This window comes from Pantoea sp. T14 (assembly GCF_036663535.1).
GTDB classification, from domain to species: domain Bacteria; phylum Pseudomonadota; class Gammaproteobacteria; order Enterobacterales; family Enterobacteriaceae; genus Pantoea; species Pantoea phytostimulans.
The window spans coordinates 459,808-517,478 of the sequence record NZ_JAWUEB010000026.1 but is presented as its reverse complement, the minus strand read 5'-3'; the positions used below and the strand labels follow the sequence as shown (position 1 = coordinate 517,478).

General features: G+C 52.8%; 44 protein-coding genes and 1 tRNA gene (2 of these 45 only partly in view). 24 read left to right on the top strand and 21 right to left on the bottom strand.

Annotated elements, in window-relative coordinates; translation table 11 throughout:
- The 6 genes from SC127_RS17410 to ompC form a co-directional block, all read left to right on the top strand.
- Positions 1–11,138, top strand: the 3' portion of a protein-coding gene (locus SC127_RS17410; RefSeq protein WP_332627222.1) for an Ig-like domain-containing protein. The gene continues 7,090 nt to the left of window position 1, outside the view; 11,138 of the gene's 18,228 nt are visible here — the last part of the coding sequence; its start codon lies beyond the left edge, outside the window; it ends in the stop codon at positions 11,136–11,138.
- Positions 11,139–11,502: 364 nt separating this feature from the next.
- Entirely contained in the window at positions 11,503–13,419 is a 1,917-nt protein-coding gene (locus tag SC127_RS17405) for an Ig-like domain-containing protein (RefSeq protein WP_332627220.1), read from the top strand.
- 309 nt (positions 13,420–13,728) lie between these two features.
- Positions 13,729–15,084 (top strand): TolC family outer membrane protein, encoded by a 1,356-nt coding sequence (locus SC127_RS17400; RefSeq protein ID WP_215846138.1) that lies wholly within the window; start codon positions 13,729–13,731, stop codon positions 15,082–15,084.
- Positions 15,085–15,110: 26 nt separating this feature from the next.
- Entirely contained in the window at positions 15,111–17,276 is a 2,166-nt protein-coding gene (locus SC127_RS17395) for a type I secretion system permease/ATPase (protein ID WP_243077528.1), read from the top strand.
- A complete protein-coding gene (locus SC127_RS17390; RefSeq protein WP_332627217.1) occupies positions 17,273–18,442 on the top strand; it encodes an HlyD family efflux transporter periplasmic adaptor subunit in 1,170 nt (389 codons plus the stop codon). The genes SC127_RS17395 and SC127_RS17390 overlap by 4 nt, the downstream gene beginning before the upstream one ends.
- Before the next feature lie 597 nt (positions 18,443–19,039).
- Positions 19,040–20,161 (top strand): porin OmpC, encoded by a 1,122-nt coding sequence (gene ompC, locus SC127_RS17385; protein ID WP_215846143.1) that lies wholly within the window; start codon positions 19,040–19,042, stop codon positions 20,159–20,161.
- Positions 20,162–20,226: 65 nt separating this feature from the next.
- Here the strand turns inward: ompC and SC127_RS17380 are convergent, their stop codons facing one another.
- Positions 20,227–20,370, bottom strand: coding sequence for a hypothetical protein (locus SC127_RS17380; protein WP_243077530.1), 144 nt, complete (start codon positions 20,368–20,370; stop codon positions 20,227–20,229).
- Between the two features lie 177 nt (positions 20,371–20,547).
- Here SC127_RS17380 and SC127_RS17375 point away from each other — a divergent pair, with 177 nt between their 5' ends.
- From SC127_RS17375 to SC127_RS17360, 4 genes are all read left to right on the top strand, one after another.
- Entirely contained in the window at positions 20,548–20,796 is a 249-nt protein-coding gene (locus tag SC127_RS17375; protein WP_332627214.1) for a hypothetical protein, read from the top strand.
- Positions 20,777–21,814: an FAD:protein FMN transferase ApbE gene (gene apbE / locus SC127_RS17370; protein ID WP_215846149.1), complete on the top strand. Its 1,038-nt coding sequence runs from the start codon at positions 20,777–20,779 to the stop codon at positions 21,812–21,814. Before SC127_RS17375 ends, apbE begins: the two co-directional genes overlap by 20 nt.
- A gap of 17 nt (positions 21,815–21,831) precedes the next feature.
- On the top strand, positions 21,832–22,473 hold the full coding sequence (gene alkB / locus SC127_RS17365) for a DNA oxidative demethylase AlkB (protein ID WP_243077533.1): 642 nt from the start codon (positions 21,832–21,834) through the stop codon (positions 22,471–22,473).
- Positions 22,474–22,565: 92 nt separating this feature from the next.
- The gene (locus SC127_RS17360; protein WP_215846152.1) at positions 22,566–24,218 is read left to right on the top strand and encodes a multidrug ABC transporter permease/ATP-binding protein; all 1,653 of its coding nucleotides are present in this window, start codon (positions 22,566–22,568) and stop codon (positions 24,216–24,218) included.
- A 141-nt stretch (positions 24,219–24,359) separates the two neighbouring features.
- Here the strand turns inward: SC127_RS17360 and SC127_RS17355 are convergent, their stop codons facing one another.
- On the bottom strand, positions 24,360–25,088 hold the full coding sequence (locus SC127_RS17355) for a 4'-phosphopantetheinyl transferase family protein (RefSeq protein WP_332627212.1): 729 nt from the start codon (positions 25,086–25,088) through the stop codon (positions 24,360–24,362).
- Between the two features lie 71 nt (positions 25,089–25,159).
- Positions 25,160–25,363 carry a hypothetical protein gene (locus SC127_RS17350; RefSeq protein WP_215846155.1) on the bottom strand — a complete coding sequence of 68 codons (204 nt, stop codon included), beginning with the start codon at positions 25,361–25,363 and terminating at the stop codon, positions 25,160–25,162.
- A gap of 206 nt (positions 25,364–25,569) precedes the next feature.
- Here SC127_RS17350 and SC127_RS17345 point away from each other — a divergent pair, with 206 nt between their 5' ends.
- A complete protein-coding gene (locus tag SC127_RS17345; protein ID WP_243077535.1) occupies positions 25,570–26,118 on the top strand; it encodes a GNAT family N-acetyltransferase in 549 nt (182 codons plus the stop codon).
- Positions 26,119–26,158: 40 nt separating this feature from the next.
- Here SC127_RS17345 and SC127_RS17340 read toward each other — a convergent pair whose 3' ends face one another.
- The 4 genes from SC127_RS17340 to SC127_RS17325 form a co-directional block, all read right to left on the bottom strand.
- A complete protein-coding gene (locus tag SC127_RS17340) occupies positions 26,159–26,236 on the bottom strand; it encodes a hypothetical protein (protein ID WP_243078471.1) in 78 nt (25 codons plus the stop codon).
- A gap of 176 nt (positions 26,237–26,412) precedes the next feature.
- Positions 26,413–26,489: transfer RNA gene (locus SC127_RS17335), tRNA-Pro, on the bottom strand.
- 73 nt (positions 26,490–26,562) lie between these two features.
- Complete coding sequence (gene yejM / locus SC127_RS17330; RefSeq protein WP_215846159.1) at positions 26,563–28,317, bottom strand: LPS biosynthesis-modulating metalloenzyme YejM; 1,755 nt, start codon at positions 28,315–28,317, stop codon at positions 26,563–26,565.
- Positions 28,318–28,331: 14 nt separating this feature from the next.
- A complete protein-coding gene (locus SC127_RS17325) occupies positions 28,332–28,559 on the bottom strand; it encodes a YejL family protein (RefSeq protein WP_215846161.1) in 228 nt (75 codons plus the stop codon).
- A 158-nt stretch (positions 28,560–28,717) separates the two neighbouring features.
- On the opposite strand from SC127_RS17325, the gene yejK reads away from it, so the two are divergent.
- Positions 28,718–29,722, top strand: coding sequence for a nucleoid-associated protein YejK (yejK, locus tag SC127_RS17320; RefSeq protein WP_215846163.1), 1,005 nt, complete (start codon positions 28,718–28,720; stop codon positions 29,720–29,722).
- 115 nt (positions 29,723–29,837) lie between these two features.
- On the opposite strand, the gene SC127_RS17315 is transcribed toward yejK, so the two are convergent.
- The gene (locus SC127_RS17315; RefSeq protein WP_215846165.1) at positions 29,838–30,746 is read right to left on the bottom strand and encodes a LysR family transcriptional regulator; all 909 of its coding nucleotides are present in this window, start codon (positions 30,744–30,746) and stop codon (positions 29,838–29,840) included.
- 130 nt (positions 30,747–30,876) lie between these two features.
- Between SC127_RS17315 and SC127_RS17310 the strand changes: the two genes are divergently transcribed.
- Both SC127_RS17310 and SC127_RS17305 read left to right on the top strand, forming a co-directional pair.
- Entirely contained in the window at positions 30,877–32,202 is a 1,326-nt protein-coding gene (locus SC127_RS17310; RefSeq protein ID WP_243077537.1) for an MFS transporter, read from the top strand.
- 18 nt (positions 32,203–32,220) lie between these two features.
- Positions 32,221–33,309 (top strand): tartrate dehydrogenase, encoded by a 1,089-nt coding sequence (locus SC127_RS17305; protein ID WP_243077538.1) that lies wholly within the window; start codon positions 32,221–32,223, stop codon positions 33,307–33,309.
- 85 nt (positions 33,310–33,394) lie between these two features.
- Here SC127_RS17305 and rplY read toward each other — a convergent pair whose 3' ends face one another.
- Positions 33,395–33,679: a 50S ribosomal protein L25 gene (gene rplY, locus SC127_RS17300; RefSeq protein WP_215846167.1), complete on the bottom strand. Its 285-nt coding sequence runs from the start codon at positions 33,677–33,679 to the stop codon at positions 33,395–33,397.
- A 122-nt stretch (positions 33,680–33,801) separates the two neighbouring features.
- Entirely contained in the window at positions 33,802–35,556 is a 1,755-nt protein-coding gene (locus SC127_RS17295) for a DEAD/DEAH box helicase (RefSeq protein ID WP_215846168.1), read from the bottom strand.
- Between the two features lie 155 nt (positions 35,557–35,711).
- Here SC127_RS17295 and rsuA point away from each other — a divergent pair, with 155 nt between their 5' ends.
- From rsuA to SC127_RS17280, 3 genes are all read left to right on the top strand, one after another.
- The gene (gene rsuA / locus SC127_RS17290) at positions 35,712–36,431 is read left to right on the top strand and encodes a 16S rRNA pseudouridine(516) synthase RsuA (RefSeq protein ID WP_215846169.1); all 720 of its coding nucleotides are present in this window, start codon (positions 35,712–35,714) and stop codon (positions 36,429–36,431) included.
- A gap of 11 nt (positions 36,432–36,442) precedes the next feature.
- The gene (locus SC127_RS17285) at positions 36,443–37,636 is read left to right on the top strand and encodes a Bcr/CflA family multidrug efflux MFS transporter (protein WP_332627211.1); all 1,194 of its coding nucleotides are present in this window, start codon (positions 36,443–36,445) and stop codon (positions 37,634–37,636) included.
- Between the two features lie 324 nt (positions 37,637–37,960).
- Complete coding sequence (locus SC127_RS17280) at positions 37,961–38,281, top strand: hypothetical protein (protein WP_332627210.1); 321 nt, start codon at positions 37,961–37,963, stop codon at positions 38,279–38,281.
- A gap of 13 nt (positions 38,282–38,294) precedes the next feature.
- Here SC127_RS17280 and yejF read toward each other — a convergent pair whose 3' ends face one another.
- The 9 genes from yejF to yeiP form a co-directional block, all read right to left on the bottom strand.
- A complete protein-coding gene (gene yejF / locus SC127_RS17275; protein ID WP_332627209.1) occupies positions 38,295–39,899 on the bottom strand; it encodes a microcin C ABC transporter ATP-binding protein YejF in 1,605 nt (534 codons plus the stop codon).
- A complete protein-coding gene (locus SC127_RS17270; RefSeq protein ID WP_243077542.1) occupies positions 39,900–40,922 on the bottom strand; it encodes an ABC transporter permease in 1,023 nt (340 codons plus the stop codon).
- The gene (locus SC127_RS17265) at positions 40,922–42,013 is read right to left on the bottom strand and encodes a microcin C ABC transporter permease YejB (RefSeq protein ID WP_215846173.1); all 1,092 of its coding nucleotides are present in this window, start codon (positions 42,011–42,013) and stop codon (positions 40,922–40,924) included. Before SC127_RS17265 ends, SC127_RS17270 begins: the two co-directional genes overlap by 1 nt.
- 11 nt (positions 42,014–42,024) lie before the next feature.
- A complete protein-coding gene (locus SC127_RS17260) occupies positions 42,025–43,830 on the bottom strand; it encodes an extracellular solute-binding protein (RefSeq protein ID WP_332627342.1) in 1,806 nt (601 codons plus the stop codon).
- Between the two features lie 65 nt (positions 43,831–43,895).
- On the bottom strand, positions 43,896–45,458 hold the full coding sequence (locus tag SC127_RS17255) for a cyclic di-GMP phosphodiesterase (protein ID WP_243077543.1): 1,563 nt from the start codon (positions 45,456–45,458) through the stop codon (positions 43,896–43,898).
- 224 nt (positions 45,459–45,682) lie between these two features.
- Positions 45,683–46,258: a bifunctional murein DD-endopeptidase/murein LD-carboxypeptidase gene (mepS, locus tag SC127_RS17250; protein ID WP_215846177.1), complete on the bottom strand. Its 576-nt coding sequence runs from the start codon at positions 46,256–46,258 to the stop codon at positions 45,683–45,685.
- 516 nt (positions 46,259–46,774) lie between these two features.
- Positions 46,775–47,482: a phosphatase PAP2 family protein gene (locus SC127_RS17245; protein ID WP_215846179.1), complete on the bottom strand. Its 708-nt coding sequence runs from the start codon at positions 47,480–47,482 to the stop codon at positions 46,775–46,777.
- A gap of 44 nt (positions 47,483–47,526) precedes the next feature.
- On the bottom strand, positions 47,527–48,504 hold the full coding sequence (locus tag SC127_RS17240) for a CobW family GTP-binding protein (protein WP_332627208.1): 978 nt from the start codon (positions 48,502–48,504) through the stop codon (positions 47,527–47,529).
- An 81-nt stretch (positions 48,505–48,585) separates the two neighbouring features.
- Positions 48,586–49,158 (bottom strand): elongation factor P-like protein YeiP, encoded by a 573-nt coding sequence (yeiP, locus tag SC127_RS17235; protein ID WP_215846182.1) that lies wholly within the window; start codon positions 49,156–49,158, stop codon positions 48,586–48,588.
- Between the two features lie 163 nt (positions 49,159–49,321).
- On the opposite strand from yeiP, the gene SC127_RS17230 reads away from it, so the two are divergent.
- The 4 genes from SC127_RS17230 (at position 49,322) to fruA (ending at position 53,629) form a co-directional block, all read left to right on the top strand.
- Complete coding sequence (locus SC127_RS17230; RefSeq protein ID WP_332627207.1) at positions 49,322–49,576, top strand: YkgJ family cysteine cluster protein; 255 nt, start codon at positions 49,322–49,324, stop codon at positions 49,574–49,576.
- Positions 49,577–49,849: 273 nt separating this feature from the next.
- Positions 49,850–50,980, top strand: coding sequence for a fused PTS fructose transporter subunit IIA/HPr protein (gene fruB / locus SC127_RS17225; protein ID WP_332627206.1), 1,131 nt, complete (start codon positions 49,850–49,852; stop codon positions 50,978–50,980).
- Positions 50,977–51,915, top strand: a complete 939-nt coding sequence (gene fruK, locus SC127_RS17220; RefSeq protein ID WP_215846185.1) for a 1-phosphofructokinase — start codon at positions 50,977–50,979, stop codon at positions 51,913–51,915. Before fruB ends, fruK begins: the two co-directional genes overlap by 4 nt.
- Before the next feature lie 16 nt (positions 51,916–51,931).
- Entirely contained in the window at positions 51,932–53,629 is a 1,698-nt protein-coding gene (gene fruA / locus SC127_RS17215) for a PTS fructose transporter subunit IIBC (RefSeq protein WP_243077548.1), read from the top strand.
- 57 nt (positions 53,630–53,686) lie between these two features.
- On the opposite strand, the gene nfo is transcribed toward fruA, so the two are convergent.
- A complete protein-coding gene (nfo, locus tag SC127_RS17210; RefSeq protein WP_332627205.1) occupies positions 53,687–54,532 on the bottom strand; it encodes a deoxyribonuclease IV in 846 nt (281 codons plus the stop codon).
- 54 nt (positions 54,533–54,586) lie between these two features.
- Complete coding sequence (locus SC127_RS17205) at positions 54,587–55,642, bottom strand: YeiH family protein (protein WP_332627340.1); 1,056 nt, start codon at positions 55,640–55,642, stop codon at positions 54,587–54,589.
- Positions 55,643–55,745: 103 nt separating this feature from the next.
- Between SC127_RS17205 and SC127_RS17200 the strand changes: the two genes are divergently transcribed.
- The 3 genes from SC127_RS17200 to SC127_RS17190 form a co-directional block, all read left to right on the top strand.
- Positions 55,746–56,126: a YkvA family protein gene (locus tag SC127_RS17200; protein WP_215846187.1), complete on the top strand. Its 381-nt coding sequence runs from the start codon at positions 55,746–55,748 to the stop codon at positions 56,124–56,126.
- A 9-nt stretch (positions 56,127–56,135) separates the two neighbouring features.
- Positions 56,136–57,002 (top strand): DNA-binding transcriptional regulator YeiE, encoded by an 867-nt coding sequence (yieE, locus tag SC127_RS17195; RefSeq protein WP_332627204.1) that lies wholly within the window; start codon positions 56,136–56,138, stop codon positions 57,000–57,002.
- A gap of 209 nt (positions 57,003–57,211) precedes the next feature.
- A protein-coding gene (locus SC127_RS17190) for an amino acid permease (RefSeq protein WP_215846188.1) crosses the window boundary here: on the top strand, positions 57,212–57,671 show its 5' end (the start). It continues 1,007 nt past the right edge of the window; only the first 460 of its 1,467 coding nucleotides appear in the window; the start codon lies at positions 57,212–57,214; its stop codon lies off the right edge, out of view.

Below are 57,671 nucleotides of genomic sequence, written 5' to 3'. Positions count from 1 at the left end.
CGCTGGCGGAGGGTCGCTACGATCTGAACGTCACGGTGACGACAGCGAACGGCAATAGCGGCACCACCTCTTCCGCACTGACTATTGATACCACTGCGCCGACTTTCGTCTTTAATTCGCCAGCTGGCGATGGCGTTCTTAACGCCAGCGAACAGGCAAATGGCGTCACCTTCACCGGCAGCGGCAGCGCCGGCGATGACGTCAGTCTGACGCTGGATAATGTGACGTATACCGGCACGGTAGATGAAAACGGTCAGTGGGCGCTGGATATTCCTGCCAGCAACCTGGCGGGCCTCACTAATGGTAACTATCCCATTACGGTGATCGTTAGCGATGCTGCGGGCAATACCGCGAGCGAGACCCGTAATCTGACGGTTGATACCAGCGCTCCGCCATTGGTCGTCAACCCGGTTAGCGGCGATTACAACCTCAACACCAACGATCTGACGCAACCGCTGACTATCAGCGGATCGGGTCAAAACGGCGATCAGGTGAGTGTGAGCCTGAACGGTAAGTTTTACCGTACGCAGGTGGGTGTGAATGGATTGTGGTCGTTGCAAATTGCACCCACCGATCTACAAGCACTGCCGCCGGGTACGAATCCCCTGACGATTACCCTTACGGATGCACAGGGCAACCAAACAACGGTCACCAACGACCTGAATGTGGCGACCGATCCACTGGTGCTGCCGACCATTACGGTTGATAGCGCAGGCTTCGCCGGTGATGGCATCTTAAACGCCGCAGAACAGCAGCAACCGCAAACGCTGAGTGGTTCAACCACCAATGTTGAACAAGGCCAGCAGGTTTCCGTCACGCTGGAGGGTACAACCTACACCGGCGTAGTGGGCGCAAACGGTGAATGGAGCATTATTCTACCTCCGGCGGCGTTGGCAACGCTGGCTGACGGTAGCCAAACACTGACAGTGAATGTGATCAACGCCGTGGGCAATACCAGCAGCGGTGAAGCGACATTCACTGTTGATAGCAGTGTGGGTGGCGTGGCTTTGGCACCGGTGAGCGGCGATAACTATCTCAACGCCGCTGAAGTTGGCGGTGAGGTTACCTTTGGCGGTAGCACCAGCAACATTGCGGCGGGCAGCATCGTTACGGTGAACGTAAACGGGGCGGATTATTCCACCACGGTCGGCGCAGATGGAAACTGGACACTGACACTGCCTGCGGGCACCTTCAGCAACGTTGCGGAGGGTGCGTTGACGGTGACCACCACCGTCACCGATGCTAACGGCCTGACATTGGCCTCACAAACTGACACGCTGAATGTTCTAACCACCACGCCGCCAGCTACCGCAGGTGTGGCGTTTGGCGATGGCATTCTCAATGCAGATGAAGCCGCTGCTAACGGGGCGATCAGCGGCACAACCGGCGTCAGCAATCCGGGCCAGGTAGTGACTATCTCCCTGAATGGCGTGGATTACAGTGGGCTGGCTGACGCAACAGGCGCCTGGCAGGTTTCGATCCCGGCCGAAGTGTTGGCAGCGCTGCCCAATGGCAGCACGCCATACAGCGTCACCGTGACCGATATTGCTGGCAACAGCAGTAGCGCCCAGGGCACTTTTGAGGTCAATACGCTGCCGCCAGCGTTAACCCTGAATGAGCCAGCGGGCGACGGCATCCTCAATGCCAATGAAGTCACGCAGCCGCTGAATCTCACCGGCACCAGTGAAGGCAATGCGCTGATTTCAGCCACCTTCAATGGCACCACTTACAGCGTTAACGCCGATGCAGACGGCAACTGGACACTGCCTGTGCCGGCAGAAGCGTTTGCCGGAGTAGTCAACGGTAGCTATCCGCTGACCGTCACGGCCAGCAATGCGGCAGGTAATGTCACCACTGAAGTCAGCAGCTTAACGGTGAAAGCCGATGCTGCCAGCCTACCGACGTTGGCCCTGAATCCGTTTGCCGGTGACAACACGGTGGATGGCGCAGAACGACAAACCGATCAAATCCTTTCCGGAACCACCACGAACGTAGAGGCGGGCCAGATCGTGACGTTGACGATTGGCGGTCAACCCTTTACTGGCGTCGTGCAAGCGAGTGGCGACTGGAGCCTGACTGTCCCTTCCGGTGTGCTGACGGCGTTAGCCGATGGCACGGCAACTTATACAGTGGCCGTCAGTGATGTGGCGGGCAACGTGGCATCGGGTAATGTGACGATTACCGCTAACAGCACGGCATCTGGCCTGTCGCTGGATGCGCTAAGCGGTGATAACTATCTGAATCTGAATGAAAGCGCGGATCCGTTGATTGTGACGGGCACCTCGGCCAACGTCGGCGAAGGCGGTATCGTCACGCTGTTGCTGAACAACGTGGGCTACAGTGGCGTGGTCTCTGCGACAGGAACCTGGAATATCATTGTGCCTGCCGAGGCGCTGGCAAACCTGCCGGATGGGCCACAGACCCTGACGGTGACAGCAGCAGACTCAACGGGCGCAACCCTCAGCAGCACCGCCACGCTGAATGTGATCATCAATAACTTGCCTGATGCAGCCATAACCACGCAATTGGGTGGCGGTACGCTGAATGCCACGGATGTCGGCTCTGCGCAAACCCTGAGCGGCTCAACTGGCGTCACGGGCGATGGTCAAGCGGTCAGCGTGACATTAAACGGCACTGACTACAGCGGTACGGTCGATGGCAACGGCAACTGGAGCATTACGCTTCCTGCTGAGGCGCTGGATGCACTGGACGAAGGCACCACGGATTATGTTGTCACGGTAAGTGATGCAGCAGGGAACACCAGCGCGGTAAACGGCAGCGTCGATATTGATCTCACACCACCCACCCTTACCCTGGGTGCGGTGGCGGGGGATAACATCGTCAATGTGGCTGAAAGCGCTGAGGTCATTACCCTGACCGGTAACAGCGATGCAACGGGCCAAACGGTAACCATTACCTTGAATAATCAGGTCTGGACCACCACCGTGGGTAACGATGGCAACTGGAGCCTGGATCTGCCCGCCGGTGTGCTGGCGGGTGTGCCTGCTGGTGCATACACGTTGACCGCCACGGTCAGCGATGCGGCAGGCAACAGTTTCACTGAAACGCGCGAGATCAATGTTGCCACTGGCGAGCTGGCGATCAGCATCGAACCGCCGTTTACGGAGGGTTATCTGAGTCAGGCTGAGGCGGGGCAAAACCAAACGCTGAGCGGCACTACGGGTGTTACCGGTGAAGGACAAACCGTTACGGTAACGCTCGGAGGAAGGGATTATCCTGCTGAAGTGGATGCCAATGGTAACTGGACGCTGACCTTAGAGAGCAGCGTGCTGCAAGGGCTTGATCAAGGTATCACGACGCTTGTGGTTAACGTTGCGGATGCCGCCGGCAATACAGGCAGCCTGGAAAGCAGCGTGATGGTTGATTTCGTTGCGCCAACGCTGACCGTTAATGACATCGCGGATGATAACGTCATTAACTCGATTGAAGTTTTGCAGGAAATTCCAATCAGCGGCACCGCGTCGTTAGCGGATGTCGGACAAACCGTGACCGTGACATTTAATGGTCAGGCTTATCAAACGCTGGTGCTTTCAGATGGCACCTGGAGCGTGAATTTACCGGCCAGTGCAATACAGGGCTTAACGGATGGCGATTACCCGGTGGGGATCTCGCTGACCGATGCGGCGGGTAACACCACCAACATCAGCCAGACCGTGACGCGTGATGCCGATGCCGTTGATCTTCCTACCTTATCGGTGGGTGCGATCAGTGATGATAACTACGTCAATCGCGTTGAGGCGGGTGAGGCGCTGACGATCAGTGGCACCAGCACCAATCTGGCTGAAGGGCAACTTGTCACTGTCACGCTGAATGGTCAGAGCTACAGCGGGACAGTCGAGGCGAATGGTAACTGGACGGCGACAGTGCCCGCTGCAGATGTCGGCGCGCTGGCGGATGGTGAGCAGGTTATCGTGGTGACTGCCGCAGACAGTTCAGGTAATCCAGCCAGCAGCAGCAGCAGTTTTGTGGTGGTTGCCAGCGAGGCTGTTCAGCCCACGCTCAGCGTCAATGTGGTAGCAGGTGATGATGTGATCAACGCCAGCGAGGCGGGAGAAACCTTGGTGCTGAGCGGCAGCAGTACGTTACTGCTGCAAGGCACGGAAGTGACTGTCACGTTGAATGATATCGATTACAGCACCACCATTGATGCAAACGGAAACTGGAGCGTTTCAGTGCCGGCTGACGTTGTCGCTGATCTACCGCAAGGGGCATTAACCCTGACGGTTACGGCGAATGATGAAGCGGGCAACCCGGCAAACATCAGCCACGATGTTACGGTGAACAGCGATCTGCCCGCCTTGAGTGGTATTTCACTCAGCGCAGGTGACACCTTAAATCTTGCCGAGTCGCTGCAGGATTTGGTGGTCAGCGGCACCACTGAAGCCAATCTTCCGGTTTCAGTGACGCTCAATGGCATCACTTACACCACCACAGCCGCAGAGAATGGCAGCTGGAGTTTGTCGATTCCTGCGGCCGATCTGCAACAGTTAGCGGATGGCGGAACCACCCTGAACATTGCGGTAACGGATGCCGATGGCAACACCGCCACCGATACCGCTGATCTTAACGTGGCCTTTAATACGCTGCCTACACTGACGCTGGAGCTGCCGTTTGGCGATGCCTTGCTCAGTCAAGCCGATGTGGGTATTGAACAAACGCTGAGCGGCACTTCCAGCGAACTCGCTGAAAATACGGTAATCACTGTAGATATTGGCGAACTCAGCTTCACCACGCAGGTTGGCGCAGATGGCAGCTGGAGTCTGACGCTGCCAGCCAATACGTTGACCGCTGTCGCTGATGGCATTATTCAGCTTACCGTAACGGCCAACGATGCAGCGGGTAACCCGGCACAAGCGTCTGCCAGTGTGGAAGTTCTTCAGACGCCGCCAGCGCTGCCAACAATTGGCGAGACACAGTTTGGCGATAACGTGATTAACAGCACGGAAGCGGGAACGATACAGTTGATTACCGGCACCATCGACGCCAGTGATGGGCAAACCGTGACGGTGAATGTGGATGGCAATCCACTCACAGTCACCGTTGATGCTAACGGTAACTGGACAGCCAGCTTGCCGCCAACGCTGATCACCAGCCTGGGTAACGGAACGCACACCCTCACTGTGGTCACTACCGACCGTGCGGGCAACACGTCCGAGGCAACACAAGACTTTACCTCGGCCATCACCGCCATAGCTCAACCCACGCTCGATACACCGTTTGGCGATGGACGCATCAACGCTGACGAAGCCGCGGCAGATGGAAGCCTTACCGGCAATCTCAACATTGATAATGCAGCATCAGTGAGTGTCAGCCTGAACGGAACGGTTTACCCCGCCACGATTAATGGTGACGGTACCTGGTCACTGGAATTGCCCACAGAGTTGCTGCAAACCCTGCCCGATGGCACCTGGCCAGTCACGGTAACGGTCACCGACAATGTCGGGAATACCGTTTCAACCGACGGCTCGGTGCAGGTGGTGGTAAACACCTTGCCAGACGTAACCCTGAACCTGCCCTTTGGTAACGGTGCGCTGGATGCGACAGAAGCGGCAACCGCGCAAACGCTGAGTGGAACAACGGGTATCACGGGCGCAGGTCAGGCGGTCGGCGTGACCATTGAGGGCCTGAATAACGACCAGCCATTCAACGCCACCGTGCTTGAAGATGGCTCATGGACATTGACGTTAAGCCCCGCCGATTTGGCGACCCTGGCGAATGGCACGCACACCATCAGCGTTACGGCGACAGACATTGCGGGCAACAGCGACACGACATCACAGGAGGTGATTACCGCTGTCACTGCTCCAGCACCGACCTTCGCGCCCAATCAGTTTGGCGATGATAACGTGCTCAACATCAGCGAGGCCGCCAGTGGCCTGGCACTAACCGGTACCACAGGTAGCACCGGGGCCAATCAGGCAGTGAGTATCACGGTCGATGTTAACGGCACGCGTTATACCGGTACCGTGAGCGAGCAAGGTGAGTGGAACGTCAATATACCGGCAGGTGCGCTGAGTTCGCTGGGCAATGGCAGCCATACGCTGAACGTGACGGTAGTTGATGCCGCAGGTAACAGCGTGACGTCGCCGTTTACCTTTACTTCCGATCTCACCCCGCTGCGCCCAACGGTTGACGCACAGTTTGATGATGGCTTCATTAATGCGGCTCAAGCCGCAGAAGACTTCACGCTGAGCGGTACCACCGGTAAAGCGGGAGCAGGTCAGACCGTGACTGTCACCATGGGCGATGAAAGCTATGCGGCAACGGTAGATGAAAACGGCGGCTGGACGGTGCTCATCACGTCTGAAGAACTGGCCGGTTTTGCAGATGGCAGTTATCCCGTTTCGGTGACAGCAACGGACGTTAACGGCAATACGGCGACGATCAGCAATACCTTGGTGGTCGATACCACGCCACCGACGATCACCGTTAATACATTTGCTGGCGACAATGCGCTGAATTATGCCGAAAGTATCCTGCCACAAGTTCTGAGTGGCTCGGCAACGGGCGCGCAAACGGGTTCAGTGCTAACCGTGAGCTTAAACGGCACGGCGTTGGGTACGGCAACGGTAGGAAGTGATGGCACATGGAGCCTGACTTTAACGCCAGCGCAGTTGGCAACCTTCACTTCAGGTTCTAACACCGTCACCTTTACCGTTAGCGATCTGGCGGGTAACCCTGCGACGGAAACTGTCACCTATGCAGTGGATCTCACACCGCCACCGGGACCATTGGTAACGCTGGGTGCAGTTTCTGGCGATAACATTGTCAGCACGGTTGATCAGGCGCAGGGATCGGTAGCCATCACTGGCACCTCCGCAAACCTGGGCGCGGGCGGCGTGGTTGAGGTGGTGATTGGCACAACAACCTACACCACAACCATTGATGGCAGCGGTAACTGGAGTACTTCCGTGCCGGCCACCGCTTTTGGCGATAGCGATGGAAACGTAGCGGTAACGGTCAATGCCAGCGGCGCTAACGGTTCTGTCACTACCGGCGGCAATGTGGTGGTTGATCTTACGCCGCCAACGTTGACGATTAACAACTTCGCCACTGACAACGTGGTCAACGCCAGTGAAAGCGAGGTACGTCAATCCATCAGCGGGACGGCTTCCACTTCGGAAGTGGGGCGCACCGTGGTGGTCACGCTCAATGGCAAAACCTACAACGCCATTGTGCAGGGTGACGGTAGCTGGTCTACCAACGTTCCCGCAGCGGATATGCAGGCGCTGGCTGACGGTTCGCAAACCATCACTGCTCAGCTTAGCGATGCGGCAGGTAACGTTACCAATGCCAACGAAGCTATCACTGTAGATACCTCAGCACCGCTGATTGAGCTGGACGCGTTCTTAGGCGACAACCTGATTAACGCCGCCGATATTCTGGCAACGCAGGTGTTAACCGGCAGAGCACCTGGCGCAGAAGGCGAAACCGTTTATCTCTATGCTGGCGACAGCGCGCCCCTTGCCTCGGCGGTGGTGGCTGCTGATGGCACGTTTAGTCTGGATCTCTCTCCACAGGTGCTGGGCAGCCTGACGGAAGGCGCGCTGGTGTTTGGCGTGCGTGTCACTGATGACGCTGGCAACCAAACGGATGCCACATTGACCGTTAACAAAGTGGTCAACGCAGCGTTGAATCTGGTGGTCGACTCGGTGTTTGGCGACGGAACCTTGAGTGCCGTCGATACCACCGTCGCGCAGATCATCAGCGGTACCGCAGAATCGGCTGGCGTTGGAGCGATCGTCTCCGTGGTCGTGGGCGGCACTTCGCTCACTGCATCGGTGGGTCAGGATGGCAAATGGGCCATTGTGGTCCCGCCAAACGTGCTGGATCTGCTTACGGATGGCCAGTTAGCGTTGGATGTTACCTTGACCGATGCCGCTGGCAACAGTCGCACCGTAGGTGAAACGGTCACCGCCATTGTTGATGCGGTACCCGTGGTGGGGAATCTCGTCGGGCTGTTTGGTGGCGATAACCTGCTGAATATTGCGGAAGCTGCGGCGGGCCAATTAATCGGTGGCGTCATTGAAAACGCTGCGGAAGGTTCGCAGGTCACCGTGACTTTCGGCAGTCGCAGTTATACCACGACGGTGCAGGCTGGCGGCAACTGGAGCGTCACGCTGCCGACGGGCGATCTGACCTCCTTGTTGAATGGTGATTTGTCACTGGGTGTGAGCGTGACAGATGTCGCGGGTAACGTGGCGTCCAGCAGCGCAACCATCGGCATCTTTACCCAGCAGCCGTCCATCAGCCTGACGTCGCTGTTTGGTGATGGCATCCTGAATCTGGTTGATATTGCGACCAATCAGACCATCAGCGGTGTGGTAAACAACGTCGCTGCCGGATCAACGGTGACGCTGAACGTGGGCAACAGCCAGGTTACGGCGCTAGTCGGCACCGGCGGAGCCTTTAGCGCGACGGTCACGCCAGACATTCTTTCTACTCTGGCGCAAGGCAATCTCACCGTGGGGGCCAGCGTGACGGATGCGGCAGGCAACACGGCCTCAACCAGCGCAGGTATTCGCGTTGATACGATTTTGCCCACCATCTCGGTCAATCCGCTGTTTGGCGATGGTTTGTTAAATGTGGCAGATGCACTGGTGAGCCAGGTGATTGGCGGCGTTGTTGGCGGGGCGGAAGCGGGATCGCGCGTGGTGGTTTCCATCGGCGGTCAGCAATATGCAACACTAACCGATGCCAGCGGTAACTTTAGCGTTTCGCTCTCGCCAACGCTGTTACAAGGCATTGCGGATGGCAACCTGACGGTGGGCGTGAGCGTCACCGATACCGCAGGCAACACCACCAGCACCACGGCAGGCGCGCTTGTAGGCATTCATAACCTACCGAAAGTGGTACTGAATCCGCTGTTTGGCGATGGTGTACTCAACCTTGTGGAGTCATTGGTCACACAAACCGTGAGTGGTACGGTCACGGGCGTGGCGGGTGGTAGCACGGTACGACTGGCGATTGGCAGTATTAGCGCTACCGCAACAGTCAACAATGATGGCACCTTCTCGACGCAGTTAACGCCAGACCTGCTCAGTACGCTGTTAGGCGGCAACTTTACCGTCAGCGCCTCGGTGACTGATGTCGTAGGTAACACCACCACCACCCTTGCCGGTGTTCAGCTGGCAATTGGCAACCAGCCGACATTAACCCTTAATACGGTGTTTGGCGATGGCGTGTTGAGTGCAGGCGATTTGGCCTCTAACCAAACCATCAGCGGCTCCAGTAGCAATCTGGCTGCGGGTTCAACCGTGAGCGCAACGCTGAACGGCGTAACCTACACCACCAAAGTGGTCAGTGGTGGTAGCTGGAGCATCAGCGTGCCAAAAGCCGATCTTGCCGCGATCGCTGATGGCACTAAAACAGTGGCCGTCACCGCCACGGATGCTTACGGCAACGTGGCAAACGGCAGCGGCAATCTCAGCGTGATTAGCCATGTCGCCCCAACCGTTGCCATCACCTCGCTGTTTGGTGATAACGCGCTCAGTGTTGTCGATGTGAAAACAACGCAAACCATCAGTGGTACCGCCACCAATGCGGAAGGTTCGGTGATTCGCGTTACGGTGGGATCACAAACGTATAGCACCACAGTTAACGGCAGTGGTGCCTGGAGCTTGTCGGTATCGCCGGCTAACCTTGCGGCGATTGCAGATGGAACCTACACGGTGTCAGCCAGCGTGACCAACAGCGTGGGCAGCAGCGGCAGTGGAACAGCAACATTGGGCGTAGCCAGCCATAGCACCCCAACGGTTGGGCTTAACAGCTACTTCGGTACGGATGGCTACCTCAATATCGCTGAGTCCAATGTCGCGGAAACCATTAGCGGCACCAGCACGAATGCGGTGGGTGGGCAAGTGAGCGTCACGCTGGGTAGCACAACGTTAACCGGCACGATAGGGGCTAACGGTGTCTGGAGCATCAGCGTCCCGTCAGGAGTCTTGAAAGCGATTCCCGATGGCAGCCAGAACATGGTTGTTACCGTACGGGATATTGGTGGCAACACCGTCACCACCAACAGCGCCTTTAATGCCTTGTCGCATAATGCGCCGCTGGTGGGAGCCGATCCGGTGCTCAACATAGTGACCTCGCTGCTAACCGGATTTACGGTGAACGGAGGATCGTTATATGCAGCGCAGGGCTCAGTCGTGAAGGTCACGCTGCTCAATTCATCCGGCGGGCTTTCTAATGTCAGTGTTACTACCACCACCGATGCACTGGGTCGCTACAGCGCCAGGTTCACTTCCGGGCAATTATTGTCGTTAAGTGGGTTGGTTCTTTCTGCGCTGACTGCGGCGCAAATAAAAATCACCGATGCGGCAGGCAATACCTCAGCGTCAAATGTCACGCTGCTGTTGGGATCGTTGCTGGCGGTGCCTGCTGCGACAACAGCTTTCAGCACGCTTTCTGTGGATGACACCGCGACAGCTGCTGCCGTTGCCGATCACAACTCAACTGCGTCAACCAGCACGGAAGCGACGACAAACGCCAAAGTGGCTGCAGTGGCGGCTTCCAGCCTGGTCACGGAAGCGGACACTGCCAGCGATACCTCGACCACCAGCAGCACTGAAACCCAGGATGCCACGGCAACCGCAGGCGTGACAGCAGTTGCCGATGATCAAAGTTACACCATCGGTGGCGTGGTGATCACGCTGGCGGACGGCACCACGGCAGAGGGCGCATCGGTAACGGGTAGCGCAGGTGATGACACGGTTAACGTCAGCACCCTGAACTTCACCCATATTGATGGCGGTGCGGGCACCGATACCCTGGTGCTCAACGGCGATCATATGACATTGGATCTTACCTCGCTGGGCCTGAAAGTAGAGCACATTGAAGTGCTGGATTTGGGTACAACCGGCACCAACGCGGTGAAACTCGATCTCAATGAAGCACTTAACATTACTGATAAGCAGAGTGATGATTTGGTGATCAAAGGGGCTGATGGCAGTCAGGTGACGTTGGCAAATACCAATGGCGGCGTGTGGGAAGTCACTGGACAGCGTACCGTGGAGGGACAAACCTTCGAGGTTTATCACAACTCGGCGCTGAGCAGCGATAACACCTTGGGCGATGTGTTAGTGCAACACAACTTGCAGGTACATGTGGTGTAAGCCCGCATTGTAACGGTAAGGTGTACTGATGAATCAGCGAGTGTGTGAGCACTCGCTGATTTTTTTTATTTGCGGTTCGTGATAATCAATTTTCCAGATTTTCGCCACTATCCATCAATTGAATGAAAGATTAGGGTAGGTGCAACTGCACAGTGCAAGGCTGTGTGATGCATAAAACCGGACGTTGGTATTTTACTTTTCTCTTCTGCTGAGACTTATTCATTAATCCTTGTTACCTACGGGTAACCCGTTCCGACCAGCGGAAACGGGCCGATGCGTCTGGCCTGAACCTAATCCTGTCCGCGAGTAAATATCAATATCTCTGATGGCTTGCGGCTAATGTTCTTTTGAATCGAGGTTACCTATGTCCCAACGTGATGATTATCGTGCTGTTCGGCTAGAGTCGATCTTTCAGGCTGCCGTCAGCGATTTTGCCCTGCCTGATGTCGCAACAACATCCACTTCTGTGGCGCGTGCCAGCAGTGTGGTCGCCAGTTCAGATTCAGAGGGGCAAACATCAGCGGTTAGCCTGAATACGCTGGCGGTCAGCGCGGCAGATACGCAGGCACCGGCCGCGCTGCGTCCCTACGAACCGATCGCGATGGATGGCGTCATTGCGGGTTGGGAAGCCAACAATCGGGTGCATTTACGCGGCCAGGCGGTGGGCGAAGCGGGATCAACCGTGACCCTCACGTTTAACGATCAAAGCTGGCAGAGCACGGTGAATAAATGGGGCTACTGGAATGCCTCAATGCCGGCTGAAGCGTTGAAAGGATTGCCAGATGGCAACTACAGCCTAAAGCTGACTATCACCGATAAAGCCGGTAACAGCACCGAAAGCACGGTGGACTTCGGACTTTATGTGGATAAAACCATTAAGCCAACGGTCACGGTTGACACCATAAGCGGTGATGACGCGGTAAGCATAACAGAAGGTGTTTACGGCGTGGATATCACCGGCAGTGCCACGCATATGGCGACGAATTCAATCATCAAGCTGACGCTAGGCGATAAAACCGTGACCGGCGCGGTGGGCAGTAACGGGCAATGGATCGGCCACTTCAGCTCTGACGATCTGCAAGCGTTACAGGATGGCGTTTACAGTCTGAAAGTCACGGCTGTTGATGCCAACGGCAAATCCAGCACGGTGACTCACGACTTAACGCTGCTGACTCACTTGAGCAGCGTGCCGAAAATCCATTTCGATAAAGTCACTGATGACAACGTGATTAACCTGGCTGAGTCAAAACAGGATCTGTTGCTCAGCGGCACGCTTTCAACGGTGGCAGCGGGCCAGGCGTTGGTATTGAAAGGCGGTGATGGCGTTGAACATCACGCGACGATCGGCGCAGATGGCCATTGGCAGGTGCTGATTGCTGCGGCAGATGTCGACAAATTTATCTCAAGCGGCGAAGTGCGCGTTTATGCCATTGATGCGGCGAACAATTACACCGACGACATACTTAACCTTAATATTCATACTGTTTTAACGCCGATCTATTACGAGATGAATATTGGCGGTGATATGACGCTGAACTATGAAGAAGCGCAGCATGGTCTGACTTTCTATATCGAAGGTGTTAAGGAACTCGAAATAAACGGCAAAACCTACTTGCCGGAGCAGGGGATGATTACCCTTCCCAAGGATGATTTGATGGCGTTGTTGGATGGCGACGTCACCGCAACGGCTCATCGTTGGGATGATTATGGCAACAGCGATACACAAACGCTGGATCAGTTCTTCAAGGTTGCGGTACATGACTTACCCACCCTCACGCTCAACACGCCGTTTGATGACAACGTCATTGATGCCGCTGATGTGAATACCTGGCATCTGATTCAAGGCAGTTCCAGCCATCTTGATCAGGGCAGCATCGTCACGGTAACGCTGGGCGATCAAAGTTACAGTGCGGCGGTCAAGGCGGACGGCAACTGGGCTTTGACTATTCTTGCAGGTCAGCTGGCGCCGTTGGATGAAGGTCAATATGAGATGAAGGTGACGGCGAAAGACAGTGCGGGAAATGTGGCCAGTGCCAGTCAGAACGTCACGGTGGATACGCATGACGCGTCGGCAACGACGCTCAGTACGCTGAAGATGGATGACGTGATCGATGCATTTGGCACCTCTGCGGCGGTGACGTCAACCGCCGCAACCTCCACCACAGAACCCGCCACCGCAGCCGCCTCACATACAGCAATCGACAGCAATTTGGTTGCCGATTCGCCTTATACCCTGGCCGATCACTTATGGCAGCACAGCGCAGCGCAGATAATGGCCTGAACCTGCTGTTATATAAAGTAAACGCCACTATGCAGACAGGTTTGGTAAGCCTGTCTGCATGGATTAATGGAAAAGGCATCGCTCAAAAATCGCGCTAAAAACAAAAATATTAACAATTTCAGCCATTTTTAGCAGGACTAAGCGCGTATTCTGATCTATTAATGTTAAAGGTCGCTTAGCGTTTGGCTTTCGAACCATAAAAAATAAAGGTATTCAATCAAGTACTACGCCGTACGCGGCGGGTTCTTTTCGTACGCTTAAATCACCGGGAAAACACAATGACGATAAGAAAACCTGTTGGTGTTAATAATGAACAAAGCGCGAATGACCTTGTTTTTATGCGCCCTAAACGGCGTAGTGTTAACCGCGGCCGTAGCCGCACCGTTACCTAAAGCGGAATTTAACTGGCGTGCTGCGCCGACTGAAGAACAAATTGCCACCTTAACGCTGCGGGATGCCATTCTTCGTGCTTTTGCCCGCAATCCAAAAATATCGGAAGCGGCGGCGCAAATCCATGTCGGTGAAGGCGATTTAGATGCCGCAAAAAGTGCATGGTATCCACAAATCTCACTGCAAGGTGCGGCGGGACGTTCACATCAAACTGACTCAGCCGGTAGCCTGAACAATAACGGTTCCGGCGGTATTACGCTGAGCCAGCTTTTATATGATTTCGGACGCACCGGCGGCGCCATTGACGAGCAGCATGCGCTGTCTGATGCTTATCGTTATAGCCTGTTTGATTCCATGACCACCGTTGCGGAAGATACGCTGCAAGCTTACCTCGAAGTAAAACGTTATCAGACGCTCTCCGTCACCGCGCAAACCAATATCGCCTCGCTGGAGCGGGTACGTGATATTGCCAAACTGCGCGCCGATGCGGGACTCAACTCCCAATCTGATGTACTGCAAGCGCAAACGCGTATTGCGGCGATGCACGCCACGCTGGAGCAATATCGCGCCCAACTGCGTTCTGCTAAAGCACAGCTCACCGTGTTGACCGGCGTAGTACCGGAGAATTTGCCAGAGCTGCCGCAGGCACTGCTGACTCAACAAATCACGCTTGATAAAATTGCCTATGAAAACAGCGCTGCGGTGCGCAGCGCGCAATCTAAGCAGGAAGCGGCGCGCGAGCGGGTACGTCAGGCGCAATCGGGTCATTATCCCACCATCAAAGTGCAGGCCGGACGCACCCGTTACGAGAATGATCGGCAATCCTATTGGGATGATGAAGTCCAACTGCAAGTTGAGGCACCGCTATACCAGGGCGGTGCGGTCAACGCCAAAACGCAGTCAGCTGAAGGCGAACGTGAAGCTGCACAAGCCGCTATCCAACAAGCCAAACTCACCATTAATCAGAATGCTTCAACCGCCTATGCCGACATGATTGGCGCACAACAACGCCAGCAGGCAGGCGAAGTACAGTTGGAAAGTGCCGATCACACCCGCAACGTCTATGCGGATGAATACCGCCTCAGTAAACGAAGCCTGAACGATCTGCTCAGCGTGGAGCAGGATGTGTTTCAGGCGGACAGCTCGCGCATTACCGCGCTTTACGATGGTTGGGATGCCACCGTCCGCTATGCCGCTGCCGTGGATAATCTGCTCGATATCATGGGTATCGATCGTCAGAAGAGCAGCGGCGATCTTCTTCCTTCGCTGCAATAGCGCGTTCCCGTTTAAAGGCGTTAACTATGAGTGCACAAAATTTGAATACCGATAACTGGATTGCCGCCATGCTGCGTGTTGCGGCGCGTTTCGGTAAGCCCGCCGATGGCAAAACGCTGCGTCAGCAGATGCGTTGGTTTGAACATCTTCCCGTCGCACAGCAGTTAGAGCGGCTTTCTGGCCTGCTTGGTCTGCATCTCACCATGGTGCCGCAGAACAAACTGCGCTGGCGTCAGGAGATCACGCCGGTAGTGCTGGTGTTGGAGAATGGCAGCGTGGCGGTGCTGGAAGGCATTGATGCTGAAGGCAGCGCACGTTACTGGCTGAGCGAAGGCGGCGATGTGGTGCGTGAAGGCGAGCTGGCGCAGCTGCTAGCACGTGCGCAAGGCGACGTCGGTGTGGTCGGCGTTGCTGCACGCGGACGTGATGCACGCATCGATGAGTTCGTTCAGCCGTATGAGGAACACTGGTTCTGGAAGAACTTTCGCGGTATGGGACGGCGCATCACCGAGATCTCACTGGCTTCGGTCATCAGTAACGTGCTGGCGCTGGCGGGCATTCTGTTTTCGATGCAAGTGTATGACCGCGTAATCCCGGCGCAATCGCAAGCGACGTTATGGGTGCTGTTTGCTGGTGTATTGATTGCGGCAGCCATCGAATATCTGATTCGCCTGATGCGTACTCAGGTCTCCGATTTGATGGGAAAACGCATTGACCTGAAAGTGTCAGCCATGCTGTTTGCCAGGGCAATGAGTATTCGCAACGAATCACGGCCTAAATCCACCGGCTCTTTTATCTCGCAATTACGCGAGATCGATCAGGTGCGCGAACTGCTGACTTCTACCACCGTCGGCGCGGCGGCAGATCTGCCGTTTGTGATTTTGTTTCTGTTTATCATGTCATTTATTGGTGGCTGGCTGGTGTTAATCCCACTGGCGGCTATTCCGCTGATCGTCATTCCGGGCCTGTTGGTGCAGATTCCAATGGCGCGGCTGGCGAAAGAGGGGTTGCGTGAAGGGGCATTGCGTAATGCGGTGCTGGTGGAAACCATTGAAGGTATCGAAGATATCAAAGCGCTGCAGGCTGAACCCTATTTCCAGCGTCAGTGGGAACAGACGCACGAAGTCAGCGCGGCAATCAGTAATCAGCAGCGGTTATGGGGCGCACGTCTAACTGGCTGGGCAGCAACCGTGCAGCAGTTGACCTACGCGGGCATGTTGGTGTTTGGCGTCTATTTGATCCTCGATTCGCAAATCACCACCGGTACGCTGGTGGCCTGTAGCCTGCTTTCATCACGCACCATCGCACCGCTGATGCAGTTAACCATGGTGTTCTCGCGCTGGCAGCATGCCAAAACGGCGATGAAAGGATTGGATGAATTACTCAAGAAACCGATCGACCAGCCCGATGCCGCCACGCTGGCCCATTGTCCGACGCTTACCGGACAATACGATCTGCGTAACGTGCAATACAGCTATGACGAAGAGAACGAGAAAAATGTTCTCAGCGTGCAGCAGTTCACTATCAAACCGGGCGAGAAAATTGCCATTCTCGGCAAGGTCGGAGCAGGTAAGTCAACCTTGCTGAAGATTCTGGCCGGCCAGGCGCTGGCTACGCAGGGCAAAGTGATTGTCGATGGTGTCGATATTGAACGCATCGATCCCATCGATTTGCGCCGCCAGCTCGGTTGGCTTTCCAACGATTCGCGGCTGTTCTTCGGCACACTGCGCCAGAACCTGATGCTGGGAAATCCCCATGCCAGTGAACAAGAGATGCTCCAGGCGTTACGGATCAGCGGTGCGCTGTCGCTGGTACAGCAAGACGCTGCCAGCCTTGATCGCATTATTAATGAGGGCGGGCGCGGCTTGTCGGGTGGTCAACGACAAATGGTGATGCTCAGTCGGCTGATCTTGCGTCAGCCGCAAGTGGTGTTGCTGGACGAACCCACCGCCGCGATGGATGAACAGCTGGAAGAGCATGTCATTCGCCAGATGCAGGGTTGGATCAGTGGCCGCACGCTGGTGCTGGTGACGCATCGCCCGGCGCTGTTGAAAATGGTCGATCGCATTGTGGTCATGGACAACGGGCGCATTATCGCTGATGGACCACGCGATGAAATTTTACGTCGTGCCACCGCGCCAGCAGCGGCATCGAATCCCACGCCCGATCCCACCAAAGGAGATGCCGCATGAGTCTGGTAATGATTGATAAAGACCTTGCGCGCCACGAACGCCGGACTTCGGCCATTATCTGGCTCTGCACCGCTGCGCTGGCGCTGTTTCTGATTTGGGCCCACTTTGCGATTCTGGATGAAGTCACGGTGGGAACAGGCAAAGTAACGCCGTCGAGCCGTGGACAGGTCATTGATAGTCTGGATGGCGGCATCGTTGAACAGCTTAACGTGCACGAAGGCGATATCGTTGAAAAAGGGCAGGTTTTAGCAAAACTTGATCCCACTCGCTTTCAGTCTAATTTTGGCGAAGCGCAGGCTAAGGTGCGCACGCTTCGCGCCTCATCTGAACGCCTTGATGCCGAACTTTCGGGTACACCCTTGAAGTTCGGCCCGGAAACCCTGCAAGAGCCGCAACTGGTCGCGCGTGAAACACAGCTGTATGAATCTCGCCGCCGTAACCTGACCGAAACCATTAGCAATCTACAGCAGTCAATGCGGCTGGTGCAGGATGAGTTGCGTCTGACGGAACCGTTGGTCGCCAAAGGCGCTGCGGGGCAGGTTGAAGTGATCCGTCTGCGACGTCAGGTGAGTGATTTGCGCGGCAAAATTGATGAAGCGCGCAACGATTATCTGGTGCGAGCGCACGAAGAGCAGGTCAAAAATAATGCGGAACTGGATGCGCAATTGCAGGTGGCGGCGGGTAAAGAAGATCAGCTGACCCGCGCTACGCTCTATTCGCCGGTACGCGGGATCGTTAAAGATATTCAGGTCACTACGGTAGGCGGCGTGCTGGAGCCAGGCGGCAAGTTAATGGAGATTGTGCCACTGGAAGATCAGTTGCTCATTGAAACACGCATCAACCCGCGTGACATCGCCTACATTCGTCCCGGTTTAGCCGCAGTGGTTAAGATTACCGCCTATGATTCGTCCATATACGGTGATCTACCCGGAGAGGTCGAAATTGTCTCGCCAGATACCCTGCAAGATGAGGTAAAACGTGACCAATATTACTATCGCGTTTACGTTCGCACGCAAAAAGCGGAATTAACCAACCGAGCGGGACGCAAATTTCCTATTGTGCCGGGCATGGTGGCAAATGTGGAAATTAAAACCGGTCAGAAATCGGTGATGGACTATCTGCTTAAGCCACTGAACAAGGTAAAAGAATCAATGCGCGAGCGGTGATATATCGATCCAGCGTTTAATTCAGCATGCTTTATTACGGTGATAAATTAAGTTGGGAATTATTTGCTAACTCACTTAATAATGCGTGCTGAATTTAACTTTTTATGCGAATAACAAGCGGCATTATTTTAACCCAATTAATTAAGTTTACGTTTTATACGGTTTGAGTGAATTTCAGGCAAAAAAATGCCGGACAAACAATGTCCGGCGGGTAATAAGGGTAAACATATCATTCGGGGTGAATGAAGGTAATAATGAAATAAATGATGATAGCGGGATCTATTGTATTCCCTGATGGCTCATAAGTTTTATCATTCAGTGCTCAGATGGCTTGTTAATTAAATGGTTGATATTAAACGCTATAAAAATGGGTTGTCATTTTGTGCTATATTTTTTACCGATATGTGCTGGTTATTAGTTCCCCAAAATTTACACTTGGAAATAACTGTTTCGCATTCTGAAACAGTTTCGGAAATTTAGTAGCATTTTCGTGATGGATTATTACCCGTTATAAAAGAACAATGGCTTGCCGGCTGAATTTTTAATCGTTCAGTTAGCAGTGGCAAATTATAAAGGCACATTACAGAGGGTAATAAAATGAAACGTCGCGTTCTCTCCCTGATGATCCCTGCGTTGCTGGTCGCCGCAGGTTCAGCAAACGCAGCTGAAATCTACAATAAAGACGGCAACAAATTAGACCTGTTCGGTAAAGTTGACGGTCTGCATTATTTTTCTGATAACGACGGCTCAGATGGCGATCAGTCTTATCTGCGCTTTGGCTTCAAAGGCGAAACGGAAGTCAGCGATCAAGTCACCGGTTATGGTCAGTGGGAATATCAGGCTGCGCTGAACACCGCAGAGTCTGAAGGCACCGCTAACAGCTTCACGCGTGTTGGTTTCGCGGGTGTGAAATTCGGTGACGCGGGTTCATTCGATTATGGCCGTAACTACGGCGTGGCGTATGACATTGGCGCATGGACTGACGTGCTGCCAGAGTTTGGTGGCGATACCTACGGCGCGGACAACTTCATGTTCCAGCGTGGCAATGGTATGGCGACTTACCGCAATACTAACTTCTTCGGCCTGGTTGAAGGCTGGAACTTTGCTGTGCAGTATCAAGGCAAAAACGGCGACGGTGATGAATCACCTAATGGCCGTGACGTTCTGGGTCAGAACGGCGATGGTTGGGGTCTGAGCACGACCTATGATCTGGGCTCTGGTTTTGGTATCGGTGCGTCTGTATTCCAGTCTGATCGTACTAACGATCAAAATGGTCAGAGCGCAACTTATGCCGATGTTCTGGGTCGCGGTGATAAAGCAGAAGCTTACACCGGCGGTCTGAAATATGACGCCAATAACATCTACCTGGCCGCGATGTATACCAAGTCCTACAATGCAACCCGCTTCGGTTCCAGCGATTCTGCACTTTACGGTTATGCCGATAAAGCTGAGAACTGGGAATTGGTTGCGCAGTATCAGTTCGACTTTGGTCTGCGTCCATCACTGGCTTACGTGACGTCTCGCGGTACCGATATTGAAGGTCAGGGCAAACAGAACCTGAAGAAATACATTGATGTAGGCGCGACTTACTACTTCAACAAAAACATGTCCACCTATGTGGATTATCAAATCAACCTGTTGGATGACAACAACTTCACCGACCAAGCCGGTATCAATACCGACGACGTGGTGGCGCTGGGTCTGGTTTACCAGTTCTAAGCTGTCAGGGAGCGTGGCGGCAAGCCGCGCTCCCCCGTTCATAGACTTACGCTATCACTCGAATTCTATTCCTCGGCCCGCCACTTTTTCGGCTTCGGCGCGGTATTGGCCGGTGGAACGCTTCCTTCAAATGCTGCACCTGCCAGTGTGAACGCTGAAAAACTCAGCCATTGCTGCCAGCCTGTACGCTTCGATAATGATTTTTCCATTCCACACCTCTCAGAGATAAACCCTGATTCAACAGTGCAGAATTCATGCCAGCTTGAAGGCTCACAATGCCACGGCTTCGGTGAGGATTCTGATAAACTTTGCCCGCGTTTAAGGCGCGTAAATGCCCTTTTTTGGTGCGGGTATGCTTAATGCTGGCGCGGTTGAGAAGGAGCCATATGCCTGTTGCGCTTTTGCTGCCAAATTTTGTAGCTACTAAAAGCGAACAAGCCAAGAGCCACTATAAGAATCATATAAATCATATTTTGCCTCTTTGGATTCAGCGCCCAGCTGCGAGCGGAAGCCTCCATGCTGGCAAGAGGTTGCCAAAGGATCAAGATGATTTTCACGGCTTTACAAGATATTTATGCTTTGTATTAGATTGGAATATAGTTTTACAGGTGAGGAATGATGCGTATTCAGATTAATCTGCTATTGGTGCTGTTGGCAACTTTTTTAGCAGTGAGTTGTGAGCAAGCTTCTACATCGCCGGCCATGGTGTTAGAAGGTAAAACCATGGGAACCGTCTGGCGGGTAAGCATGGCAGGCATCGATGCAGGACGTAAAGCCGCGCTGCAGCAGGCAATTCAGCACCAGCTTGATGCCGATGACGCCGAGCTTTCAACCTGGAAACCGGACTCAACGCTGTCTCGTTTTAATCAAAACAGCAGCAGCGCGCCGCAGCCGGTAAGCAGCAACATGGCGGATATCGTTACGGAATCATTGCGTATCGGCAATAAAACCGCCGGCGCGATGGATATCACCGTGGGGCCTTTGGTGAATCTGTGGGGATTTGGGCCTGACAAACAGCCGACACAGACGCCCACTGAGGCACAAATTGTTGCAGCCAGAGCGCAGACCGGTTTACAACATTTGCGGGTAATCCAGGGTGTTGACGGGCAATGGCTGCAAAAAGATCTGCCGGGTTTGTCTGTGGATTTATCGACGGTAGGTGAAGGATTTGCTACCGATCATCTGGCGCGCCTGATGGAACAGCAGGGCATCAACAATTATCTGGTGTCAGTCGGCGGTGCGGTTTTGAGTCGCGGTAACAATGCCAGCGGCCAACCGTGGCGCGTGGCGATCCAGAAACCCACCGATCGTGAAAATGCAGTACAGGCGCGTGTCGCGCTGCAAGGTCACGGCATCAGCACGTCCGGCAGCTACCGCAACTATTATGAACTGGATGGCAAACGTATTTCCCACGTGATCGATCCGCTGACCGGACGCCCGATCGAACATAAACTGGTCTCCGCTACGGTTATTGCGACCACTGCGCTGGAAGCCGATGGCTGGGACACCGGCTTGATGGTATTGGGCAGCGAAAAAGCCAAAGCGCTGGCGATAAAAGAGCAGCTCGCGGTCTATTTGATCAGCAAGCAGGGAGATCAGTTTGTCAGCTGGATGTCACCGCAGTTTGCTGCTTTCCTCATTAAGCCTGAATAATATGTTGGAGAACCAAGATGCTCGATCTCTTTAGTGAAGATGAACCCTGGCAAGAGCCGCTGGCAGAAGGCGCGGTGATTTTGCGCCGTCGCGCCCGCGAAATCGCTGGCGTGTTGTATCAGGACATTTTGGCGATCGAAGCGCAAAATCCTTTTGCTCATCGCATTACGCCTGGCGGCCATCGTATGTCAGTTGCCATGACTAACTGCGGGGATTTCGGTTGGTCTACCGATTCACGCGGTTATCAATACAGCGAGCAGGATAATCAAAATGGCCAGAAATGGCCGCCAATGCCGACATTGTTTCGCAGTTTGGCTCAGGAAGCGGCGCAGGAAGCGGGTTTTTCGCGGTTTAACCCTGACGCGTGTTTGATCAATCGTTATGAACCTGGCGCTAAATTGACGCTGCATCAGGATAAAGATGAGAAGGATCTGCGTCAGCCGATTGTTTCTGTGTCGTTGGGTTTACCGGCTGTGTTTCAGTTTGGGGGTTTTGAACGCGGCGACAGCACGCAGCGCGTGTTGTTGGAGCATGGCGACGTCGTGGTGTGGGGCGGCCCATCGCGGCTGCGTTATCACGGAATTTTACCGCTGAAACCGGGCGTGCATCCGCTGGTGGGTGCCTTCCGTTATAACCTGACTTTCCGCCGCGCCCATTGATCTTTGGCGCATGCGGGCGGGCTGCGAATAACTATTGCTATCATTCCGCATCGCTTTAAACTGCAGGCTGTTTTTGTCTGCTGGATCTTTTTATGACGTTGCTAAACGTTGTTTTTCGCCAGTTTCGCTGGCCATTTATCGGGGTTATTTTTCTCACCTTGTTGAGCGCGGTGTTGGGTATTGGCATGATCGCCTTTATCAACCGTGAAATGATCGTCGCCATCAATACCTCTTTCAGCGTGTTGCCACAGTTCCTGTTTCAGCTATTGCTGCTGATGGCCGTGACGCTGGCCTCGCAGCTGGCGCTAACCCTGCTTGGACATCAGTTTGTCTGGCGCATGCGGGGCCAGTTTATTAAACGTATTTTGGACACCCACGTTGAGCGCATTGAGCAGATTGGCAATGCGCAGTTGCTGGCAGGATTAACCAGCGATGTGCGCGCCATTACCATCGCCTTTGTGCGTCTGCCGGAGCTGATTCAAGGCATTATCATTACGCTGGGTTCTGCGTTTTATCTCGCCTGGCTCTCGCCCAAAATGTTGCTGGTCACCAGCGTATGGTTGGCTATTACGCTGATCGGCGGGTGGTTACTGGTGTCGCGGGTTTATCAGCACATGGCCAAATTGCGTGAAGTGGAAGATAACCTTTATCGCGATTACCAAACGGTGATTGAAGGACGTAAAGAACTTCAGCTCAACCGCGAACGCGCCAGGCTGGTTTACGAAACGGTTTATCAGGAAGACGCCAATACCTATCGTCACCACATTGTGCGTGCCGATACCTATCACCTCAGCGCAGTGAACTGGTCGAATATCATGACGTTGGGTGCTATCGGCATGGTATTTTTTATGGCCAACAGCCTGGGTTGGGCCAACACCGCCGTGGCGGCAACGTTCTCGCTAACGCTATTGTTCCTGCGCACGCCGCTGCTTTCTGCCGTGGGCGCATTGCCGACCTTACTCAGCGCACAGGTCGCCTTCCGTAAATTAAACGCCTTCGACTTAGCGCCCTTTGAACCCGACTTTCACACGTTGCCCGCGCTTTCTGACTGGCAAACGTTGGAACTGCGCGATGTGCGTTTTCATTACGGCGAAAACGGCTTTAAGGTGGGACCGATTAACCTGACGCTGCGTCGTGGGGAATTAGTTTTTCTGATTGGTGGCAACGGCAGCGGAAAATCGACGCTGGCGATGTTACTGACGGGCCTCTATCAGCCACAATCTGGGCAACTGCTGCTCGATGGAAGGGCGATAGAGGCTAGCGATCTCGATAACTGGCGCAAGCACTTTTCGGCAGTATTTACCGATGTGCATCTGTTTGATCAGTTAATCAGTCGCGAAGGTGTGCCAGCAAACCCGGCGTTGGTGCAGCAGTGGCTGGAGAAGCTGAAGATGCAGGACAAGCTGAAGATTGAAGGCAATAAAGTCCTGAATCTGCAGTTGTCGAAAGGGCAGAGCAAGCGTTTGGCGCTGCTACTGGCGGCGGCAGAAGAGCGTGATGTGCTGTTGCTGGATGAATGGGCGGCCGATCAGGACCCGCATTTCCGACGTATTTTCTACCGTGAGTTGCTGCCATGGTTACAAGAATCGGGCAAAACCGTGTTTGCTATCAGTCATGACGATCATTACTTCACTCATGCCGATCGCCTGCTGGAAATGCGTGACGGGCAGCTAAGTGAACTCACCGGTAATGAGCGTGATATAGCCACGCTGGACGCGGTAAAACGTACGGATACCGGGCTTTAACGCCAGATGGCAAAGCTTAGCGAAAACAGATATTGGTCAGGCGACAGCCAAGTGCGTTAGGGTTAAGGCCAGCGGAAGTCTGTTTTTCTGCTATCCTGGAATTCCTCTGTCGTCTGTGTTTATACCGGCTTAGCCTACTTGCTAAGCCGGTTTTTTAATTTCATGGGCAAGCAGAGTGATGACCTCACGATCTTGCAAGTGAAACTCCGCGCTTAACTCGGTCCCTTTGTTAAACACGTCATTAAAACGGTGAGTTAATCGCAGCGTAGCGCGCTGTGCCGCTAAATCAACGTCAACCAGCTCAGCGTGATAAAAGTCCATCGGTTGATAGAGTTGCGGCCACAACGCCTTATAAACACTCTCTTTCAGCGAAAACAGCAGCGTAGCGGCCAGCGGAAAATCCAACGGTAAGCGCTGTAAACAGCTGCGCTCTGCTGAACCCATTAACATTTCCGTCGTTTCCTCTGCGGTCGTTGCTGACATCTGCTGCTCCACATCCACACCTATATACAACGGTTGCTTTGTCGCAGCCAATACCACAATTCCTGTGCTGTGCGACAGCGATGCCTGCACACCGGCTGGCCAAAGTGGAGAGCGATCTGCTGCATTACTTAAGATAAAGTCAGGTTGGCCTAATCGCGTGAAGACTTCACGGGTCAGCATCCGGCTGGCAAGATATTCCGCTCGGCGCTTTTTAACCGCACTTTGGATGCGCAGCGGCAAAGGAAGCTGCCATTCTCCGCAGAGTGCATCCTGATAGTGGGCAACGTCAAAGCGACCGATCGCCAGCAGCGGATCGCTGTCGTTCATGTGTTGAGAAAGCACAAAGCCGCTTGCAGGAAGCGGCAGGGGAATTTTAGGGTAACGCATGCGGCATCACGATTAAGGCGAAAGCGGCATTTAATCAGTCTGCTGCCGCAAGGGCAAGTTGCCTGGAAAAGTCAGTCGTTGGGCGGGATGGCAAAACTTTTCAGTGAAACGACAAAGTGGTGATGGCCTTTACTAATGCGCGCACCGCGATCGCACCAGTGTGACGCGAAACGAAAGAAATCGTCGCTACCCATGTCGTAAGCCAACTCAACTTTGCTAATGCCTGAATGCAACATCTCTTCTGCATCTTTTAGGCTTTTCGCTTTGATGACCATAAAATTTTCCGTCAAAAATCAGGGGACTTTAGAGTAGGGTAGTTATGTGACGGTTTTGTTTCACTTTAATGAAATGCTGTCATATTGCGTCTGTTATATGATCCTGAACACGGTTGCTTGCCGAAACTATCTCTTTGAATGTATTAATGAATGGACGCAACCTGTGGCACTTTTCTGAAAGTGAGTTCAGCAACAAAGGAGAGGATATGGAAATACCGCAACTGGACACATCTCGCTTGTTATTACGTCCTCTGGTCAGAGAGGATGCGGTGCAGATTCAACAGGTTTTTCCTCGCTGGGAGCTGGTGCGTTATCTCACCCACCTTGTTCCCTGGCCCTATCCCGAAGATGGCGCGCAGCAGTTTGTTTGCGGCTCGGCCTTGCCTGATATGCAAAAAGGGGTTGCCTGGCACTGGAGCATTCGGCCACGCACTCAACCGGAAAAACTAATTGGTCTGATTTCGCTGCGGCTGGGTGAAGAGGACAATCGCGGGTTTTGGTTGATCCCGGAGTGGCAAGGGCAGGGCTTGATGAGTGAGGCGTGTCAGCGCGTTACCGATTTCTGGTTCCGCGATCTCCAGCAAACGTGCCTGCGGGTGCCGAAAGCCGCCGATAATTTGGCTTCACGTCGAATTTCCGAAAGCAGCGGTATGCGGTTGGTTTGGTCGGGACGTAAAGCGTATGTCGCGGGCGAAATGGACGCAGAAATCTGGGAAATCAATCGCGAAGAGTGGTTTCGCCGCCACGGCGAATAAAATGAAAAAGGCCGCGCAACAGTTGGCGGCCTTTAGTGGGTTACTTCTTGTCTGGCTGTGGACTCTTATCGCCAGACTCTGGTGCTTCGGATGGATCGTCTTTTTCGACTAAATGCATAATCTCTCCTCTCGTTACCCACACAACCTTGAGTATAGACAGGAATGCTCAGTTAAAAGGGATTTCAACGATAAATGTGACAAGCAGATGAAAGTATTGAAAAAATAATGATTTTTTTTGTCTCACCGTTTTCAGGCATAAAAAAAGCAGCCATAAAGGCTGCTTTTTAGGGAATTTGGTCGGCACGAGAGGATTTGAACCTCCGACCCCGGACACCCCATGACCGTGCGCTACCAGGCTGCGCTACGTGCCGAACTGTGGGAAATGAGTCTACTGAAAATTGCTGTGAATGCAAGTTCTCAACAGACTAACTGCCTCATAATTAATCAGTTTGCAATAAAGCGCTTCTCTTCCGTGAGAACTTGCAACAGCAGCGCTAACTGCGGTTTATGATCTTTGAGGGCATTTCCTTGTGCATCATAGGCGCGATAGCTGCCGTTGTTATTCAGCACCAGCGTCACCTGCGGTGTCGTGATAACTAACTTGTTCTCTTCGCTGCTGGCGACCCAGTCATGACGGCGTTGCACAGCAAAAAGATCTTCGCCCTGAGAATAATTGACCGGGTTGGTGCGCACATGCAGCAGGCGTTGCATCAACGTAGCCATCACGTCTTGATGATCGGTCAGGCGGCTAACCGTCTGAGCTGGCGTGTCTGGCCAGTGTATGACTAACGGAACCTGCAGATTTGCGCGATTACCCGAGCTGTCAACATTACCCTCCAACGCCAGTCCGCGCTGGGCGGTTATCACCACGACGGTGTTTTTCAGCAAATCTCGCTGCTCTAACGTGGTCAGCACATTATGAATCTGATCGTCGATCGCGGTGCTCTGACGAAGATAGCTACGCTGGCGCGCCTTGGCATTATCACTGCTGAGATTGACGCCATTCAGTGCGACCCATGAGAACCACGGATTACCTTCGCCTTTCTGCTGATTTAACCAGTTTTGCCATTGCGTCACGGTGGCGCTGTTTGGCTGACTGTTGCTGGCGGGCAACGAATAGTCGGTCAGCAATGCCTGGCGATAAAGCGGCAGATTAAAGCCGTCAGACGAGAACAAACCAAGCTGATAACCCTGGCTGCTCAACGCGCCGAGCAGCACCGATGGCGTACGCGACGCCAGCACGCCATTCATATAGCTTGAGGAGATGCCATAAAACAGGCCAAACAGCCCTTTTTCAGGCGTATCGCCTGCACTAAAGTGCTGCGTAAACCGCACATTATCATTGGCGAACTGGTTCAGTTCAGGCAACGCTTTTGCCATGCTGGCGCTGTTCAGGCCATCGACCGTAATCACCAGCAGATTGTTGCGCGTACCCGCGTCGCGGAAAGTGATATCACTGAGTGGATATTGCACTGACAGCGCTTCAGGATCGCCTTGCTGCACCAGTCGACGCTGATACTCCTGCGCATCCAGCAAGCCATGACGTTCAAGAAAACGGCGTGCCGTCATCGGATAAGATAGAGGTAAGTTGGCGCGCTGCATGGTAATCGGACGATAGAAGTTAGCATCCGCCCAGATATACATCAGGTGACTGGCGAAAAAGGCGCTGATAAACAGCGCCGCCAGCGGCTTGCCAAAGGATCGACGATTAAGGCTGCGCAGCTTCTGCCAGCTCCAGGTAGCGAACAGCATTTGCACCAGGAAGATCAGCGGCACGCTGATAAACATTAGCTGCCAGTCACGCGCCATTTCGCTTTGGTCGGGGTTAATGACCAGTTCCCAGACCACGGGATTGAGGTGCAAGTGAAAGCGGCTAAACACCGCGCTGTCCACCATCACCAATGTTAATCCGGCAGTGGCCACCACCGCCGATAACACCCTTAACAGGCGCTGCGACATCACCACGAAGGTGAGTGGGAAGATAATTAGCAGATAAGCCGCAAAGACGATAAAGCTGAAGTGGCCAATCCAGCTGCTATAGGCGTAAATACGCCCAGTCAGCGAAGAGGGCCAGTCGGCGACCAACAGGTAGCGACTGCCTAAAATCAGCGCGAATAAAATATTAAACAACGCAAACCAATGCCCCCAGCTGATCATCTGGGAGACTTTTTCGCGGTAGCGCTGCCGGTTGGTTACCATATTATGAGATCAAATTAATGAGCGTTATCGTCACGGACTGAAGACTGCAAAGCTTCAGCGAAAGATCGGGCCAGTGAACGGCGTTGAGCCGGGGCCACATCGTTGTTGATCAAATTGGTGACCATGTTCCCCAACACCATCAGGGAAAGGTCGGTTGGCGCCTGGTCTTTTTCCAGAACCTGCACCATTTTCGCGAGGAGTTGTTCTACGCGTTCGTCACTATAACGGGATGATTGTGGCATATCGTCGTCTAATCTCGTTTCAAAAGGCGATATATTACCGTAACAACGCGGTTTTTTCCGCACTTTTATCGAAAGCGCACCGTTGGTTTTACGCATGGAGTTGAAAGCCATTGCAGGCGGTGATTGAATACGCGCCTGAGCTTAAAGGAGAGTCTACCATGAGTCTGGATATCGACCAGATTGCCCTGCATCAGTTAATCAAACGTGATGAGAATCAGTTAGAGCTGCTGCTGCGCGATTCCTTGCTGCCCGCGACGAAAACAGTTGAGTCGATGGTGGAAGAGTTGCACCGCGTTTACAGCGTCAAAAGTAAAGCTTACGGCCTGTTTAATACCGACAGCGAACTGGCGGAAGCGCTACGCAACTGCCGCAAAGGCAACGATGATTTTCTCGCCTTCAGCCGTGCAGCTACCGGCCGTCTGCGCGATGAGCTGGCAAAATATCCGTTTGCCGAAGGTGGCGTGGTGCTGTTTATCCAGTATCGCTATCTGGCGGTGGAATATTTGCTGGTAACGGTGCTGAACAGCCAGTCCAGCATGCGTGTTAATGAGCAGATGGATATCAGCAGCACCCATTATCTGGATATTAATCATGCCGATATTGTGGCACGCATTGATTTAACCGAATGGGAAACCAATCCAGAATCGACTCGCTATCTGACCTTCCTGCGTGGTCGGGTTGGGCGTAAAGTGTCTGATTTCTTCATGGACTTCCTCGGCGCAGAAGTCGGTTTAGATACCAAAGCGCAAAACCGTGGCTTGCTGCAGGCGGTAGACGATTATTGCGACGAATCGAACCTGGATAAAAACGAACGTCAGAATTACCGTCAGCAGGTTTACACCTACTGCAACGATCAACTGCAGGCGGGCGAAGAAATTGCTTTGGAAGATCTTTCAAGCGAACTGCCGCCATTAGGCGAAAAAACCTTTCAGGCGTTTACCCAAGAGCAGGGTTACGAGCTGGAGGAACACTTCCCCGCAGACCGCAGCACGTTGCGTCAGTTAACCAAGTTTGCAGGCAGCGGTGGAGGATTAACGTTGAATTTTGATGCCATGCTGCTCGGCGAGCGAATCTTTTGGGATCCGGCCACCGACACGCTGACCATTAAAGGAACGCCACCGAATTTGCGCGATCAGCTACAGCGTCGTACCAGCAGCAAATAACTGAAAAGCCGGGCACATCCTCGCCCGGTTTCCTTTGAAACAGGACATTTTCTTTTCACCTACTTTTTTGAAGTATCTCAAACAAATTAAAGATGATTTGAAATCAGCATTGCCCTCAGAGTGGCTGAACCAACATCGCTTTGTTCTCTGATAAAATCTGCAGTAAGGCCATGACGTTGGGTTCATCGTTGCCTTTTAGCCAAGCGACACTCAGCGGCAGTTTTTTTACTTTTTCATCAATGCTGAGTGAAATATAGGTCACGCCTTCGCTGTTAATGTTGCGAAACGACGTGGGAACGATCGCTAATCCCAGCCCGGCAGAGACAAAGCTTAAAATGGTCTGCTTCTCTTCAGCAAATTGCGCAATATGGGGCGTAAGTCCAGCGGATTTAAAGATATTCATGGTCAAATCGTGGCTATGCGGTCGGGTCCTGCGCTCCGGCACAATCATCGACTCCTCTTTAAAGTCCATTACGCTAACCACGTCTCTGTTCGCCAGGGTGTGATTCACCGGCACGGCAAGCACGCAGGTTTCGCGGGTAATTAAGCGCATATCAAGGCGGGCATCGAGACTTTCCGGTGGCCGAATAAAAATCATATCCAGCCAACCCGATTTTAAACGGGGAATAAGGTTAACCGTTTTGTCTTCGCTTAAATGAATATCCGTATCTGGGTAAATTTGCATAAAGTGATTTAACAGGTGGGGAATTAAACCCTGTGCTGCGCTATCAATGGCGCCAATACGCAATACTTTCCTGCCACGTTTATTTGCTGCTCTAAATCTCAGCGCAAGCTCATCAAATTGCGTCACCAACTTTACCGCTTCATCAAAAAATTCTACGCCTTCTTGGGTTAATGCCACGTTGCGGGTTGAACGGTTTAACAACCGCACGCCAAGGTCCTCTTCCAGCAAGCGAATAAAGCGACTTAGTGACGCAGGCATCATTTCCATTCTTTGTGCTGCGCGGCCAAAATGGAGATCCTGGCCTACCGCAATGAAGCATCGCAATTGATTTATATCCATAAATTTTCCGCTCGCTCATTATTCAAATAATTTATATAAACCCGCGCCAATGATAACTCTCAGCAAATCGGCATACTGAGCTCGAACACAAAAAAATAACATTCCCTACACAAACCTGGAGCACTTTAATATGAACTCTCACCTCGAAAAAAGGGTGATGCGTAAAGTAACTCTACGCATTGTGCCCTTCATTATGCTGCTTTATTTCATCGCTTTTCTTGACCGCGTAAATATTGGCTTTGCTGCGTTAACCATGAATCAGGATTTAGGTTTTTCGCCAACGGTATTTGGTTTGGGCGCAGGTATCTTTTTTCTGGGTTATTTTTTGTTTGAAGTACCGTCCAATCTTATTTTGCATAAAGTCGGGGCACGTATTTGGATTGCCCGCGTGATGATCACATGGGGATTGGTTTCGGCCTGCATGGCTTTTGTGCAAGGCACGACCAGTTTTTATATCTTGCGCTTTTTACTGGGCGTGGCCGAAGCTGGATTTTTTCCCGGCATCATTCTTTACCTTAGTTTCTGGTTTCCGGCAGCGCGCCGTGCGCAGGTCACGGCCATTTTTATGGCGGCAGCTCCCCTCTCAACGGCGTTGGGTTCCCCGCTTTCGGCGGCGCTGTTGGAAATGCACGGCTTGCTGGGTTATGCCGGCTGGCAGTGGATGTTCATGTTGGAAGCCGTTCCTGCGGTGATCTTCGGCGTTGTGGTGCTGTTTTTTCTGACCGATCGTCCGGCGAAAGCCAAATGGTTGACTGACGAAGAGCGCGCATGGTTGCAGAACACTATGCAGGCTGAAGAGCAGGCGAGGGCAGTAAAACAGGGCCACAGCAGCGTTTGGCGCGGCCTGGCCGATCGTCGTGTATTCGCGCTGGCGCTGGTCTATTTCGGCACTTCAGCCGGGCTTTACACGCTGGGCATTTGGTCGCCTCAGATCATTCACTCCTTCGGCGCGTCGTCGATGAACATTGGTTTTCTCAATGCGTTTCCAGCGGTGATCGGCGTAATCGCGATGATCCTCTGGGCGCGTCATTCCGATCGTACCGGTGAACGCAGTTGGCACGTAATAGGGGCCTGTTTGCTGGCTGCGGCGGGGCTAATCTACGCCGGTAATGTCAGTTCGCTGCTGGCAGTGATCCTGGCCTTAACGCTGGTCACGGTAGGGATCAGTTGCTCAAAACCGCCGCTGTGGAGCATGCCAACGCTGTTTCTTTCAGGCCCGGCTGCGGCGGCAGGCATCGCTACTATTAATTCCATCGGCAATCTGGGCGGCTTCGTAGGACCGATGATGATTGGCGTTATTCGCCAGCAAACTGGCGCCTACACGTGGGGGCTCTATTTCGTCGCCGGTTTGCTGGCGCTCTCTGCTGTGATCGTTTTCCTGCTGTCTGCCAATAGCAAAACTCCGCAGGCGGCTGAGCTGGCTCATCCTAAAACTCCTCATGCTAAAACCCATTAATTGATTCTGGAGAATCCTATGCGTACTTATTCTATTGCTGCTATTCCTGCTGACGGTATCGGCCCTGAAGTGATCTCTGCGGGCATTGAGGTGCTGCGCGCGCTGGAGCGTCAAAACAGCGGTTTGAAATTTGCCGTTGAAACCTTTGATTGGGGTTCGGATTACTATAAACAGCACGGCGTGATGATGCCGGAACAGGGGCTGCAAACGCTGAAGAAATTTGACGCCATTTACTTTGGTGCGGTGGGCGCACCAGACGTTCCCGATCACATCACGTTATGGGGCCTGCGTTTGCCGATTTGTCAGGGCTTTGATCAATATGCCAACGTGCGCCCAACCAAAATTCTGCCGGGGATTACGCCACCGCTGCGTCATTGCGGACCTGGCGATCTCGACTGGGTGATTGTGCGTGAAAACTCGGAAGGGGAATATTCGGGTAACGGTGGTCGGACACATAAAGGCTTGCCGGAGGAAGTGGGAACAGAAGTCGCGATTTTTACCCGCGTTGGCGTCACCCGTATTATGCGGTATGCCTTTAAACTGGCTCAGTCGCGTCCGCGCAAATTGCTGACGGTCGTCACCAAATCGAATGCGCAGCGACACGGCATGGTGATGTGGGATGAAATTGCGGCTGAAGTGGCACTGGAATTTCCTGACGTGAAGTGGGACAAAATGCTGGTGGATGCGATGACGCATCGCATGACGCTACATCCGCAAAGCCTGGATACCATTGTCGCGACCAATCTGCACGCCGACATTCTCTCTGACCTGGCCGGTGCGCTGGCGGGCAGCCTTGGCGTCGCGCCAACGGCGAACATCGATCCTGAACGACGTTTCCCTTCTATGTTTGAACCGATTCACGGCTCAGCTTTTGATATCACCGGCAAAGGCGTGGCGAATCCGGTTGCCAGTTTCTGGACTGCGGTGCAGATGCTCCAGCATCTCGGTGAACATGACGCGGCAGCGTTGGTTATGGAAGCGATCGAAAATGTGTGTGCAAAAGGGATATTGACGCCAGATGTGGGCGGCACGGCGAAAACAGCGGATGTGACGCGGGCGGTAGTGGCATTTATTGAATCGAAGGTGCAAGTGGCAGAAATCGCGTAAGCGTTAACCGAACCCGGCAAGATTGCAGGCAAAATAAAAGGGCCGGTTTCTCAACCGGCCCCTCTACTTTCAACCCATTCGGCGATTAAGCGCGAACGAAGTCGATGTGGTGCAGTTTTGGCTTGAACGGGTGACGCTGAACAGCCTGCACTTTAACTTTAACTTCTTTACCATCAACAACCAGAGTGATGACTTCGTCGTAGAAGCCAGGCTTGGTCTGCTGGTTCATTACGGAATCGTGATCCAGGTCGATAGCAACAGCGGCTTCATTACCACCATAAATGATAGCTGGGAAGCGGTTCGCTGTACGCAGGCGGCGGCTCGCACCCTTACCCTGCTCTTTACGTTCTACTGCATTGATAGTGAACATTGATATTTCTCTTTATGATTCCTGCTACAGGCGACCCAGCAACAGGAGGGTTATTCAAAATCGCTGATGCACATGCAAAAGCGGGCGGCATTATAGCCCTTATGCCAAAGGCGGGCAAATGATTATCCCAGTTCATTTGCGCGGCGAAAGCGGCCTTGATAATCAAACACCTTCTCACGAATCTGCCAAAAACGACCTTTGGCGCGCGCCACCACGAAGTCGGGATGACGCAGCAGCGGTTGTAAAGCCAATACATCCGCAGCGGTTTGCCAACCCAACGGCACGCCGGGCGCACGTTGATGCGGGCGCATAAACAGCTGCTCAAACGCTTTACGTTGCGCAGGGCTTTGCAGCCGAAAACGTTCGCTAACGCTGGTGCCGTCTTCATCAAAATAGGTGGCTTTCAGCCATTCGCCTTTGTCATCGCGGCCTTGTTCCAGTGTCATGCCGCCGCAGCGCAATACCAAGGCATCCTTGAGCTTCAGCGCCGCTTTTAACATGTCGTCAGGGTCGACCAGAATTTTGTCGCACTGATGGCAGCGACGTGCGGCAATGTCATTTTCCGCTCCGCAGTCAGGACAACTTTTAAAGCGAAACCGATAATCGCACTGTTCACGTTCGCCCTCATCATCTTCCAGCACGCCCTGACAACGGCGACCAAAGTGTTCAATGATCATGCCATCAGCGGTGGTTTTACCCCAAAACGTATTGGCAAAACCGCAGGCCGGACAGAAAACCTGCACCGGCTGATTATCGCTTGCCCCTTTGGGCGCGCCCACTTCTGGCGTAAACAGATCGTGGGGATTGCCAGCGTAGTCCAGAATCAAACAGTCGGTTTTGCCCGGCGACAGGCGCAAGCCGCGCCCGACGATCTGCTGATATAGACTCACCGATTCGGTCGGGCGCAGAATAGCAATCAAATCGACATGCGGTGCATCAAAACCGGTGGTCAATACTGCGACGTTCACCAGAAACTTCAGCTGCTGCGCTTTAAACGCCAGGATTAGCGCATCACGCTCTTTAGCCGGTGTTTCTGCCGACACTAAGGCGCTGTTATCGGGCAGCAAACGCAAAATCTCACGTGCGTGCTCAACGGTTGAGGCGAAAATCATCACGCCAAGGCGATCTTCAGCAAATTCGACGATCTGACGAATAATGTGCGGGGTCACACGCTGTTGCTGCTTCAATTCGCGATTCAGATCGGCTTCGCTGAATAACCCGTTGGCTTGTGCAGTCAGGCGGCTAAAATCGTACTGCACCACCGGCATATCGAGTCGCTCTGGCGGCACTAAAAACTGGTGCTTGATCATGTAACGCAGCGGTAATTCGTAGATGCAGTCACGAAACAGCGCTTTTTCATCGCCGCGTACCATGCCGTGATAGTGGAAATGATAAATCCAGCCTTTGCCAAGACGGAAGGGCGTGGCGGTCAAGCCGAGCAGGCGCAGTTGCGGATTGTGTTGGCGCAGATGCGTGAAAATTTGCTGATATTGGCTGCCGCTGTCATCACCAATGCGATGACACTCATCGACAATGACCAACGAGAAGGCGCTGTCGAACTGAGCAAGGTTACGTGCCACCGATTGCACGCTGCCAAACACCACCTTGCGCTGACTCTCTTTGCGTTGCAGGCCCGCCGCGAAGATGTCGGCTTCCAGGCCGTACGCCTGATATTTGGCATGGTTCTGCGCCACCAGCTCTTTAACGTGGGCCAGAACTAACACCCGGCCACGCGCCAGCCGCGCCAGTTCCGCAATCACCAGACTTTTTCCCGCGCCGGTAGGTAACACAATCACCGCGGGTTGATTATGACGACGGAAATACGCCACGGTGGCATTAACCGCATCCTGTTGATAAGGGCGTAAGGTAAAAGACATGCTCATCACTTTTATAAAAACAGCCGTAATTATGCCATGAAAGCGCAGCAAACGCTCTGTCAGGCAGCGTCGGTTCAGGCTATACTTCCCGCACAATTTCAACGGTTAAAAACACCGTTTCAGTTTCCCTCCGCAGTAACAGGCAAAACGAATTCATGCGACTCGATAAATTCATCTCTCAGCAACTGGAAGTCAGCCGTGCCATCGCTGCACGTGAAATCCGTAATCATAAAGTGACCGTCAACGGTGAAGTGGTGCGTGACACCGCGTTCAAACTGCTGCCCGATCACGCGGTAGAGTTCGACGGCAATGTGCTGCAGATGCAGACTGGCCCGCGCTATTTCATGCTGAATAAACCGCAAGGCTACGTCTGCGCCAACGACGATCCCGATCATCCAACCATTCTCTATTTCATTGAAGAACCGATGTCGTTCAAGCTGCACGCAGCTGGCCGCCTGGACATTGATACCACCGGTTTAGTGTTATTAACGGATGATGGACAATGGTCACACCGTATCACTTCACCGCGTCACCATTGTGATAAGACTTACCGCGTAACGCTGGAGGCACCGATCAGCGATGAGACGGAAGCGCAGTTCACGGCGGGCGTACAGCTGCATGGTGAAAAGAATCTGACGCAGCCTGCACAGTTAGAAATTATTACTCCCACTGAAGTGCTGCTAACCATCAGTGAAGGACGTTATCACCAGGTCAAACGCATGTTTGCCGCAGTCGGCAACCGTGTAGTGGGATTACATCGTGAGCGGATTGGCGAGATAGCGCTGGGCGAGGATTTAGCGCCGGGTGAATACCGTCCACTGACCGAAGAAGAGATTGCCAGCGTCGGCTTGCCCGATGAACTAAAACAAAAATAGCGGGAGTTTTTGTGCGCAAGGAAAAAAATTCACCGGTGGGATTAGTGGTTATCCTCGGTTTATTGGCGATGTTAATGCCGTTATCGATTGATATGTATCTGCCTGCAATGCCGCAGATCGCCCGTGAATTTGCGGTGTCGGCGGGTAGCGTGCAAATGACGCTGAATCTGTACATTCTCGGCTTTGCCATTGGGCAGCTGGTGTACGGGCCGCTGGCCGACAGTTTTGGCCGCAAGCCGGTGATCACCTTGGGCACCTTGATTTTTTCCTGCGCTGCGGCAGCCTGTGCGCTGTCGCAATCTATCGATCAGCTGATTGCCATGCGCTTTCTCCATGGTTTATCTGCCGCCGCCGCCAGTGTGGTGATTAACGCCTTGATGCGTGACAGTTACTCGAAAGAGGACTTTTCGCGCATGATGTCGTTTGTCATGTTGATCACCACCATCGCACCGCTAGTGGCTCCGATTGTTGGCGGTTGGTTGCTGCTGATTTGGAACTGGCACGCCATTTTCTGGGCACTTTCCTTCGCCGGTGTGATTACCGCCATACTGGTAGCCACCCAGATCCGTGAAACGTTAAAACCGGAACAGCGGCAGCGCTTTAACCTGCGCACCACGCTCGGCAATTTTGTCACGTTGTTTCGCCATAAACGCGCGTTCAGTTATATGTTGTCGAGCGGCTTCTCATTTGCCGGCTTGTTTACTTTTCTCAATGCCGGGCCTTTTGTTTATATCGAGCTTAACCACGTCTCGCCGCAAAACTTTGGTTACTATTTTGGCCTCAACGTGATTTTCCTGTTTGTGATGACGCTGATTAACAGCCGCGCCGTGCGCCGTTTCGGTCCAGTCGCGATGTTTCGTTTAGGGCTGTTGATTCAGTTCTGCATGGGCGTTTGGCTGCTGGTCGCCAGCGCGTTGAATCTGGGATTTTTACCGCTGGTTTTCGGCATAGCGATGTTTATTGGTTGCGTATCGATGGTCTCATCAAACGCCATGGCGGTGATTTTGGATGAGTTTCCGCACATGGCTGGCACGGCATCTTCGCTGGCGGGAACGCTGCGTTTTGGCGTGGGTGCGTTAGTGGGTGCATTGCTTTCACTGGTGAGCTTTACCAGCGCCTGGCCCATGGTCGGCACCATTGCATTGTGTTCGACGATTTCTATTCTGCTGTTTCTCTACGCTTCCCGCCCACGCGCTGCTGCCTGATCCAGGCACAGCCGTTTCGTTCTGCACCAAACCCTTTCGTCATCACACCCAGAATCGGGTGTGATGTTTCTTTTATGTGAAAAAATATAACCAAAAAAGTAATAGCATTGCGTCTAAAATGATTGTTAAGTGCTGCTGAACGCGGTACATATAGCCTAAATTGCGAGATCACTCGCAAAAAATAAAATTTCCGACATGCAGTGTTTTGAAACGAGAAGACAAGCCTTGACGTCCGTATTCTGTTTTGACCGGGAAAAGGGATTCACTGCGCTACTCGCTATTCGTCGTGAATTGAGAGTCGATCTCTGGGAGACATAACTAATTATGCTGCAACTTTCGATTGTGCATCGCCTGCCACAGCGTTTTCGCTGGGTTAGCGATCATCACAGTGCCATCGAAGCTGATGATGGGGTGACAGATGAACAGGATATTATTGCGCTACGTCTAATCAGCCACGATGGGCATCCTGCCTGGGAAATTTTGCATCAGCTAAAAGAGGTACTGGCCGCAATTCAGGTCGATGGCAAAGTCGCTGAGTGCGAAGGGCAGCCTTGTTTATTCATCCAACGCAGCGACGAAAGCGCCACCAACTGTTGCTTAAAAAATCAGGGTGTTGCGATTGCTGAGACCTTTCACGGGCACTAATTTACAGGTAAAGCTAACCGGCACTCAGCTGTGCAGAAGCCAGCAGCTCACGCGTGTAGGCTTCACCCGGCGCAGCAAACAGTTTTTCGCATTCTCCCTGTTCAATCACCTCGCCCTGGCGCAGCACAATCAGCTGGTGGCAGAGCGTGCGCACCACATCTAAATCATGACTAATAAACAGATAACTCAACTGACGTTGCTGCTGCAAACGACGCAGCAGCGTCAGGATCTGCTTTTGCACGGAGCGATCGAGTGAGGATGTGGGTTCATCCAGCACCATCAAATCCGGTTCTAACACCAGCGCACGCGCAATGGCAATGCGTTGTCGCTGCCCACCGGAAAACTCAACCGGATAACGATGGCGGCTTTCGGCCTCCAAACCGACTTCTTCCATTACTGCGATAACCTGCGATTCCTGCTGTACAGCGCTGAGATCAGGACGATGCACGGCTAATCCTTCAGCGATAATTTGCTGCACCGTCATGCGGGGATTGAGTGAAGAGTTGGGATCCTGAAACACCACCTGAATGCGCCGACGCAGTGGCAACAGCTGCTTGCGCGGCATGTGATGCAGCGGGTGTCCATCGAACCAAATTTCGCCTTGTGCCTGAATCAGCCGCAACAGCGCCAGCCCGGTAGTGCTTTTCCCGGAACCCGATTCGCCAACCAACCCCAGACTTTCACCCCGTTTCAGGCTAAAGCTGAGGTTATTTAATGCCACCTTTTCGCCGACCTGACGCTTGAATAATCCGCGGCGCAGCGGGAAAGCCACGCGCAGATTTTCCACTTGCAAAATCACGGGCGCATCGCTGGCAAGGGGCAGGGCACGACCTTCCGGCTCGGCGGCCAACAGCTGTTGCGTGTAGGGATGTTGGGGCTGATTAAGCAGCGTTTGGCAGCAATTGTGTTCAACCACACTGCCGTGACGCATCACGCTGACGTTGTCTGCCAGTTGACGCACAATGTGCAGGTTATGGGTAATGAACAACATGCCCATGTTGAGTTCGCGCTGCAATTCACGCAGTAAATTAAGGATTTGCGCCTGTACCGTTACATCCAGCGCTGTGGTGGGCTCATCGGCAATCAACAGTTTTGGCTGGGTGAGTAAAGCCATGGCAATCATGACGCGCTGGCGCTCACCGCCGGAAAGCTGATGCGGAAAATCATTAAGCCGCGAAGCGGGCTGACGGATGCCAACGCGATCGAGACAGGTGATAATTTCTGCTCGCGCTGCTTCCCGCCACATGCCGCGATGCAGCGAAAGCACTTCATACAGCTGTATTTCAACATGGTGCAAAGGGTTAAGCGACACCATCGGTTCCTGAAAAATCATCGCTATTTGATTACCGCGAATGCCGCGCAGCACACGTTCCTCGGCATGCAGCAGATCGTTGCCTTCGAACAAAATCTCTCCGCTGGGATAGGCAACCGATGAGGTGTGCAGCAGGCGCATCACCGACAACGCGGTCACGCTTTTACCCGAACCCGATTCCCCCACCAGCGCCAGCGTTTCACCGGCGTGGATTTGCAGTGAAACATCATTGACCACCGGACGAAGCGTTTCGCCCCGGCGGAATGCCACAGACAGATGATTAATAGCAAGCAGCGGCGAAGTCATTTAGATTCCTTTGCTGGGATCAAAGGCGTCGCGCACCGCTTCGCCGATAAAAATCAGTAGCGACAACAAGATCGCCAGCGAGAAAAAGCCCGACAAGCCAAGCCATGGCGCTTGCAGGTTATTTTTACCTTGCAGCAAAAGCTCACCCAGCGAGGGTGAACCGATTGGCAGCCCAAAACCCAGAAAGTCGAGTGAAGTCAGGGTGGTAATCGATCCGCAAAGAATAAACGGCAGGAAAGTCAGCGTAGCCACCATCGCATTGGGCAGAATATGGCGCAGCATAATGCGGCCATCGCTAACGCCCAGCGCTTGCGCCGCACGGATATAATCGAAATTACGCGTTCGCAAGAATTCGGCCCGCACCACGCTGACCAGGCTCATCCAACCAAAAATCACCGTCACCAAAAGCAGCCACCAGAAGCCAGGCTGGATTACGCTGGAAAGCAAAATCAGCAGGAACAGCGACGGCATGCCAGACCAGACTTCAATCAGGCGCTGCCCAACCAGATCGATTTTGCCGCCAAAGTAGCCTTGTATTGCGCCAATCACAATGCCGATCACGCTGGAGAACAGCGTCAGCATCAAGCCAAAAAGTAACGAAATTCGCGTGCCGTATAATAAGCGTGCCAGCACATCGCCACCGTTGGCGTCGGTGCCAAGCCAGTTTTGCCCGGATGGCGGAGAAGGAAACGGAACCTGGCTGGAATAATTAATGGTGCTGTCGCTAAAACGTATCGGCGCCCATATTGCCCAACCTTGCTGCGCAATGCGCTGCTGTAGCCAGGGATCCTGATAATCGGCGGCGGTGGCCAGCTCCCCACCATAATCGGTTTCACTGTAGTTGAAAAACAGCGGCGCATACCAGCGATGCTGGTAGTGAACGACCAAGGGTTTGTCATTGGCGATCAACTCGGCGCAGAGTGAAAGCAAAAAAAGGAGGAGAAAAACCCACAGTGACCAATAGCCACGCCGGTTATCACGAAAGCGCTGCCAGCGCTGCTGATTGATAGGAGATAATGTCATCAGCGGCCCTCGAAATCGATACGCGGATCGACCAATGTGTAGGTCAAATCACTGAGAATATTCATCAGCAAGCCAATCAAAGTAAAGATGTATAACGTGCCAAACATCACCGGATAATCGCGTTGAATGGTGGCATCGTAACCCAGTAAACCCAGCCCGTTCAGCGAGAACATCACTTCAATCAATACCGAGCTGGTGAAGAACATACTGATAAAGGTGGCGGGGAAACTGGCGATCACCAGCAGCATCGCATTACGAAAAACGTGATGGTAAAGAATGCGCCGTTCCGGCACGCCTTTGGCGCGCGCCGTGACCACATATTGCTTGCGAATCTCATCAAGAAAGGCGTTTTTGGTCAGCATGGTTAAGGTCGCAAACCCACCGATAACCGTCGCCAATACCGGCAAGCTGATGTGCCATAGGTAATCCAGCACTTTGCTGTACCACGGTAAGCTATCAAACTGCGGTGAGGTTAATCCACGCAGCGGAAACCAGTCGAGATAACTGCCGCCAGCGAATAACACAATCAACATGATGCCAAACAGAAAAGCGGGAATGGAGTAGCCGATGATGATAAAGGTGCTGCTCCAGATATCAAAGGCGCTGCCGTTGCGCACCGCTTTTTTGATGCCCAACGGAATGGAAACCAGATAGATAATCAACGTGCTCCATAATCCCAGGCTAATGGAGACCGGTAAACTCTCTTTGATCAGATGCAGCACCGATGCGCTGCGAAACAGGCTGTCGCCAAAGTCGAAGCGGACATAGTTCCACAGCATCTCGACGTAGCGCTGCCATAAGGGCTTATCGAAGCCGTAACGCTGTTTGATCTCTGCAATCACTTCCGGGTCAAGCCCGCGTGCTCCGCGGTATTGATTGTCGCCAGGATTGACATGATTGAGGCTGGCGCGTGCGCCGCTGTTATCTGCGCCGCCGCCGGGTAATCCGGTAGTTTGTCCAAACTGAATGTTTGCCAGCGCCTGATCAACAGGACCGCCGGGCGCTATCTGCACAATAAAAAAATTGAGGGTGATAATTGCCCACAATGTTGGAATGATCAGTAAAAACCTGCGTAGGAAATATGCCGCCAACTGCGTTCTCCTTAGCGTTGATCAGCCGGTAAACGTGCGGCTTTGTTCACGTCATACCACCACGTATCGAGCCCGTTGCTGTAAGCGGGTTTGATGGCAGGATGAGAATATTTATCCCAGTAGGCTAGCCGCTGTTCAGCATTGAACCACATCGGAATCATATAGGCATTCCACAATAAAATGCGATCTAACGCTTGGCCCAGCGGCAACAACGCTTTGGCATCGCCCTGATGCGCCATAATCGTTTTCACGAAGTGATCAACAATGGGATCTTTTACGCGTGCGGTATTCCACGATGAGGCGATGTATTCCGATTGCCAGCTGGTTTGCAGGCTGGAGGAGGGCGTTGGCATGGCTAAATAGGCGGTAGAAATCATATCGTAGTCGCCTTCACGCCAGCGACGCAGATATTGCGAGCTGTCGATCTGACGCAGCGTCAAGCTGATCCCTAAGCGGGACAAGCTGTGCTGAAACGGCAACGCCCACTCATTGTTGGTGCCGCCGCGCAGCAGCAACTCAACCGTAAAGGGTTGGCCCGTTTTATCGTTTATCAGGTGCTGGTTTTTAATGCTCCAGCCCGCCTCTTCCAATAGCTTCAGCGCTTTCAACAAATTACCACGATCGTAACCACTGCCATCGGAATGGGGCGGGGCATATTTTTGTGTAAACAACTCAGGCGGCAATTGCGCTTTATAAGGCGCCAACAGCGCCAGTTGGTCGGCATCGGGGAGACCGCTGGCAGCATATTCCGTATTCTGGAAATAGCTGCTGGCACGCTGATAAGCGCCATAAAACAGTGCCTTGTTCATCCATTCAAAATCAAACGCTAAGCCCAGCGCCTGTCGCACCCGGCGATCGCTAAACAGCGGCTTTTCATTGTTGAACGCCAGCCAGCGCGTGTCGGTTGAGGCAGTATTTGGCGTGGTCTCTTTGACGATATGGTGATTACTGAAGTTGCGCCCGCGATATTGCGTAGCCCACTTTTTAGCGGATGACTCTTCGCGCAGATCAAACGCACCAGCTTTAAATGCCTCGAAGGCCACGTTATCGTCGAGATAATAGTCGTAACGTATCTGATCAAAGTTAAAGCGTCCGCGATTCACCGGCAGATTGGCTGCCCAGTAATTTTTTACCCGGCTGTATTCAATAAATTGGCCCAATTTCCAGTTACTGACACGGTAAGGGCCGCTCGATAACGGCGGGCGACTCAGCGGTTCGTTAAACTTTTTATCTTGCCAAAATTTCTGTGAAATCACAGGCAACGTCATCAGGCCAAGCAATAAATCTCTGTCTGGTTTTGGCAGGTCAATGCGCACCGTCAAAGGATTGAGCGCCTTCACGTTAACGCCTCTGTAAACCACACGAAATTGCGGCACGCCTTCGCTCATGAACTTTCCAAAAGTGAAAGCCACATCATTGGCAGTGATGGGCGTACCATCCTGGAATTGCGCGCGTGGATTGAGGGTGATTTCCATCCAGCTAAAATCGCTGGGATAGCGAGCGGATTCAGCAATCAGCGGATAATAGCTGCCGGGTTCATCATCAGAGTTGGTGAACAAGCGATCATAAAGTGTGTCGGTATTGATGCCGGGATTGCCACGCGAGGCGAAGCGATTGAAGTTATCGTAAGTTCCTACCACCGCCATGGTGATTTTACCGCCTTTGGGCGCAGCGGAATTGACGTAATCGTAATGCGTGAAATTAACGGCATACTTTGGCTCACCGAGATCGGCGATGGCATAACTTTCCTGAATCGTTGCCGCGTATAGCGGGGCAATAAAAGTGCAAAGCAGCAAGGTTAAAAAGCGAAGCAGTATAAGCATGGCGCTCTCTTGTCGGTCATAGCAACAAAGCGTAGCAGTATCCTAATCCCAACGGCAGGTCAGGCGCTGTGAAGCTCAAAGTAGTCGATTAACGGTTCAGGCCGCAAGGGTCTGCTGAAGATGTAGCCTTGCAGATGGGTAACGCCGCGATTGATCAGCCAGGCGGCCTGATCGCCGGTTTCTACCCCTTCTGCGACCGTTTTCATCTTCAGCTGCTTTGCCAACTGCAACACGGTGTCCAAAACAGGCGATGTCACGGTTTCCGTCCCGATGCTTTGCACAAAACCGCGATCAATTTTCAAATAATCGAAGGCATATCTTTCCAGATAGATCAGCGCGCTGTGGCCGGTGCCGAAATCATCTATGGCGATTTTGATGCCCTGACGATGCAGCCAACTAAACAGTTCACCGGCGCTTTTATCACGCACAATGGTGCGCTCAGTAATTTCAAATACGTAGCTGAAATGATCGACAGGCATGGCTTTCATCCAGCACAGAACGTCATCGCGAAATGTCTCGGAAGCCAGATGCAGCGGAGAAATATTCAGTCCCATAATGGTGCCGGCAGGAACGTGGCGGCTCAGCAGATGTGCATCACGTGCAACGAGCTGGAACAGGTGACGTGTCAGCGGAATGATCAGATTTTGCGTTTCAGCATAATTAATAAACACATCAGGCGGAATGGCGCCCTCGGTAGGATGCGTCCATCGGAGCAACGCTTCTGCGCCATAAGGCTGACCGTTATAAGAAGTGATCAGTGGCTGATATTCCACATGAAACTCACCCCGTTTAATCCCTTGCAGAATCTCTTTTCCCGGCTGTTTACACAGCGAAAACAGCAACCAGCAGACGCCGCCCACCAGCAGCGAAAGCAGCGTTCCACTCAGAAAGATGAACTGGTAATCGCTGCGTGACAAGGTTGAGCCATACAAAACAAATTGCAGCGGAAAGCCGGATAACTGAAGCTGCATCAGCGAAGGCGGCAAATCATCATTTTTAGTGACTGCCTGCTGCCAACTGGTGATCGCACTGTTTTGTGCTTCCAGCGCCATGCCTGAAATCTCAGGATGATACGAAGCCAGCAGCTGATACGGTTCCAAACTTAAATTGAGCGTGGCAAACACGCCTGACTGCGTGCTGCCGGGATTTTTCAGCCAGATCGCCACAGCCGGTTTGGACGGTTGCAATGGTGTGCCGCTTAATAACTGCAAATCGGTGTCGCGCGCGGGATCGGTCTGTGCAGAGATAATATTCAGCGGCAGAAAAAAGCTGCCGGTGGCAGATGAGCAAAAGGCATTGCCGTCTTTGACCAGCAAGATAGCACGAAGATTACCGGCAAAAGCTGCGCGCGACGTTAACTCACGATTAATCGCGTGGCAGTTAGCATGACTAAAAGGCAGAAGGGGATTGAGGGTGTTATCGATCAAGGTCGTCAACGAATGTTGCAGTGCATCTCGGCTATTCACTAATAACTGGTGGTGCTGCTTTTCGCGATGATGCCAGGTCAAATTTAATAATATTGAGGTAAATAAAACAAAGAAGACAACGCCGATAATCGCGCTACTCCAGGCGATACGACGAGGAAAAGTGGCATGGCGCATCAGCGCCGCTGACAGTGGCATGAGGTGCTTCCTCTGATTCTGTTTTTATTATTTAACTGCACACAGCTGCTCTGATGTAAGCGAATGAGAATATAACGAGATGACGGACAAAGTCTTGTTATTCTTCTGATAAACAATCACTTTTTTTTACATTTACAGGGAGGATTTAGCATTTAAAGACGAAAAAAAACGCTGCAAAGCAGCGTTAGATTTTCTCTGGCTGAGAAGGTGTTCGAAGCGAGGCGTTAAGTAGGATTACGACTTAATACTCGACGGCCTTCGCGGTAGCGCTTCTTCCAGTAATTATCGTTCAGATTTGAGATCATCACACCACTGCTGGTGGAAGCATGAACGAAATTGTCGTTACCGAGATAGATACCCACATGACGACCCGTAGAACCTGCGCGGAATAGGACAAGATCGCCTGGACGCAACTTGGTGCGAGAAATCTCTCTGCCGGTATCTTGCTGCTCTGAAGTTGAGCGCGGTAAATCTAAGCCAAACTGTTCGCGGAAGGTGCGCTGAACAAAGGCGGAGCAATCAATACCCCGTTTGGTATCACCACCAAGACGGTAACGCACACCTTTCCAGACGGCATATTGATCCATGATGCGCGTCTTAACATCGACGTTGCGCACCATTTCTTCAAATTCATCCTGAGACGCTTGAAGTAAAAAACCATTCTGGTTGTTAACTTCATGATTCTCGTTATTCGCGTTATGTCCATCATACGTACTACTACAAGCTGAGAGCAGAGTTGCCAGCGCCATTGCGGGCACGATCCGCCAAATATATCTCAGAATTGGTTGAGACTTGACCATTATTCGGGTTTTCCTTCGATGTCCTTACGACAAGATTGTCGCTAGCCAGATGACAAAACGGAATGAGATTAATAAGCGAATCAGCCTAAGACAATTCCTTAATTACTAAATTGTGTTAATGACCACAATTTCACAGTAAAAAAAGGCCGAATTTTCTGCTGCTGTTGCCTCACTGCGACTGAGGTTAACCGATTACAGAGGCCGTGGCGAGTGCTTTTAATCAAATTCTTATAGGTTTTTTTGATATGAATCAATCTGTAACAGAGTGCCTACTTTATCAGCAATTATCAGGAAATAATGGAGGGAACAGCGCGTTAAACTGGCGCTAATTCGCGGTCTAGCTGGGATTTTAAGAGTTTTTACGCTGGACAGGGTAATTGACAGAAGATTTAGCCACTAAAAAGGACATAACTTTTTTGTTTTACCCTTTTTTGGTTAGCTTGCTAATAATATATTTAAGTTTTTAATAAGCGCGGGCGGTACAAATAATTGCCGTTTATCGCCCGCGCTAATCAATTACACCTGTGGCTTATATTTGCCCGGTAGTTTTCGATAAAACCAGTTCACTACTGCATCACTGGCCGGCGTTAATAACCACCAGCTCAGCCCGACTAATACCACCGAAAGCGAGCCCACCGCCACATCGGTAAACCAATGTGCACCGGCCATCACGCGTGGCAATGAAAATATAATCACGATAGCTGCGGCGATGAGAAAGGCGCGTGAACCAAAATAACGCCACATGAAGCAGGCAAAGATAATGAGCATCATGCCGTGGTCGCCAGGGAAACTATTTTTCGATGCATCTTTAGCTGGAATGCCCGTCAACTCACTGACGCGATGTACATTGTCAAAAAACAGCGTTGGGCTGGCATGTTGCACCGGTATTAAATGACCAAGCTGATTCAGGATAACCGCTGTGAGTAGCATGGTGATGCCAATTGCCAATAGCTTGCGGCGACCTTGCGGTGTCTCGCGACGCCAGAACGACAGATAGAGCAATCCCATCGCCAGTAGCGACACAAGATCAAAGCCACGAAAATTGGTGATTGCTACCAGTAAGGCAAATCCAGGATGCGCAACCATCTGATCGTTAAAAGTAAAAAATATCGTTTTATCGACGCCGAACCAAAAACCATGTTCAGGCGGTAAATACCACGACAAAAACAACACAACACCCAATGCGTTAAGCAAAAGGATCGTAACAAGACGAGTAGCGTGCATAGTCCAACTCATGATTTAAAAAATAACCGCAGAACCTAACCTGGTTAGCGTAAACGACACTTCAACAATGCGGATTGTAGTTCATTCCAGTTAGATGACTGTGAATGGATCATTTCCACCCGGCTATCAACAGGCGCAGAAGCATACGTTTCGATATGCAGATCTTCGCCTTGCCGGTTAATGCTCACCATACCATCGGCAATTCGCAGCACACCTTTAACCCGATCAACCGGCGCTAAACGTGCCCATTCCAGCAGCGGAATGGTATCGAAAACCGTTTCGCTATCAAAAATCCAGCCGCAGGCAGCGTAGCCTTGGCCTTCATTAAGGGCGCGACGCCAGCGTGACTGGCCCTCCAGGCGCAGCGCAGCGATACCGCTGGCGGGAGCCGGGGCGTGATGGTGATGTTCTGGTTGAGGAATAGGGCGAGGTGAACCGCGAGGAGTGTCTAATAATGATAGGGATATTTGACCGAATTGCGTCGTCACAAACGGGCGACCTTGAAGAAATTGTTCCTGCCAGCGTTGCAAGGCCAGGCGATCGCTCTCATGCCAACGGTCGCTTTTGTTTCCCACAATAATATCGGCAGCCACCAGCTGATCGCGAAAATTCTCGTTTGCAATCACTCGCGCATCCCCAAGTTGACGCGCATCGAGCAGGGTAATTGTGGCGTTAAGTTGCAGCCAGGGTTGATAAACCTCTGCGCTCAGCATGGATAACAGCTGGCGAGGATGGCCTAAACCGGTGGGTTCTATCAGTAAGCGATCCGGCTTGTTCTGCTTTAATAACATGTTGAGGCCAACCTGCATTGGCAAGCCGTTTACGCAACACATGCAGCCGCCAGGAATCTCCTTCAGCGTCGCACCACGATTAGCTAACAGCGCGCCATCAATGCCAATCTCACCGAATTCATTAACCAGCACCGCCCAATTTTCATTTTCAGGTTTATTGGCCAGCAAATGCAGCAAAGTGGTGGTTTTGCCGCTGCCTAAAAAGCCGGTAAGAAGGTTAACGCGTGTCATGCTAAAAGCTCCGATAACAAAATCGCCAGGCTAAAGATGTTATCTTATAACATTGTCACCTGGCGAGAATCGTGGCGTGATTTAGTCAGCACGCCCCATGTAACGGCGTTCAGCGATATGAATGCGGATACGGTCGCCATTGCTGAGGTATTCCGGCACCTGAATCGCCAGACCGGTGCTCATTCCTGCCGGTTTGGTGCGTGCACTGGCAGAGGCCCCTTTAATGCCCGGCGATGTATCAACAATTTCCATGTCAACGGTTTGTGGCAACTCTAATGCCAGCAACTGACCCTCCATTGTCAGCACATGAATGCCAGGAATGCCGCCTTCTGGAATAAACAGCAGCTCCTCTTCGATTTGCTCTTTTTTAAAGGTATAAGGCGTGTAATCTTCGTCATCCATAAAGACATACTCATCGCCGTCTATATAAGAGAAGGTCACGCTACGGCGGCTAAGTGAAATCGCTTCAATCAGATCGTCACCTTTAAAGCGCTCTTCCACTTTCATTCCGGTACGAACATCGGTGAAACGCATTTTATACAGCGTGGCCGCACCGCGCGCGCTTGGGCTTTGAACATCAATATCTTTAACCAGCAGCAGCTTTCCATTATGGGTCACCGCCATCCCTTTTTTGATTTCATTGGCTTTTGGCATTGCAGTTCTCGCTTTCTCTGAGATTGAATTGCGCGACACGTTACTCGCGCCGGTGAAAACAGGCAATATGCCGCGCAGGTATTTTTATGGACGCTGAGAGAAGGATGGCAAAAAGCGAACTGGGCTGCTATTGTCGCGGCGAAATTCTCTGCTGGAGTGCATCATGCAATGCCGTAGTCAGTGCGGTGCCTGTTGTACGGCGCCCTCCATCTCTTCACCTATTCCCGGCATGCCCAATGGCAAACCCGCGAACACGCCCTGTGTTCAGCTTGATGACGATTTGCGCTGCAAGCTTTTTGGTTCGCCTTTACGTCCAGCAGTGTGCGCGGGTTTACAGCCCGATCGCGAAATGTGCGGCAATTCGCGCCACGATGCGATGCTTTATCTGATACAACTGGAAACCGAGACCGCGCCATAATTTGCTGAAGTTTGCTGATTCTTCAAAGATTAAACGCGTTGCGTTTACAGCAGGGCGTCAGCTACACCCTCAATAAAATCCTCATTAGACTGTGAAATGTGCGTGGCTTCAAAAATATGCTACGCCGTTTGCGCATTTTCTTGCCTGCTTGAATGCGCTGTACCAGAATCCTTGAAACGTTTCAGCGTTGTCTGCGAAACCATCTTCGTAGTGGGCAGCGTCTATTTTTGCCATCAAGCTGAAACGATTCAATTTCAGCAAGCGAGGAGAATTATGTTCCAGCTCGAATTGCAGGCTATCCACACCGGGGCCAGCGCGCAAAACAAAGAAGACGCTATTCGTCAGGTTGCTGCGGCGCTGACCGCTGCCGGAAACGTCGCAGAAGGCTACGTTAACGGCATGCTGGCGCGTGAACAGCAAACCTCTACTTTTCTCGGTAATGGCATCGCCATACCACACGGCACCACCGACACGCGTGACTTAGTGTTAAAAACGGGCGTGCAGGTATTTCAGTTTCCGCAGGGTATTGCCTGGGGCGAAGATCAAACCGCCTATGTCGCTATTGGTATCGCCGCGAAGTCTGACGAACACCTTGCGCTGCTGCGTCAACTCACCCATGTATTAAGCGATGACAGCATTGCCGATCAGCTAAAAACCGCCTCGGCTGAAGAGCTGCGTGCGCTGTTAATGGGGGAGAAACAAGCTGCTGAATTCAGTTTTGATACCTCATTAATCAGCGTCGATGTGGCAGCAAAAGATTTAATCACGTTGCAGGCGCTTAACGCCGGACGTTTACAGGCTGCGGGTGTGGTGGATGCGAGCTACGTTGCCAGCGTAATTTCTGCTGCGCCGTTAAGCCTTGGTCAAGGCATCTGGCTGAGTGACAGCGCCAGCGGTAATGTGCGCAGCGGTGTAGCAGTAAGCCGTGCGGCAACGCCGTTTGACCATCAGGGCGAGCAGGTTGCCATGCTGGTGAGTGTGGCAGCCACTGACGATCGTCCGCTGGAGGTGCTGGGCTATCTCAGCACGCTGCTGCTGAACAACAAAGCCGATCGTTTAATCAAAGCAGATGCCGCTGGCGTTTACGCGTTGCTGACCAGTGAAGTCGATGAGCAGGCAGAAGTCTTAACCGCCGAATTTACTATCCGTAACGAACATGGTCTGCATGCGCGTCCGGGCACCGCGCTGGTTAGCGTGATCAAACAATTTAATAGCGACATTACCGTGACTAACCTTGATGGCAGCGGTAAGCCAGCTAATGGCCGTAGCCTGATGAAGGTTGTGGCACTTGGCGTGAAAAAAGGCCACCGCCTGCGCTTTACTGCCAGCGGCGAAGATGCACAACAAGCGCTAACCGCCATTGAAGAAGCGATCACCAGCGGTTTAGGCGAGGGGGCAGCATGAGCAGACGCGTAGCAACCATTACGCTAAATCCCGCTTACGATTTAGTCGGCTATACACCAGAGATCGAACGCGGTGAAGTCAACCTGGTAAAAACCACCGGTTTGCACGCGGCGGGTAAAGGCATCAACGTCGCGAAAGTACTGAAAGATCTTGGTATTGATGTGACCGTCGGTGGCTTTCTGGGTAAAGAAAATCAGGATGGTTTCCAGCAGTTATTCAGCGAGCTGGGCATCGCTAACCGCTTTCAGGTAGTGCCAGGCCGAACGCGCATTAACGTGAAGCTCACTGAGCAAACCGGTGATGTAACTGACCTGAACTTTTCAGGATTTAACGTGACTTCACAGGACTGGGATCGCTTCACCAGCGACTCGCTAACCTGGCTCGGTCAGTTTGATATGGTCTGCGTTAGCGGCAGCCTGCCGGAAGGCGTTGATCCCGCAGCGTTTACCCAATGGATGAGTGACTTACGTACCCTTTGTCCGTGCATCATTTTCGACAGCAGCCGTGAAGCGCTGGTAGCAGGCTTGAAAGCGGCGCCATGGTTGGTCAAACCAAACCGTCGCGAGCTGGAAATTTGGGCGGGTCGCAAACTGCCTACGCTGCAGGATGTGATTGGTGCTGCACACGAACTGCGCGAGCAGGGCATTGCGCATGTCGTCATTTCTCTGGGGGCTGAAGGTGCACTGTGGGTCAATGCTTCAGGTGAATGGCTGGCTAAACCGCCAGTGTGTGACGTTGTCAGCACGGTAGGCGCAGGCGATTCCATGGTCGGCGGCTTGATTTATGGTTTGCTGATGCGTGAATCCAGTGAACACACACTGCGTCTTGCGACGGCGGTGGCGGCAATGGCCGTCAGCCAGAGTAACGTGGGCATAACCGATCGTACTCAGTTGGCCGCAATGATGGCGCGCGTCGACTTAAAACCCGTTAACTAACAGCAGGAGAGCGATAATGAAAACGCTGCTGATAAAAGATCCTTCACTGGGTCTGGCTTCCGCTTACATGGCAAAACAGCGCCTTACCGCCGCGGCGGCGCAGGCGGGTCTGACAATCACTGAAAACCCGGCAGAGGCCGAACTGGCGATCGTCATCGGTCATGAAATTCCGAATGACGCGGCGCTGAACGGCAAATCTGTCTGGCTGGGCGATGTGCAGCAAGCTGTACGTGAGCCAGAACAATTCCTTAGCCGGGCAAAAGCCGAAGCCAAAAGTTGGCAGGCGACAGCGGAAGTGGCGGCACCTGCTACCACTGCGCAGGCTGGCGGTCAAAAACGTATCGTAGCGGTAACCGCTTGTCCGACGGGCGTCGCGCATACCTTTATGGCAGCCGAAGCGATCCAGTCTGAAGCCACTAAACGCGGCTGGTGGGTAAAAGTTGAAACCCGCGGTTCAGTGGGTGCGGGCAACGCCATCACGCCAGAAGAAGTGGCCGCAGCCGATCTGGTGATCGTCGCCGCTGATATTGAAGTCGATCTGGCGAAATTTGCCGGTAAGCCGATGTACCGCACATCAACCGGTTTAGCGTTGAAGAAAACGGCACAAGAGCTGGATAAAGCAGAAGTCGAAGCGAAACCGTATAAACCTTCTGGTGCGCAGGGCAGTAACAGTCAGGAAGACAAAAAAGAGGGTGGCGCAGGCGCGTATCGTCACCTGTTAACCGGCGTTTCCTACATGCTGCCGATGGTGGTAGCGGGCGGTTTGAGCATTGCGCTCTCTTTCGCCTTTGGTATCACCGCGTTTAAAGAGCAGGGCACGCTGGCGGCGGCCTTGATGCAGATTGGCGGCGGTAGCGCCTTCGCCTTAATGGTGCCGGTGTTGGCAGGTTTCATCGCCTTCTCTATCGCTGACCGTCCGGGTCTGACGCCAGGCTTGATTGGCGGCATGCTGGCGACCAGCATCAACGCCGGTTTCCTTGGCGGAATCATCGCGGGCTTTATTGCCGGTTATGCTGCCAAACTGATCAGCAGCAAAGTCAAGCTGCCACAAAGTATGGAAGCGTTGAAACCAATATTGATCATCCCGCTGTTTGCGAGCTTGATTACCGGCCTGCTGATGATCTATGTGGTCGGTAAACCGGTTGCTGGCATCATGAGCGGCTTGACAACCTGGTTAGCAAATATGGGCACTGCGAATGCGGTCCTGTTGGGCGCGATCCTTGGCGGCATGATGTGTACCGATATGGGCGGCCCGGTGAACAAAGTGGCATATGCCTTTGGTGTGGGTTTGTTGAGTTCACAAACCTATGCGCCAATGGCCGCCATTATGGCAGCCGGTATGGTTCCACCGCTGGCGATGGGTTTAGCCACGCTGGTTGCACGACGCAAGTTCAACAAAGGTCAGCAGGAAGGCGGCAAAGCGGCGCTGGTTCTTGGATTGTGCTTTATCTCTGAAGGTGCGATCCCGTTTGCGGCGCGTGATCCCATGCGCGTCCTGCCATGCTGCATTGTCGGCGGCGCGGTGACCGGTGCTATCTCCATGGCAATTGGCGCCAAACTGATGGCACCGCACGGTGGCCTGTTCGTGCTGTTGATTCCTGGCGCGATTACCCCGGTGTTGGGTTATCTGCTGGCGATTGTGATTGGTACGGCAATCGCGGGCCTGAGTTATGCAGTATTGAAACGTTCAGAAGAAGAGTTGGTGAAAGCCTAATTTCTGCGGAAATGCATCAGCAAAAATGAAAGGGAGCCGGTTGGCTCCCTTTTTCATTCAAGCTTGCTGCTGCGCCTTCAGCCAGGCAATTTCATCTTTCCAGATATCAGGATTGATGGTTTCCAGAATCAGTGGAATGCCATCGAAACGCGAATCTTTCATTATCCAGCTAAACACGGTTTTACCGATGTTGCCTTCGCCAAGACTGTTGTGACGGTCTACCCGGCTGCCGAAAGCACTTTTCGCATCGTTCAGGTGCATGCCGCGCAGATACTTAAAGCCAACGATGCGCTCAAATTCAGCGAAGGTGGCAACGCAGTCCTCTTCAGTGCGCAAATCGTAGCCACCCGCAAAGGCGTGACAGGTATCAATACAAACGCCAACACGCGATTTGTCTTCAACATGCTCGATGATGGTGGCCAAATGCTCAAAGCGGAAGCCCAGATTGCTACCTTGCCCTGCGGTATTTTCAATCACCGCTGTCACGTTTTGGCTTTTATCCAGCGCAATATTGATCGATTCCGCGATGCGCTTCAGGCAGGCTTCCTCTTCAATCTGCTGCAAATGGCTGCCCGGATGGAAATTAAGTAAGGTCAGTCCTAACTGATCTGCTCGCTGCATCTCATCCAAAAACGCGTCGCGTGACTTTTCCAACGCATCCATCACTGGATGCCCCAGGTTAATCAGGAAGCTGTCGTGAGGCAGGATTTGCTGCGGGCCGTAATTGTATTTTTCACAGGCGGCGCGAAAAGCATCGATCACCTCAGTGGAAAGGGGAGCCGCTTTCCACTGACGCTGATTCTTGGTAAACAGAGCGAAGGCGGTGGCTTCAAGCTCATGAGCGCGAATCACTGCCTGGTCCACACCGCCAGACGCGCTGACGTGTGCGCCGATATATTTCATGCCGTTCTCCTGAAGTGGCTATGCACAGATGAACCGGCATGATACCCGATGCGCTTAGCCCATGAAATGTTGCGCCAGCAGATTGATACCACCGCCGCCCACGATCAGCCAGCTAAACACCATCGCCCCTAACAGCAGCGGTTTGATACCGGCATTGCGCAGTGCGCTGAAGCGCGTGGTTAATCCCAGCGCGGCCATCGCCATGGCCAGCAATAAATTTGCCAGTTGATTAAGCGCGGTGACAGCGTAGGCGGGCAATATATGCAATGAGTTGAACACCGCGACCAGCACAAACAACAGAGCAAACCACGGGAACGTCACGGGTCCCTGCGTCTGCGTACCGCGCTGCTGGCGACGTAATACGCCGCCAAGGCATAACAGAAACGGTGCCAGCATCATCACGCGCAACATTTTCGCAATCACTGCGCTGTTTTCTGCATCCGGGCCAAGCGCGTGACCCGCCGCGACAACCTGCGCCACTTCATGAATGGTCGATCCGGTAAAAATACCAAACTGCGTCAGGCTGAGAGTTGGAAAAAGGGCGTGCGCCAGCGGCCACAGCAGAGGATAGATAAAAATAGCCAGCGTACCGAACAGCACCACAGTAGCGATGGCCACCGCAACTTTAGACGGTGCTGCTTTTATCACCGGTTCTGTGGCTAATACCGCAGCGGCACCACAAATACTGCTGCCTGCGCCAATCAACCACACCGTGTCGCGGTCCAGTTTCAACAAACGTCTACCGAGCAGGCAGGTTATAAAAAAGGTGCTGCTTAAGGTCAGCGCATCAATCACAATGCCGCTCACACCTACATCGGTGATTTGCTGCAGGGTAATACGGAAGCCAAACAGGATAATGCCAAGGCGCAAGAGTTTTTGCTTGGCCAGCGCCACGCCAGCATCGCAATGCGTTGCCAGCGGAGAATAAATGCTGTTGCCCACGACAATGCCCAGCATGATCGCCAACGTTAACGCGCCGAGGCCAATGCCGCTAAGCCAGGGTTGATTTGCCAGCCAGGCTGCCGCTGCGGCAATCGACGCGGTCAGCAGTAAACCGGGAAGCCAATGCTGAAAAGGTAGCTGCGTTTTGTTGAAAGTGAGTTCGGTCATCATCGTTGCTCCTGTTTGAAGTTCGATCATGCGGCTCACTAGCTTAAAAGTGAAATTGATAATATATTTAATATTAACCGGTATAAGTAATAAGGCAGGGGATATGCTGTTTGGAAGACTTCGCCGCTGGGCCGCCTTGATTAAACGAGATGTTTTAACCTTGTGGTTTGCCTGTCGCGATCCGCGTACGCCATGGTGGTTCAAATTAATTTCGGTGGGATTGGTCGCGTACGCGCTTAGCCCGATTGATTTGATCCCCGACTTCATCCCCATCGTTGGTCTGCTGGATGATGCGATTATTATCCCGCTCGGCGTGATGATCTTGCTGAAGTTGCTGCCGCGTGAAATACGTATCAGCAGTATCGAAAGTGCCGAAGTTCAACGTGCGCGTGGCAAAAAAGTGGTCAGCGGGTTCGGATTGATCCTGATGTTGCTGATTTGGCTCGGCGTATTGGTTTATCTTGTAAACCATTACGCAATGTAGGGGAAACGCATGCATATTACGCTGCGTCAGGTTGAAGTGTTTACCGAGGTATTAAAAAGCGGCTCGACAACGCAGGCTTCGCAAGTGCTGGCGTTATCGCAGTCTGCGGTCAGTGCCGCGCTGGCCGATTTGGAAGGACAGCTGGGTGTACAGTTGTTTGACCGTGTCGGTAAACGACTGGTGTTGAATGAACATGGTCGTCTGCTCTATCCGCGCGCTGTGGGTTTGCTGGAACAGGCGGGAGAAATTGAGCAGCTGTTTAAAGAAGACAACGGCGCTATTCGTATCTACGCCAGCAGCACCATTGGTAACTATTTACTGCCGGGCATGATTGCCGGTTATCGCCGTGACTTCCCCGGTTTGCCGCTGGAGCTGAGCGTCGGCAACAGTCAGGACGTGATCAATGCAGTGTCAGATTTTAGGGTCGACGTTGGGCTGATCGAAGGGCCGTGCCACATGACGGACTTGGTCAGTGAAGCCTGGCTGGAAGATGAACTGGTAGTGTTCGCCGCGCCAGATGCAGAGATTTTGCAGCAGCCAGTTACGCTGGAGTCATTGGGTGCGGCGCCATGGATCTTGCGCGAACGTGGCTCCGGCACGCGTGAAATTGTCGATTATCTGCTGTTATCGCATTTGCCCTCTTTCCAACTGGGCATGGAGCTTGGCAATTCAGAAGCGATCAAACACGCAGTACGTCATGGCATGGGTATTAGCTGTTTATCGCGTCGGGTGATCAGTGATTTGCTCGATGCAGGAACGCTGGTGGAGCTGAAAATTCCGCTGCCGCGCCTGACGCGCACCCTTTATCGTATTCATCATCGTCAAAAACATATCTCAAAAGCGTTGACGCGTTTCCTCTCCTATTGCCGCGAATAACGCGTTCAAGCAACCTGTAAGCCTCATGCGTGAGGCTCCACCTTCTGGCTTAACCCTGGCCTTAAGCCTGAATATTGCCGGTAAAAAGAGTGGGTGCTAATAATTTCGCGTCTATCATGAAGGTAACTTATAACAGCGCACCTTTGCTATACAGAGCAGGCTTAGCTGCTACAATCGCGCCTCATTTTTATCTGACGTAGCGTTTACACATGCATAACGACTCAAATACAACACAACAGCCTGCGTTAAGACGTGCGTTGAAAGCGCGTCATCTGACGATGATCGCCATTGGGGGTTCGATAGGAACCGGCCTGTTTGTCGCTTCGGGTGCCACCATTTCTCAGGCGGGGCCGGGCGGTGCGCTGCTCTCCTACGCGCTGATTGGCTTGATGGTCTATTTCCTGATGACCAGCCTTGGCGAATTGGCAGCCTTCATGCCGGTTTCCGGTTCTTTTGCGACCTATGGCGCAAAATATGTTGAAGAAGGCTTTGGTTTCGCCCTTGGCTGGAACTACTGGTACAACTGGGCCGTCACCATCGCTGTTGATCTGGTCGCTTCGCAGTTAGTGATGAATTACTGGTTTCCCGACACGCCAGGCTGGATCTGGAGCGCGCTGTTCCTCTGCCTGATGTTCCTGATGAACTACATTTCTGTAAAAGGATTTGGTG

Coding starts and splice junctions, on each gene's coding strand:
- yejM (WP_215846159.1), bottom strand. CDS start 28,317: ATGGTAACCAACCGGCAGCGCTACCGCGAAAAAGTCTCCCAGATGATC.
- yeiP (WP_215846182.1), bottom strand. CDS start 49,158: ATGCCAAAAGCCAATGAAATCAAAAAAGGGATGGCGGTGACCCATAAT.
- SC127_RS17205 (WP_332627340.1), bottom strand. CDS start 55,642: ATGACCGAACTCACTTTCAACAAAACGCAGCTACCTTTTCAGCATTGG.
- alkB (WP_243077533.1), top strand. CDS start 21,832: ATGCTCGATCTCTTTAGTGAAGATGAACCCTGGCAAGAGCCGCTGGCA.
- SC127_RS17345 (WP_243077535.1), top strand. CDS start 25,570: ATGGAAATACCGCAACTGGACACATCTCGCTTGTTATTACGTCCTCTG.
- yejK (WP_215846163.1), top strand. CDS start 28,718: ATGAGTCTGGATATCGACCAGATTGCCCTGCATCAGTTAATCAAACGT.
- yejF (WP_332627209.1), bottom strand. CDS start 39,899: ATGACTTCGCCGCTGCTTGCTATTAATCATCTGTCTGTGGCATTCCGC.
- SC127_RS17380 (WP_243077530.1), bottom strand. CDS start 20,370: ATGGAAAAATCATTATCGAAGCGTACAGGCTGGCAGCAATGGCTGAGT.
- SC127_RS17200 (WP_215846187.1), top strand. CDS start 55,746: ATGCTGTTTGGAAGACTTCGCCGCTGGGCCGCCTTGATTAAACGAGAT.
- rplY (WP_215846167.1), bottom strand. CDS start 33,679: ATGTTCACTATCAATGCAGTAGAACGTAAAGAGCAGGGTAAGGGTGCG.
- SC127_RS17310 (WP_243077537.1), top strand. CDS start 30,877: ATGAACTCTCACCTCGAAAAAAGGGTGATGCGTAAAGTAACTCTACGC.
- SC127_RS17305 (WP_243077538.1), top strand. CDS start 32,221: ATGCGTACTTATTCTATTGCTGCTATTCCTGCTGACGGTATCGGCCCT.
- SC127_RS17390 (WP_332627217.1), top strand. CDS start 17,273: ATGAGTCTGGTAATGATTGATAAAGACCTTGCGCGCCACGAACGCCGG.
- SC127_RS17270 (WP_243077542.1), bottom strand. CDS start 40,922: ATGACATTATCTCCTATCAATCAGCAGCGCTGGCAGCGCTTTCGTGAT.
- SC127_RS17240 (WP_332627208.1), bottom strand. CDS start 48,504: ATGACACGCGTTAACCTTCTTACCGGCTTTTTAGGCAGCGGCAAAACC.
- SC127_RS17315 (WP_215846165.1), bottom strand. CDS start 30,746: ATGGATATAAATCAATTGCGATGCTTCATTGCGGTAGGCCAGGATCTC.
- SC127_RS17340 (WP_243078471.1), bottom strand. CDS start 26,236: ATGCATTTAGTCGAAAAAGACGATCCATCCGAAGCACCAGAGTCTGGC.
- SC127_RS17405 (WP_332627220.1), top strand. CDS start 11,503: ATGTCCCAACGTGATGATTATCGTGCTGTTCGGCTAGAGTCGATCTTT.
- mepS (WP_215846177.1), bottom strand. CDS start 46,258: ATGGTCAAGTCTCAACCAATTCTGAGATATATTTGGCGGATCGTGCCC.
- SC127_RS17245 (WP_215846179.1), bottom strand. CDS start 47,482: ATGCACGCTACTCGTCTTGTTACGATCCTTTTGCTTAACGCATTGGGT.
- SC127_RS17295 (WP_215846168.1), bottom strand. CDS start 35,556: ATGTCTTTTACCTTACGCCCTTATCAACAGGATGCGGTTAATGCCACC.
- SC127_RS17360 (WP_215846152.1), top strand. CDS start 22,566: ATGACGTTGCTAAACGTTGTTTTTCGCCAGTTTCGCTGGCCATTTATC.
- rsuA (WP_215846169.1), top strand. CDS start 35,712: ATGCGACTCGATAAATTCATCTCTCAGCAACTGGAAGTCAGCCGTGCC.
- yieE (WP_332627204.1), top strand. CDS start 56,136: ATGCATATTACGCTGCGTCAGGTTGAAGTGTTTACCGAGGTATTAAAA.
- SC127_RS17350 (WP_215846155.1), bottom strand. CDS start 25,363: ATGGTCATCAAAGCGAAAAGCCTAAAAGATGCAGAAGAGATGTTGCAT.
- SC127_RS17280 (WP_332627210.1), top strand. CDS start 37,961: ATGCTGCAACTTTCGATTGTGCATCGCCTGCCACAGCGTTTTCGCTGG.
- SC127_RS17395 (WP_243077528.1), top strand. CDS start 15,111: ATGAGTGCACAAAATTTGAATACCGATAACTGGATTGCCGCCATGCTG.
- apbE (WP_215846149.1), top strand. CDS start 20,777: ATGATGCGTATTCAGATTAATCTGCTATTGGTGCTGTTGGCAACTTTT.
- fruB (WP_332627206.1), top strand. CDS start 49,850: ATGTTCCAGCTCGAATTGCAGGCTATCCACACCGGGGCCAGCGCGCAA.
- SC127_RS17400 (WP_215846138.1), top strand. CDS start 13,729: ATGAACAAAGCGCGAATGACCTTGTTTTTATGCGCCCTAAACGGCGTA.
- SC127_RS17230 (WP_332627207.1), top strand. CDS start 49,322: ATGCAATGCCGTAGTCAGTGCGGTGCCTGTTGTACGGCGCCCTCCATC.
- fruA (WP_243077548.1), top strand. CDS start 51,932: ATGAAAACGCTGCTGATAAAAGATCCTTCACTGGGTCTGGCTTCCGCT.
- SC127_RS17325 (WP_215846161.1), bottom strand. CDS start 28,559: ATGCCACAATCATCCCGTTATAGTGACGAACGCGTAGAACAACTCCTC.
- nfo (WP_332627205.1), bottom strand. CDS start 54,532: ATGAAATATATCGGCGCACACGTCAGCGCGTCTGGCGGTGTGGACCAG.
- SC127_RS17255 (WP_243077543.1), bottom strand. CDS start 45,458: ATGCCACTGTCAGCGGCGCTGATGCGCCATGCCACTTTTCCTCGTCGT.
- fruK (WP_215846185.1), top strand. CDS start 50,977: ATGAGCAGACGCGTAGCAACCATTACGCTAAATCCCGCTTACGATTTA.
- SC127_RS17375 (WP_332627214.1), top strand. CDS start 20,548: ATGCCTGTTGCGCTTTTGCTGCCAAATTTTGTAGCTACTAAAAGCGAA.
- SC127_RS17355 (WP_332627212.1), bottom strand. CDS start 25,088: ATGCGTTACCCTAAAATTCCCCTGCCGCTTCCTGCAAGCGGCTTTGTG.
- ompC (WP_215846143.1), top strand. CDS start 19,040: ATGAAACGTCGCGTTCTCTCCCTGATGATCCCTGCGTTGCTGGTCGCC.